At 52.2% G+C, this 56,607-nt stretch carries 57 protein-coding genes and 1 tRNA gene (1 of these 58 only partly in view); 27 read left to right on the plus strand and 31 right to left on the minus strand.

What is annotated here, in order from left to right; translation table 11 throughout:
- Window positions 1-389: 389 nt before the first annotated feature.
- Complete coding sequence (locus tag J4E70_RS15895; protein ID WP_213890640.1) at window positions 390-1,184, minus strand: helix-turn-helix transcriptional regulator; 795 nt, start codon at window positions 1,182-1,184, stop codon at window positions 390-392.
- Between the two features lie 121 nt (window positions 1,185-1,305).
- On the opposite strand from J4E70_RS15895, the gene J4E70_RS15900 reads away from it, so the two are divergent.
- From J4E70_RS15900 to J4E70_RS15925, 6 genes are read left to right on the plus strand one after another with little or no spacing between them, the layout of a single operon-like run.
- On the plus strand, window positions 1,306-2,430 hold the full coding sequence (locus J4E70_RS15900; RefSeq protein ID WP_213890641.1) for an ABC transporter ATP-binding protein: 1,125 nt from the start codon (window positions 1,306-1,308) through the stop codon (window positions 2,428-2,430).
- Between the two features lie 26 nt (window positions 2,431-2,456).
- Window positions 2,457-3,617 carry an ABC transporter substrate-binding protein gene (locus tag J4E70_RS15905; protein WP_213890642.1) on the plus strand — a complete coding sequence of 387 codons (1,161 nt, stop codon included), beginning with the start codon at window positions 2,457-2,459 and terminating at the stop codon, window positions 3,615-3,617.
- Between the two features lie 22 nt (window positions 3,618-3,639).
- Complete coding sequence (locus J4E70_RS15910) at window positions 3,640-4,491, plus strand: ABC transporter permease (protein WP_213890643.1); 852 nt, start codon at window positions 3,640-3,642, stop codon at window positions 4,489-4,491.
- Window positions 4,492-4,501: 10 nt separating this feature from the next.
- A complete protein-coding gene (locus tag J4E70_RS15915; protein WP_213890644.1) occupies window positions 4,502-5,320 on the plus strand; it encodes an ABC transporter permease in 819 nt (272 codons plus the stop codon).
- 38 nt (window positions 5,321-5,358) lie between these two features.
- Window positions 5,359-6,114, plus strand: coding sequence for an SDR family NAD(P)-dependent oxidoreductase (locus J4E70_RS15920; RefSeq protein WP_213890645.1), 756 nt, complete (start codon window positions 5,359-5,361; stop codon window positions 6,112-6,114).
- Between the two features lie 22 nt (window positions 6,115-6,136).
- Window positions 6,137-6,928, plus strand: coding sequence for an SDR family NAD(P)-dependent oxidoreductase (locus J4E70_RS15925; protein WP_246531802.1), 792 nt, complete (start codon window positions 6,137-6,139; stop codon window positions 6,926-6,928).
- A 399-nt stretch (window positions 6,929-7,327) separates the two neighbouring features.
- Here J4E70_RS15925 and J4E70_RS19405 read toward each other — a convergent pair whose 3' ends face one another.
- The 5 genes from J4E70_RS19405 to J4E70_RS15945 all read right to left on the minus strand — a co-directional run bounded on the left by J4E70_RS19405 (window position 7,328) and on the right by J4E70_RS15945 (window position 10,384).
- Window positions 7,328-7,825: an IS110 family RNA-guided transposase gene (locus tag J4E70_RS19405; RefSeq protein WP_246531803.1), complete on the minus strand. Its 498-nt coding sequence runs from the start codon at window positions 7,823-7,825 to the stop codon at window positions 7,328-7,330.
- Window positions 7,826-8,371 carry an IS110 family transposase gene (locus tag J4E70_RS19410; protein ID WP_246531804.1) on the minus strand — a complete coding sequence of 182 codons (546 nt, stop codon included), beginning with the start codon at window positions 8,369-8,371 and terminating at the stop codon, window positions 7,826-7,828.
- Window positions 8,372-8,482: 111 nt separating this feature from the next.
- Window positions 8,483-9,250, minus strand: a complete 768-nt coding sequence (locus J4E70_RS15935; protein ID WP_246531805.1) for an ABC transporter substrate binding protein — start codon at window positions 9,248-9,250, stop codon at window positions 8,483-8,485.
- Between the two features lie 493 nt (window positions 9,251-9,743).
- Window positions 9,744-9,938, minus strand: a complete 195-nt coding sequence (locus J4E70_RS15940; protein ID WP_213890646.1) for a DUF1059 domain-containing protein — start codon at window positions 9,936-9,938, stop codon at window positions 9,744-9,746.
- Between the two features lie 35 nt (window positions 9,939-9,973).
- Window positions 9,974-10,384 (minus strand): GFA family protein, encoded by a 411-nt coding sequence (locus J4E70_RS15945; RefSeq protein ID WP_213890647.1) that lies wholly within the window; start codon window positions 10,382-10,384, stop codon window positions 9,974-9,976.
- A gap of 168 nt (window positions 10,385-10,552) precedes the next feature.
- On the opposite strand from J4E70_RS15945, the gene J4E70_RS15950 reads away from it, so the two are divergent.
- Window positions 10,553-11,425, plus strand: a complete 873-nt coding sequence (locus J4E70_RS15950; RefSeq protein WP_213890648.1) for a LysR family transcriptional regulator — start codon at window positions 10,553-10,555, stop codon at window positions 11,423-11,425.
- 161 nt (window positions 11,426-11,586) lie between these two features.
- Here the strand turns inward: J4E70_RS15950 and J4E70_RS15955 are convergent, their stop codons facing one another.
- Window positions 11,587-11,736, minus strand: coding sequence for a hypothetical protein (locus tag J4E70_RS15955; RefSeq protein WP_213890649.1), 150 nt, complete (start codon window positions 11,734-11,736; stop codon window positions 11,587-11,589).
- Between the two features lie 101 nt (window positions 11,737-11,837).
- Between J4E70_RS15955 and J4E70_RS15960 the strand changes: the two genes are divergently transcribed.
- The 4 genes from J4E70_RS15960 to J4E70_RS15975 all read left to right on the plus strand — a co-directional run bounded on the left by J4E70_RS15960 (window position 11,838) and on the right by J4E70_RS15975 (window position 15,225).
- Complete coding sequence (locus tag J4E70_RS15960; protein ID WP_246531806.1) at window positions 11,838-13,319, plus strand: sensor histidine kinase; 1,482 nt, start codon at window positions 11,838-11,840, stop codon at window positions 13,317-13,319.
- Complete coding sequence (locus J4E70_RS15965) at window positions 13,316-13,924, plus strand: response regulator transcription factor (protein WP_213890651.1); 609 nt, start codon at window positions 13,316-13,318, stop codon at window positions 13,922-13,924. Before J4E70_RS15960 ends, J4E70_RS15965 begins: the two co-directional genes overlap by 4 nt.
- An 89-nt stretch (window positions 13,925-14,013) precedes the next feature.
- Entirely contained in the window at window positions 14,014-14,496 is a 483-nt protein-coding gene (locus J4E70_RS15970) for a GlcG/HbpS family heme-binding protein (RefSeq protein ID WP_213890652.1), read from the plus strand.
- Window positions 14,497-14,550: 54 nt separating this feature from the next.
- Window positions 14,551-15,225 carry an ankyrin repeat domain-containing protein gene (locus tag J4E70_RS15975; RefSeq protein WP_213890653.1) on the plus strand — a complete coding sequence of 225 codons (675 nt, stop codon included), beginning with the start codon at window positions 14,551-14,553 and terminating at the stop codon, window positions 15,223-15,225.
- Between the two features lie 389 nt (window positions 15,226-15,614).
- Here J4E70_RS15975 and J4E70_RS15980 read toward each other — a convergent pair.
- Both J4E70_RS15980 and J4E70_RS15985 read right to left on the minus strand, forming a co-directional pair.
- Window positions 15,615-15,691: transfer RNA gene (locus J4E70_RS15980), tRNA-Arg, on the minus strand.
- A 106-nt stretch (window positions 15,692-15,797) separates the two neighbouring features.
- On the minus strand, window positions 15,798-16,109 hold the full coding sequence (locus J4E70_RS15985; RefSeq protein WP_213890654.1) for an ETC complex I subunit: 312 nt from the start codon (window positions 16,107-16,109) through the stop codon (window positions 15,798-15,800).
- A 362-nt stretch (window positions 16,110-16,471) separates the two neighbouring features.
- Between J4E70_RS15985 and uvrB the strand changes: the two genes are divergently transcribed.
- From uvrB to J4E70_RS16000, 3 genes are all read left to right on the plus strand, one after another.
- Window positions 16,472-18,646 carry an excinuclease ABC subunit UvrB gene (gene uvrB / locus J4E70_RS15990; RefSeq protein WP_213890655.1) on the plus strand — a complete coding sequence of 725 codons (2,175 nt, stop codon included), beginning with the start codon at window positions 16,472-16,474 and terminating at the stop codon, window positions 18,644-18,646.
- A gap of 86 nt (window positions 18,647-18,732) precedes the next feature.
- Entirely contained in the window at window positions 18,733-19,206 is a 474-nt protein-coding gene (locus J4E70_RS15995) for a hypothetical protein (RefSeq protein WP_213890656.1), read from the plus strand.
- Between the two features lie 308 nt (window positions 19,207-19,514).
- Window positions 19,515-20,174, plus strand: coding sequence for a hypothetical protein (locus J4E70_RS16000; RefSeq protein WP_213890657.1), 660 nt, complete (start codon window positions 19,515-19,517; stop codon window positions 20,172-20,174).
- A 63-nt stretch (window positions 20,175-20,237) separates the two neighbouring features.
- Here J4E70_RS16000 and J4E70_RS16005 read toward each other — a convergent pair whose 3' ends face one another.
- From J4E70_RS16005 to J4E70_RS16020, 4 genes are all read right to left on the minus strand, one after another.
- Window positions 20,238-20,555, minus strand: coding sequence for an antibiotic biosynthesis monooxygenase family protein (locus tag J4E70_RS16005; protein WP_213890658.1), 318 nt, complete (start codon window positions 20,553-20,555; stop codon window positions 20,238-20,240).
- A gap of 126 nt (window positions 20,556-20,681) precedes the next feature.
- Window positions 20,682-22,973, minus strand: coding sequence for a glycosyl hydrolase family 28-related protein (locus tag J4E70_RS16010; RefSeq protein WP_213890659.1), 2,292 nt, complete (start codon window positions 22,971-22,973; stop codon window positions 20,682-20,684).
- A gap of 178 nt (window positions 22,974-23,151) precedes the next feature.
- On the minus strand, window positions 23,152-23,562 hold the full coding sequence (locus J4E70_RS16015) for a DUF4864 domain-containing protein (protein WP_247079001.1): 411 nt from the start codon (window positions 23,560-23,562) through the stop codon (window positions 23,152-23,154).
- Between the two features lie 55 nt (window positions 23,563-23,617).
- Entirely contained in the window at window positions 23,618-25,198 is a 1,581-nt protein-coding gene (locus J4E70_RS16020; protein WP_213890660.1) for a lysine--tRNA ligase, read from the minus strand.
- A gap of 130 nt (window positions 25,199-25,328) precedes the next feature.
- Between J4E70_RS16020 and J4E70_RS16025 the strand changes: the two genes are divergently transcribed.
- Entirely contained in the window at window positions 25,329-25,751 is a 423-nt protein-coding gene (locus tag J4E70_RS16025; RefSeq protein WP_213890661.1) for a tellurite resistance TerB family protein, read from the plus strand.
- A 200-nt stretch (window positions 25,752-25,951) separates the two neighbouring features.
- Here J4E70_RS16025 and dacB read toward each other — a convergent pair whose 3' ends face one another.
- Window positions 25,952-27,445: a D-alanyl-D-alanine carboxypeptidase/D-alanyl-D-alanine endopeptidase gene (gene dacB / locus J4E70_RS16030; RefSeq protein ID WP_213890662.1), complete on the minus strand. Its 1,494-nt coding sequence runs from the start codon at window positions 27,443-27,445 to the stop codon at window positions 25,952-25,954.
- A gap of 37 nt (window positions 27,446-27,482) precedes the next feature.
- A complete protein-coding gene (locus tag J4E70_RS16035; RefSeq protein WP_213890663.1) occupies window positions 27,483-28,085 on the minus strand; it encodes a nicotinate-nucleotide adenylyltransferase in 603 nt (200 codons plus the stop codon).
- 226 nt (window positions 28,086-28,311) lie between these two features.
- On the opposite strand from J4E70_RS16035, the gene ettA reads away from it, so the two are divergent.
- Complete coding sequence (gene ettA, locus J4E70_RS16040) at window positions 28,312-29,967, plus strand: energy-dependent translational throttle protein EttA (RefSeq protein ID WP_213890664.1); 1,656 nt, start codon at window positions 28,312-28,314, stop codon at window positions 29,965-29,967.
- Window positions 29,968-30,089: 122 nt separating this feature from the next.
- Window positions 30,090-30,455 carry a hypothetical protein gene (locus tag J4E70_RS16045; RefSeq protein ID WP_213890665.1) on the plus strand — a complete coding sequence of 122 codons (366 nt, stop codon included), beginning with the start codon at window positions 30,090-30,092 and terminating at the stop codon, window positions 30,453-30,455.
- On the opposite strand, the gene J4E70_RS16050 is transcribed toward J4E70_RS16045, so the two are convergent.
- Window positions 30,452-30,730 (minus strand): hypothetical protein, encoded by a 279-nt coding sequence (locus J4E70_RS16050; RefSeq protein ID WP_213890666.1) that lies wholly within the window; start codon window positions 30,728-30,730, stop codon window positions 30,452-30,454. The two genes, J4E70_RS16045 and J4E70_RS16050, sit on opposite strands and share 4 nt — an antisense overlap.
- Window positions 30,731-30,981: 251 nt before the next feature.
- Between J4E70_RS16050 and J4E70_RS16055 the strand changes: the two genes are divergently transcribed.
- Complete coding sequence (locus J4E70_RS16055; RefSeq protein WP_213890667.1) at window positions 30,982-31,548, plus strand: gamma-glutamylcyclotransferase family protein; 567 nt, start codon at window positions 30,982-30,984, stop codon at window positions 31,546-31,548.
- Here J4E70_RS16055 and J4E70_RS16060 read toward each other — a convergent pair.
- From J4E70_RS16060 to J4E70_RS16070, 3 genes are all read right to left on the minus strand, one after another.
- Complete coding sequence (locus tag J4E70_RS16060; protein ID WP_213890668.1) at window positions 31,522-32,919, minus strand: MATE family efflux transporter; 1,398 nt, start codon at window positions 32,917-32,919, stop codon at window positions 31,522-31,524. The genes J4E70_RS16055 and J4E70_RS16060 overlap by 27 nt on opposite strands.
- Window positions 32,920-33,012: 93 nt before the next feature.
- Window positions 33,013-34,335, minus strand: a complete 1,323-nt coding sequence (gene gltX, locus J4E70_RS16065) for a glutamate--tRNA ligase (RefSeq protein WP_213890669.1) — start codon at window positions 34,333-34,335, stop codon at window positions 33,013-33,015.
- Window positions 34,336-34,518: 183 nt separating this feature from the next.
- A complete protein-coding gene (locus J4E70_RS16070; protein ID WP_213890670.1) occupies window positions 34,519-34,911 on the minus strand; it encodes a VOC family protein in 393 nt (130 codons plus the stop codon).
- A gap of 100 nt (window positions 34,912-35,011) precedes the next feature.
- Between J4E70_RS16070 and soxR the strand changes: the two genes are divergently transcribed.
- A complete protein-coding gene (gene soxR, locus J4E70_RS16075) occupies window positions 35,012-35,476 on the plus strand; it encodes a redox-sensitive transcriptional activator SoxR (RefSeq protein ID WP_213890671.1) in 465 nt (154 codons plus the stop codon).
- Between the two features lie 11 nt (window positions 35,477-35,487).
- Here the strand turns inward: soxR and J4E70_RS16080 are convergent, their stop codons facing one another.
- Window positions 35,488-37,146: an NAD+ synthase gene (locus J4E70_RS16080; RefSeq protein WP_213890672.1), complete on the minus strand. Its 1,659-nt coding sequence runs from the start codon at window positions 37,144-37,146 to the stop codon at window positions 35,488-35,490.
- A 198-nt stretch (window positions 37,147-37,344) separates the two neighbouring features.
- On the opposite strand from J4E70_RS16080, the gene J4E70_RS16085 reads away from it, so the two are divergent.
- A complete protein-coding gene (locus J4E70_RS16085; RefSeq protein WP_343229471.1) occupies window positions 37,345-38,814 on the plus strand; it encodes an MORN repeat-containing protein in 1,470 nt (489 codons plus the stop codon).
- 68 nt (window positions 38,815-38,882) lie between these two features.
- Here J4E70_RS16085 and J4E70_RS16090 read toward each other — a convergent pair whose 3' ends face one another.
- Window positions 38,883-39,548: an SDR family NAD(P)-dependent oxidoreductase gene (locus tag J4E70_RS16090; protein ID WP_213890673.1), complete on the minus strand. Its 666-nt coding sequence runs from the start codon at window positions 39,546-39,548 to the stop codon at window positions 38,883-38,885.
- A gap of 293 nt (window positions 39,549-39,841) precedes the next feature.
- On the opposite strand from J4E70_RS16090, the gene J4E70_RS16095 reads away from it, so the two are divergent.
- The 7 genes from J4E70_RS16095 (at window position 39,842) to J4E70_RS16125 (ending at window position 48,244) form a co-directional block, all read left to right on the plus strand.
- A complete protein-coding gene (locus tag J4E70_RS16095; protein WP_213890674.1) occupies window positions 39,842-41,416 on the plus strand; it encodes a 2-isopropylmalate synthase in 1,575 nt (524 codons plus the stop codon).
- A 241-nt stretch (window positions 41,417-41,657) separates the two neighbouring features.
- Window positions 41,658-42,698 (plus strand): rod shape-determining protein, encoded by a 1,041-nt coding sequence (locus J4E70_RS16100; RefSeq protein WP_213890675.1) that lies wholly within the window; start codon window positions 41,658-41,660, stop codon window positions 42,696-42,698.
- 23 nt (window positions 42,699-42,721) lie between these two features.
- Window positions 42,722-43,630, plus strand: coding sequence for a rod shape-determining protein MreC (gene mreC, locus J4E70_RS16105; protein ID WP_213890676.1), 909 nt, complete (start codon window positions 42,722-42,724; stop codon window positions 43,628-43,630).
- A 4-nt stretch (window positions 43,631-43,634) separates the two neighbouring features.
- A complete protein-coding gene (locus tag J4E70_RS16110) occupies window positions 43,635-44,147 on the plus strand; it encodes a rod shape-determining protein MreD (protein WP_247078994.1) in 513 nt (170 codons plus the stop codon).
- Window positions 44,148-44,159: 12 nt separating this feature from the next.
- Window positions 44,160-46,079, plus strand: coding sequence for a penicillin-binding protein 2 (mrdA, locus tag J4E70_RS16115; protein ID WP_213890678.1), 1,920 nt, complete (start codon window positions 44,160-44,162; stop codon window positions 46,077-46,079).
- Window positions 46,076-47,215: a rod shape-determining protein RodA gene (rodA, locus tag J4E70_RS16120; protein ID WP_213890679.1), complete on the plus strand. Its 1,140-nt coding sequence runs from the start codon at window positions 46,076-46,078 to the stop codon at window positions 47,213-47,215. The genes mrdA and rodA overlap by 4 nt, the downstream gene beginning before the upstream one ends.
- A 96-nt stretch (window positions 47,216-47,311) precedes the next feature.
- Window positions 47,312-48,244 carry a 2-hydroxyacid dehydrogenase gene (locus J4E70_RS16125; RefSeq protein ID WP_213890680.1) on the plus strand — a complete coding sequence of 311 codons (933 nt, stop codon included), beginning with the start codon at window positions 47,312-47,314 and terminating at the stop codon, window positions 48,242-48,244.
- An 18-nt stretch (window positions 48,245-48,262) separates the two neighbouring features.
- Here the strand turns inward: J4E70_RS16125 and J4E70_RS16130 are convergent, their stop codons facing one another.
- The 10 genes from J4E70_RS16130 to mnhG form a co-directional block, all read right to left on the minus strand.
- Window positions 48,263-49,048 (minus strand): SseB family protein, encoded by a 786-nt coding sequence (locus J4E70_RS16130; RefSeq protein WP_213890681.1) that lies wholly within the window; start codon window positions 49,046-49,048, stop codon window positions 48,263-48,265.
- Window positions 49,041-49,649, minus strand: coding sequence for a uracil-DNA glycosylase family protein (locus tag J4E70_RS16135; protein ID WP_213890682.1), 609 nt, complete (start codon window positions 49,647-49,649; stop codon window positions 49,041-49,043). Before J4E70_RS16135 ends, J4E70_RS16130 begins: the two co-directional genes overlap by 8 nt.
- Before the next feature lie 111 nt (window positions 49,650-49,760).
- Window positions 49,761-51,458 (minus strand): Na(+)/H(+) antiporter subunit D, encoded by a 1,698-nt coding sequence (locus J4E70_RS16140; RefSeq protein ID WP_213890683.1) that lies wholly within the window; start codon window positions 51,456-51,458, stop codon window positions 49,761-49,763.
- Window positions 51,451-51,798 carry a hypothetical protein gene (locus J4E70_RS16145; RefSeq protein ID WP_213890684.1) on the minus strand — a complete coding sequence of 116 codons (348 nt, stop codon included), beginning with the start codon at window positions 51,796-51,798 and terminating at the stop codon, window positions 51,451-51,453. The genes J4E70_RS16140 and J4E70_RS16145 overlap by 8 nt, the downstream gene beginning before the upstream one ends.
- Window positions 51,799-51,808: 10 nt before the next feature.
- A complete protein-coding gene (locus J4E70_RS16150) occupies window positions 51,809-53,275 on the minus strand; it encodes a monovalent cation/H+ antiporter subunit D family protein (protein WP_247078988.1) in 1,467 nt (488 codons plus the stop codon).
- 12 nt (window positions 53,276-53,287) lie between these two features.
- Entirely contained in the window at window positions 53,288-54,814 is a 1,527-nt protein-coding gene (locus J4E70_RS16155; protein ID WP_213890685.1) for a monovalent cation/H+ antiporter subunit D family protein, read from the minus strand.
- Window positions 54,814-55,251, minus strand: a complete 438-nt coding sequence (locus tag J4E70_RS16160; RefSeq protein WP_213890686.1) for a cation:proton antiporter subunit C — start codon at window positions 55,249-55,251, stop codon at window positions 54,814-54,816. The genes J4E70_RS16155 and J4E70_RS16160 overlap by 1 nt, the downstream gene beginning before the upstream one ends.
- The gene (locus J4E70_RS16165; RefSeq protein WP_246531807.1) at window positions 55,251-55,691 is read right to left on the minus strand and encodes a Na(+)/H(+) antiporter subunit B; all 441 of its coding nucleotides are present in this window, start codon (window positions 55,689-55,691) and stop codon (window positions 55,251-55,253) included. The genes J4E70_RS16160 and J4E70_RS16165 overlap by 1 nt, the downstream gene beginning before the upstream one ends.
- A complete protein-coding gene (locus J4E70_RS16170; protein ID WP_343229473.1) occupies window positions 55,691-56,257 on the minus strand; it encodes a DUF4040 domain-containing protein in 567 nt (188 codons plus the stop codon). Before J4E70_RS16170 ends, J4E70_RS16165 begins: the two co-directional genes overlap by 1 nt.
- Before the next feature lie 18 nt (window positions 56,258-56,275).
- Window positions 56,276-56,607, minus strand: the 3' portion of a protein-coding gene (gene mnhG / locus J4E70_RS16175; protein WP_213890688.1) for a monovalent cation/H(+) antiporter subunit G. It continues 34 nt past the right edge of the window; only the last 332 of its 366 coding nucleotides appear in the window; the start codon falls outside the window, past its right edge; the stop codon is at window positions 56,276-56,278.

A 56,607-nucleotide genomic window follows, 5' to 3' on the forward strand; every position in this document is an offset into this window, starting at 1 on the left:
ACCGATCCCACATCTCAGATTTCTGTTTGTCCGTGTAAAACGTCCGCGTCCGATATTTCATCTCTAACACTCCATCTTTCCAAAAAGACTAAAGTGTTGCGACCACCCGTTGAAACCGCCGGACAAACCAGCCGTTCAGGACTTGTGGCCCAATGACTTCTTGTTGCGCATTGTGACAGGACAAATACCAAGTAAATTTTGAGGACGGCCAAAACCGTTCAATCGACCGAATCGTCATTGCCGCAAAACAACATAGGACAATAGTTGTTCGAGAGTTTTCTAGAACCGCCTAGAACCGTAATCCACGTCGAGCAAAGATTCAGGTAAATGCATGTTTTCCATTAACCAAACATCCCTGAACTATTCACGATGATCGCAGATCCAAGCGCTCAACCCACGGGTTCTGCGATTAAGGTTTTGATAAATTTAGAAAACAATTCACCCTGCGAGCGAATGCGTAACTTGGAATAGACATTACGTCTGTGGATACGGACAGTACCAGGTGAGATTTCCAGTATTCGACCCACCGCATCGGCAGAGTGACCCTTAAGTGTGTATTCCACGACCTGTCGTTCTCTCGGGGTCAATACACCTTCACCAAGATTGAGGAAGGCGAGTTCTACACTTTGGTGAATTCTTGAATTGGCAACCGCATGTTCACCTTCTACAGAACGAGCGGATAAGTCACTCCAATGGCATCTGCATAGGGCACGAACGATCGGCCAGAACTGGCGGAGTTGTCGCACCTCTTTTTGGGTAAAGGGCTTTTCCGCTCGCATAAGAGAAACAACTGCAATAGATTTGTCAGGCAGTTCGATAAAGAAGCCGATTTCTTCGGCCAATCCCGTTCGCATGTAGTAGCTGCGGAAGTACTCGCCCTGAAAAAAGCGGTCCGGGGCTAGATCACGGATTCGATAGAGGCCCGGCTCCACCTTATTCTCGCAGGCCAAATAGAACGGGTCGAGAAGGTATGGACCTTCCTGGTAGTCTTCGACAAAGATTTTTCTCTTTTTCCGAGGGAAATCATCAAACAAGTCAATCGGGCGTGCGGCACCGAGATACCCAAAGATCACTGTAAAATCGAAAGGGACAATCCCTTTCAGCGCAGCGGAAAGGGATTTTGCGAAATCTTCGGTGCCAACAGCTTCGATGACAACGCCTGTCGCTTTGGTCCAGTTTTCCATCACAATTTTTCAACTACTCAAAATGTTCTACCAAATTCGTGGTATATACACCGAAACAGGTTTTTCATACAGTTTTCACCATAAGGATAGTATTTACCCTATGGAAAAAAGATAGCAATAAATGATTAGTACGGGATATGAGGCGCGACCCGCACCACGCAATAAAAAGGCAATTGCGGAACTTAGGGGCGTTTCAAAACGGTTCGGTGATGTGCTTGCCGCGAGTGAATTGGATCTTGCGATCGCCGAAGGTGAATTCCTGTCCTTTCTTGGCCCTTCAGGATGCGGGAAAACGACGGCCTTGCGGATGCTGGCTGGCTTCGAGACCCCGACCGAGGGGGATGTTCTTCTGGATGGCGAAGTCGTTAACAATCTTGATGCGCATCACCGACCGGTCAACATGGTATTCCAGCACTATGCATTGTTTCCGCATATGACGGTCGAGCAGAACATTGGTTATGGGCTCCGGCAGCGTCGTCCACGTCTCCCTAAAGCAACGATTGCCGAAAAAGTCGGCAAGACGCTAGAAGTCGTACGCCTTATTGGTTTTGAAAACCGCCGCATCTGGGAGATGTCGGGTGGACAGCAACAACGCGTGGCATTGGCCCGCGCGATTGTGAACGAACCTAAGCTGCTTTTACTCGATGAACCGATGGCAGCTCTTGACCGTAAGTTGCGTAAAGAGATGCAGATCGAGTTGCAGAACTTGCAGCGCCAGCTTGGCATCACGTTTGTTCTTGTCACTCATGATCAAGAAGAAGCCCTTTCGATGAGTGATCGTGTTTGCATCATGCGGGACGGGAAAATCGTTCAGGTCGGCAGTCCTCAGGAACTTTATGACCATCCCAGGAGCCGTTATGTCGCTGGCTTTGTTGGCACTTCCAACTTCTTTGACGGAGTCGCAACTAAGTCTGAGGGACAGTCGGTGTCCGTGCGTCTTGCAAATGGTGCCGAGGTCGAAGGTCGGCCAATGGTAGATGCACCCATTGATCGGAACGTTTGCATCAGCGTCCGCCCTGAACAGATCAAACTGCGTCGTGAAGGCGAAGGCGAATCTGTTACTGTTCTAAATTGCATTTTTTTGGGCGAGCACACTGAGTACCTTGTTAAACACCAGACACTTGGAGAGTTTCTTGTTCTTTCGCCAAGACAATCAGAATTGAACGACGGTCCGTTCAATACGGGCGACACATTGCTGGCCTCGTGGGAAACCAGTGCAGCGCTTGTTCTCGACAGCAACCCGTAATCACATCAACAACAGGGAGCAATACAATGACAAATCACAATGATCACATTTCCAAACAGGCGTTCATGGACGAGCTATATCGCTACAAGAAGGGTTCCGTTACCCGACGCCATTTTTTGAATGTCACCGGACTTGGCGCTGCAACCGCAGTTATGGGCGCTGCTGTGCCCGGATTGCTCCCAAAGCCTGCTTTCGCTGCCGGCGATATTGGCGACCGGGTCATTTTAGCAACTTGGCCTAACTACCATGACCCTGCAAATTTCGAAGCTTTCACCGAAGCGACTGGCGCCCATGTACAGGTTAATGTGTTTGGTTCGAATGAGGAAATGCTGGCCAAGCTTCAGGCTGGCGGCAGCGGCTGGGACGTCTATGTACCGACCAATTACACCATCACAACCTATGTCAGTGAAGACCTAATTGAGCCATTGGATGTTTCGCGCCTACCAAATTATGACCCGTCCGCCTTTGATCCGCGGTATGCCGAGGCCGGCTCGGTTGATGGCAAGCTTTATGCTGTACCAAAAAATTGGGGCACCACGGGTTATGCGGTAAACACAAGCCACACCGGCGGTCACAAAATGACCTCGTGGAAAGACTTTTGGGACATGACCATGGACAGCCTCTCGGGGCGCACCATGGTTCATGACTATCAGCTAACTACGATCGGCAACGCACTGAAATATTTTGGTTATTCTTTCAATTCGGTGGATGAAAAAGAACTGGCTGATGCAGAAAAACTGCTGATCGACTCAAAACCACACCTGTTTGCGATTTCTTCGGATTATCAGCCGTCGATGCGCAGTGGCGATGCCTGGATGACCATGTGCTGGACTGGTGATGGCAAGCAGCTGAACACCGACATCCCTGAGATCGAATATGTGCTTGGGGTTGAGGGAGGCGAGCTTTGGAGCGACTACTATGCTATCCCCAAGGGAGCGCCGCATATGGACGCAGCCTATGCGTTGATCAACTTTATGCTGGATCCAAATGTAAACGCTAAAGAAGTGTTGGCTCATGGCTACCCGTCAGCCGACGCGCATACCAACGCGTTGTTGCCCGAGGAACTGCTAAACGATCCGATCCTCTATCCAGCGCAAGACCTGCTGAACGCGCTGGAGTTCGGCGCAGCCGTGACCCTGACAGACCCGAACCGTGCCGAGCTGATGGCGCGTTTCAAGTCTGCCTAAGTCTAGAACGGACGAGAACAACATGACCCAACGCGCACGCAACTGGTTACTTCTTGCACCTGCCGGAACGTGGTTTCTGGTGATGCTGTTGCTACCGCTGACTGTTGTTCTCGTTTTCAGCTTTGGAGAGCGGGCACCCGCCGGAGGGGTCGTGCCCGCTTTTACTCTTGAACAATATGCCAATCTTCCTGCACGATGGACAGCGTTCAAGAACACTATGACTCTTGCACCGATTGGAACGCTGGCTTCGTTATTGATTGCTTACCCGCTTGCCTATTTTCTGGCGGTCAAGGCTGATCCGAAGTGGAAAACCATCTTGCTGGTTCTGGTTATCGTGCCCTTCTGGACATCCATCTTGATCCGAAGCTACGCATGGATTTTTATTTTGGGCGGAAGAGGTCTTCCTGCACTGCTTGACTGGGTGGGCATCGAAGGCGTGCGGCTGATCAACACGCCCTTCGCCGTTCTTGTCGGTATTATTTACGGCTACCTGCCGCTTATGGTATTCCCTATTTTTGTTAGTCTCGACCGTTTGGACAAGCGCCTGCTTGAGGCATCTTCCGACCTTGGCGCCAAACCATGGGCTACATTCCTGCAAATCACGCTTCCCCTTTCCATTCCGGGAATTGCGACAGGTTGTATGCTGGTCTTCATCCTGCTGATGGGAGAATTCCTGATCCCAGCGCTTCTAGGCGGTGGCAAAGTGTTCTTTGTTGGCAACGCATTGGTCGACCTATTCCTGCAGTCCCGAAATTGGGCATATGGCTCAGCTGTAGCTGTCACACTAGTCCTCGTTATGCTGATCACCGTCACGATCTACATGCGGCTTATCAATCGTCTTGGCGCAAGCCGTGAAGACGTCTCGATCATGTGAAGGTGCCTTGATGAGACTCTATGCCAGTTGTGTCTACATATTTCTCTATTTTCCCATCGGCATAATCGTGCTTTTCAGTTTCAATGCCGGGCGTCATGCCAGCCAGCTTCAGGGATTTTCGACCCAATGGTATGGTAAGGCACTTTCGAACCCATTTGTTATGGACGCACTTCAGACAAGCCTTTTGGTTGCGTTCACTTCGGCTTTGCTGGCAAGTTTATTTGGAACGATGGCCGCAGTCGCGTTGCAAGGGATCAAAGGACCGGTGCGGACAGTATTTGACATGCTGATATACGTCGCGGTCATGATCCCTGGTATCGTCATCGGTATCGCCACTCTGATTGGTTTGGTGACAGTGTTCGACCAATTGAACCCGGTGCTAGCTTCGATCTGGCCTGGGGATGGCACGCCTCCAAAACTGAACATGGGACTGGGTTCACTGGTTGCAGCACACACGATGTTCCTGATGGCGCTTGTAATCATCATCGTTCGGGCACGCCTTTCTGGAATGGACCGAGCGTTGACCGAGGCGTCTTCGGACCTATACGCCACGCCGTTCGGGACGTTCCGGCAAGTGACTTTGCCGTTAATTTTCCCAGCTGTTCTCGCAGGTTTTCTTCTTAGTTTTACTTTCAGCTTTGATGACTTCATCATCGCGTTTTTTGTAGCCGGATCAGAAACTACTCTGCCAATCTATGTGTTTTCGTCGATTCGGCGCGGCGTCACTCCAGAAATCAACGCTATTGGCACTATGGTTCTTGCGGTTTCTCTTGTCATGCTGGTCGCCGCCCAAATTCTTTTGCGACGTGGAGAAAAGAAATCAAAATAACTCCAAACAAAACACCCACCGGCAAAACCAACGAAACCTTGCTGCAAGGTAGAGTCGCCTTCGTCACCGGGGCAGGATCTGGCATCGGCCGCGCAAGTGCTACTGCGATGGCGCGCAGCGGGGCGCATGTTGCCGTCACGGATCTGGATGGTGCAAAAGCGGCGCGCGTTGCTGATGATTTGCTGGAGGAAGGTTGCCAGGTGACATCTCTGGCACTCGATGTTCTGGATGACGAGGCACTCGCCGCGGCCATTGAAAAGACTGCAAGCGATTTAGGACGGCTGGATGTTCTCCACTCCCATGCTGGCTATCAGATTGAGGGAAATCTTGAACAGGTTTCCCTCGAAGACATGGATATGTCCTGGCGGTTGAATGTGCGCGCGCATTTCGTCGCCGCGAGGGCGGCGGTCGGCCCAATGAAAACTCAGGGCGGCGGCAGCATCATCATCACCTCGTCCAACTCGGGTGTGCAGTATGACCGCGAAATGATCGCATATGCCACGACCAAGCACGCCATCGTTGCGATGACACGGCAGATGGCCGCGGATTATGCCAAATACAAAGTACGCTTCAATTCTTTGTGTCCAGGCTTCATCGACACACCGTTCAATGCTGGCTTTGAAAAGCAGATGGGCGGGCGGTCAAATCTTGAGGGCTATGTTGCCGAGAACGTCCCAATGGGACGCTGGGGGACCTCAGATGAGATCGCTGACTCGGTTCTATTTCTGGCCTCGGATATGTCGTCGTTTATGACCGGGCACGCCCTGGTAATTGATGGCGGTGAATGCATTTAGATCTAACAACTCGGAGTTTACCATGTCGATGCAATCTAAATCCGCCGCTGGCCGCCTGGCTGGAAAAGTAGCAGTCATCACTGGTGGTGCAACAGGGATCGGGCGCGCCACCGCTCTGGCGTTTGCCCGTGAGGGCGCCAAGGTCAGTATCTTCGATATTCAGATCGAGGAAGGTTTTGAAACGGTGGACTTGATCCGCAAGGCCGGCGGAGAGGCGGAGTTTTTTCAGGCGGACTTAACCAAGGCGGACGAAATCGACCGCGCCTTCGACGGCTCCATCGCCGCCTTTGGCCCTTACAACGTGCTGTTTAATCATGCCGGAACAATCATCGTAAAGCCGCTGCATGAGACCACGGAAGAAGACTACGACTGGCTGATGGACGTAAACGTAAAGTCAGCTTTTTTAGTTTGTCGCCGTGCCGTTCGAGAAATGAGCGAGAATGGCGGTGGTTCGATTGTAATAACGTCATCCATTGCGGCGGAACTCGGCTACGCGCTAGAATCCGTCTACTGCATGTCGAAGGGGGCAGTGCTGCAATTGGCCCGCACGATTTCCACCGAGTATCGCGATGCAGGCATTCGCTGTAACGCGGTATGCCCCGGTTTTGTCGAAACAGCGCACGGACTGAAGGAAATCGCCGAGTTGGATGCCGCAGGACAAGAATGGGAAGTATCCGGCATGGCAGCCACGCAAGGTCGCATTTGTTACCCAGAAGAGGTTGCAGCGGCAGTGGTTTTCCTGGCCTCGGACGAAGCCAGTTTCGTGAATGGTAACGCGACATATGTCGACAATGGCTGGTACGCCAAAGGGTAAGCCCAAGACCGCATGCGTGGCTGCTAGCCTCTGAAGTCACGCAAGATAACTTCGAGGGTGAAATACAGATCACGCATACGGGTTCTATCATGACCGCCGGTTTGCTTTCGCACGTCCCGCGAATGACAGAAACCCGCCTTCCTTCAGATCATTGTAGTTACCAAAGTTCTCTATCTGCGGCCGTTAATTCAAGGGCGTATTTCGGTCTCGTCGGGCTCATGGTTCTCTCCAAGGTCGGCGTTGCCGCCTCATAATGGCGTCGGGGACTGGTGCCTCAAAAAGGTCCGCTGCGAGGTCGCCAAATTTCAGGCGCATCGACATTGGTCGGCGAGGTCATCCGGCCTCCGTCCCGATGGGACGTTTTTACACCCGGACAGGCGTATTCGGTTTTAAGTTAACTCATGCTGGCAATCCCTCTTTGGTCCAGGCGAAGGTTGCGCCATCGCGCCAGATCCGGGTCATGATGACAGCCAGTTTTCGCGCCGTGGCAACGATGGCCTTCTTCATACCTCTTCGCGCCACGAGCCGCATGGCCCATGCTTTGAGCGGTGAGAAGCGCGACACACGTTGGATCAGGATGTTGGCCGCCTCATAAAGCAGCTTGCGCATGGACCCGTCACCGCATTTCGAGATGCGCCCCGACCAGTCCGTTTCACCAGATTGATATCGCCTTGGGGTCAGTCCCAAATACGCGCCCACATCTGTCGCTTTGCGGAACCGCGCCACATCGTCGATTGTCGCGATGAAGCTAAGGCTGACGATGGGACCAACGCCCGGGATACTCGTCAGACGCCGTGCCAGAGTATTGTCTTTGGCAAGCTGCTGTACCTTTGCATCGATCGCAGTGACTTCGAGACAGACGGTTTCATGCACTTCGATCAACGAGGCGAAGATCATCTACAAGCTTTGATCCCCCTTAATCGCCGCCCCCAGTTGATCGCGGAAGCTCCTTCGGCTGTAGCCCGCATTTATCGGCCCTAGCCGGATCCCATAGGCCTTCAAAAGACCCCGTACTTGCCCTTCAATGTCCATCCGAATGCGGATCAATCGTTCTCGTGCTGAAAGTATGAGACGTAACTGGTCGCTCGCCTCACTCTTCACGTGAACCGCGCCATACCACTCCGTGCGGGCCAATTGCGCGAGCCCGACAGCGTCCGATTTATCAGACTTGTTCATCCGCGCCAACAGCACTATGTGAACGGCCCGCGCATCAATGCAAACAACGGGTGCGCCTCGCTTAACCAGCTCTCGTGTTAACCAGATCGACATCGGGCCGGACTCGTGAACGATCTTCTCCACGTCATCGACTTCAGCAACGATGGTGCAAACAATTTCATCTGGGTTCGTCGCGCAAGTCCCCTCGAACAGGATCGTGCCCGCATCATCCACAATGCAAAGGGCGCATTGCTCTTGGGCGACATCAATTCCAACGTAGCGTTTCATAGTATCTCTCCTCTGGCTGCAGGGTTTCTCCGCAAACAATAGCGATGTTTGAAACCTCACAACCTGGATCCGCCGCAGATACGCCATGTCCGCTAAAAACAATGATAGGTATTACTTGATGGTCTCAGCCACTTGCAAAATTTCCACGGATGGGAAAATGCCTAGCTTGCGCGCTACTTCCATGTTTACGACGTAAGCAAAATCAGTGACGCGGGCAATTGGCAGGTCGCCGGGCGTATCACCATCTCTAAGGATCTTGAGTACTTGTTCTGCTGCCACACGTCCAACATCATAAGCACGCGCAGCAATTGACACCAATGCCTGGTTTTCTCGGATCATTTCCTCATACGGGCTCAGAACTGGAAGTCCATTCTCAACTGCGGCATTGGTAAATGCATCGGCATGTATGCGCAGATAAGAGCTTGATCCCAAGTAGATAAAATCCACATCAGCTTCAGAAAGTTCCTTCATGCGCACCGGAATTAATGCGGGGTTTGGCGCTCCCGTATTTCCTGGATCAAGCTCAATCGCGGTGAGCTCATATCCCATTTCTTGTGAAAGAGCGCGATGTTCCTCGACCTTGATCAACGAGTTGCGTTCATTTCCGTTGTAAAGGATACCAAGATGCTGAAAACTTGGCTTAATGCTCCGGATGGTGCGGATGTTTACCTCCTCCGGAACGCGATTAAACGTTCCCGCAATGTGCGGGCGGCCGCTACCTTCGAAGCTTTCAGCAATGCCCGTTCCAAACGGGTCTGCGACATACCAAAAAACTCCCGGGATACCGTTGATAAATTGCGTATTTCCATCGTCGGTCTTTCGGCCAAGTATTCCCAACGTCACGCTGGTTCCATAAATCGCAACCAAATCAGCGCCCAACTGCCTCGATTCCTCGATGAATCCGGCAAAATTGGACTTGTCCTGATGGGCAAGGCGCAGGGTGACTTCAGCATCGAACCCACTATTTTCGCCCCCTGTTCGCTTTTTGAAGGACGGACATAAGGTCCGTCATCGACAGGTTCGGGCTGAAAGACGTCTGCCACAATGAATGCTGGATTTTTTACTGACCAGTCAAGAAGCGTTTACTGGTACGTAACAATGCTGAGATTTAAGCTGCTATATTAGCAATTAGACATCGTTTAGTCTAGTTTTGGGATCGTTTGATGCACAAATCCCTATAGGTTTACTACTACTATACTGTCTAATTTCCGGACATGTTTTAGCCCACCCTTCAGTACTCTCCTTGAGAACTGGCTGGTTTCTTTGCGTAAGATGGACTGTGTAGTGGGCCAACTGGCCCGAAGCTATAAAAACGGCGAGAATTCAAAACATTTGTACGCAGTTTCTAATAATCGTACCTACGATTCGGCCGTCATTCGCGTGTGATCAAAGTCTTTAGGTATTCCCGTGTTTCGCCATCCCAAGAGCTGGGATCTTCGCCATGAGCAACGACGGCATGGAGCTCCATCAGTTTCCAAACTTCATCCTCTGTCGCGGCAACAACCTTGCCCGGGCAGTCTTCCATGCCCTCACAGTCCTTGCAGGCGTATGAATATGCAGTACTCATCTAGATCTCCTTTTCGGTTTTGAACTCGTCATGTCCTAAAATTCGGGAAATGTCGGAAGTTCGTCGGCAAATTTGATCCAGGGTTGCTGGTGGGAAACAAAGACATGGGTCTTGGGCTTGGCAATGGAGGGATCGTCAAGAGTGGCCGCTGAGAACCACGCGTCAGCGCTCCAGTTCTGGCCCTCGACTTTGTTCTCGGCAGCGTAGGTCAGCGTTGTCCCGCAATCCCCACAGAAGCCCCGCTTTATTCCCGGTGTTTTCAGGAAAAACCTGATTTCGCCTTTCGTTACAATGAAATCGTCAACTGCAACCTTGGCCCAAGTGACAAAGGCACCGCCGAGCGCCAATTGGCATGAACGACAGTGGCAATGGCCGGACCAAGCAGGCGGGCCAACAATCTGATAGCGGACTGCGCCGCAATAACATCCACCTCCAAATTTTTGCATAGCTTCGCGCATCCTCTTTCTACTCGACAGCCAATTAAATCTCCCGCCTATATGGGAGGAAATCGGCTTCGTTCTCAGATTCATCACATTGTCAATATTGCTTTTTTCAGGTCTACATGCGACTCAATAATTATATCGAAATATTAGAAATTCTATTGTATGGACTGGATGAACCTCCCCCCTTTAAACAGCCTTCGTGCGTTTTCAGCGGTCGCCGAAACCGGAAGTTACACCTTTGCGGCGGATCGGCTCAACGTGACGCAAGCCGCCGTTAGCCAGCAAGTGAAGGCACTGGAAAAACGCCTTGGCACCGCCTTGGTCACACGAATAGGGCGAGGTATCGAGCTGACAGGTCCGGGAGCTCTTCTTGCCCGGGAATTGGGCCTTGGGTTTGAAATTATTGGCCGAGGCGTGGAGCGCCTATCTGAAGACGCAGCAAACCGTCCCGTACAGGTAACAATGTCTCCGGCATTTGCTGTGGAATGGCTGATGCCGAGGATATCGGAGTTTCAACAAGACAACCCAGAGATCTCGCTCATGCTCAACCCGACGTCAGATATCGTGGAGTTGAAGCCCGGTGGAATTGACGTCGCGATCCGCTATCGCGACAGGCGTCGGCCTGGTCCGGAAATCGAGCCCGTGTTGATCTCGGATATGATTGTGATTGGGGCACCATCGCTCATCGGCAATCGAAACCTGAGTGACCCGGCATCTTTGGTTGCCCTACCATGGCTTCAGGAACTAGGCACAAACGAAGCTGCGGAATGGTTCACCTTTCACGGTGTGGTCCCAGACCGGCCGTTGACCGTAAACCACATGCCGGGGAACCTAATCATGTCTGCGGTTCGTCGCGGCGACGGTATCACTTACACAGCGCGTGCATTTTTCAAGGACGATCTCGAAGCTGGAAAGGTCGTCGAGTTATTTTCCGAGACTCTATTCGGCGTTTACTACATCCAAACGCCACAAGAATATGAACGCCCGGCTACCAGGACATTCTTGGATTGGCTCAAATCCAAAGCGGAGACTGTATCAGCTTGAGCAAGTAATGTCTGGCCAGTACGGAGTTAACAAGAATCCCGCGCCTCGTTGTCGGGCAAGCTACTAACTTTTCTCAAAACCAACTTTTGAATCCGAACTCTCATAACTTAGGCGTCAGATGGGTTTCGCGAAATCAGAAAACGGACGTTCGCTGAGGCATGCTAAAGTGGCAGTTTGGGCTCGATCCGGACCTTCGCCGCAATTTTAGCCACCGTCTGCTCAACGGACATTTCCGTCACTAAGTAGAACATGCTTAATGTCAGGTTCCGGCACATCTCTACATTGGCGCCATAAGCGCTGACGTCAGTCATTTCACTGTTCCGGCGCGGCACGTAAGTACATATAGTACCACTTTATGAAAACCCGGACTCAATCAATTCCGCGACAGCTGACAATCCGCAGGCAGCATTTTTTGTGGCTAGGTCTCGTTATTTTGGGCGTCGCTGCACTCGCGTTTGTTCAGGACAGGCTTCATCTTTCTGAGCTGGAACGCGAAAGCGCAGCACTTCATCGCGCCGCTTCGCAACGGGCAGGTCAACATGATGCGCACCTCACCGCGTTGTCAGCAATTGCGGTCGCAGGGGAAGGGCAGCGGTCAGACTTATTCTTGGGTGTGGCAGCGACAATCAGCCGATTTTACCCGCGCATCGACGAAGTGCATCTTGTCCCGGTCGACCCGTCGCGGAATTCTGTCAGTACGGTTCCGCTCGGTCCGGAAGGCTCTGAACTGATCCGTGCAGCCGCTCTGGGTTCGACGGGTGCGCCAGTGCTATTGCCTCATCCGACCCGAGACGGATTTTATCTGTTGGTGAAGCGAAGTCCAAACAACGACACCGCAACCAATGCGCTTGCTCTCGGAATAGACGCCGGACAGTTGTTGGCAGGCGACGGGGAGTTCTGGTCGGGTGAGAACGCAGGTCTGCGACTGGTATTGCCGGACGGGCACATCCTCATAGGAACCGGCGAAACCGGTCGCGCCCAGTATTCGAGACCTCTTGGCAGTGCATCACAACCTCTGTTGTTGGAAACGACAGCTCGCTTCGGGATTTTGGACCTGTTGCCGCCATTACGGGTCATTGGTGTAACCGTGGCGATCAGTCTGTTGTATCTGATTGCGCTCACGGGTTTGCGGCAACGCAGGCGGACCCGGGCGGCGGAGCGGGAAGCCGAACTGCGAACGATGGAAGCGCAACTTTCCCACGCGACACGGGTGAACGCGATGGGCGAGATGGCAAGCGGCATGGCGCATGAACTGACACAGCCGCTAACTGCAATACTTGCTCAGTCCCAAGCTGGTTTGCGCCTTTTGGCAAGGGGAGAAACCGACGCGCTCGGACCCGTGTTTCAAGATACGGTGGCGCAGGGTAAACGTGCGTCAGCAATTCTTGAACGGCTTCGTAATTGGTCGCGACCACAACGGGCGTCTATTAAACGATTTGATCTGCGGGACGTTTTGAAAAATGTGCAGGCTTTGTTGGCGCCAGAAGTCCTGCGGCGGGACGTGGAGCTTGGCTTTGACATCCAGCCCCAGGCGGTCATGGTGCAGGCCGATCAGGTCGAAATGGAGCAGGTGATCTATAACGTGGTGCGCAACTCGTTTGACGCGCTTGATGGAGTGCAGGGCGGGCAAGTCGATGTAGCGGTGATATTGTCTGCAGAAAATGTTGTGCTTGAAATGACTGACAATGGCCCCGGGGTCGACGTAAATATACGCCCACAACTATTCACGCCGTTCCTGACCACCAGAGAAGACGGGACCGGTCTCGGGCTCGCGCTCAGCCAAAGGCTGGTCGAGAGAGCAGGTGGCGAGATTTCGTATGTCCCGACCCCATCCGGCGCGACGTTCCGTGTCGTTCTTCCTCTGGCGGAAACGCAGCGGGAGGCAACACAATGACTCATCCCGTCTATCTGGTTGACGATGATGAAGCCGTGCGCCGGGCGCTGGAACTTCTGCTTTCGACGGTCGGAGTAAACGTTACGACATTTGCAGATCCGCAGTCCTTTCTTTTGCAGCTTGAAAACCTGCAACCCGGCTGTCTGATCTTCGATATCAGAATGCCGGTATTTTCAGGATTGAAGTTGCAGGAACGTCTGAACGAAAAGGGTGTCGACTGGCCAACCGTGGTTATTTCCGGTCACGGCGACATTGAGGCCTGCCGCCGGGCGTTTCGCAATGGTGCGGTGGATTTTCTGTCCAAACCCGTTGACGAGCAGGATTTGATCGATGCCATCCAGAAAGGCAGCGACGCTCTTGAACGACAACTGCAGGTAGCGGCTGAAAAGGCCGAGGCCCGCGCTCTTGTCGGATCCCTGACTGCACGGGAAGGCGAAGTGCTAAACTTGATCGCAGAGGGTTTCACTTCGCGTCAGATCGCCGAAGGACTTGGCCTGTCGCCGCGCACTGTGGAAAGCCACCGTGCTGCTATCGGAGCAAAGCTTGGCACAACCTCTCAGGCCGAGCTGACGCGGATCTGGCTGGACGGGTGCGGAACTCCGTAGAACTACGGATATCCCCGCAATGCATACGAATACCGCCGCAGGGCGGGGACGAATATTTTGCCTTCATCACAATACGAAGGAAACAAGATATGATCCGCAAAGTTACCCTCGCTGCCGCTTTCTTGGCTCCAGTTGCCGTTGCTGCGCAGGAACTGCCAACCGCCCCTTACCTGCCGCTCGACCTTGCAACAGAGGCCGCTCAGACCGCGCTTCAGGCCTGCGCCGCTGATGGTTACAATGTCAGCGTCGCCATTGTTGCCCGCGACGGCGCCGTCAAAGTGCACCTGAAAGCTGACAACTCCGGGCCGCACACCGTTGGCAGCGCCCAGGGTAAAGCGTTTACGTCAGCTTCGATGGGGCGCGACACCGCGGGCCTCGCGCAGTTCATCGGAGAGAACCCGATGCACGACGGGCTGCGTTACATGGATGACCGTATGGTAATCCAGGGCGGTGGCCTGCCAATCAAGATCGGTGGTGCACTGGTTGGCGGCATTGGTGTCGGCGGCGCTCCCGGCGGCCATCTTGATGCTGCCTGCGCGCGTGCCGGTCTGGATGCGATCGGCGCAGAATAACAGACACGTGGTCCGTCATCTTGGCGGGCCACAACTTTACCAGGAGGATTTTTGATGTTCAGGTTTGTATTGATGCCGGTGTTTCTGGGATTTGCATCAATGGCTCATGCGCAAATGGCACCATCCTCATCTGAAGTCGCAGCCTATCAGGGTCTGCACCAGGCCGCCCATCATGGTGACGTTGAAGCGATACAGCGTCTTACTGCGTCAGGTGCAGACGTCAATTCCCGTGACAGGCGTGGCCGGACACCTGCCCATGTGGCCGCTTTTGCCTCACAGGATGAAGCTCTGCAGGCGCTGGCCGAAGCCGGCGTCGATATGAACGCGCTTGAGAACCAGGCTTACGACGTTGTGACAATCGCCGCAGTTGCCAACGACCCGGAACTGATGGCCCTGGCCCTGGAACTGGGCAACGATCCGGGCCTGACCACCAGCCCCTACGACGGTACCGCGCTGATCGCCGCCGCGCACCTTGGTCATGTTGGAATCGTGCGCAGGCTGATCGATGCGGGCGCTCCGCTGGACCATATCAACAACCTGCACTGGACCGCATTGATGGAAGCGGTTGTCCTGGGCGACGGTGGGCCTGACCATCAGAATGTTGTCCGCCTGCTGGTGGATGCCGGTGCAGATAAAACAATTACCGATGGTGACCACGTAACCCCTCTGGAGCACGCCAAAGCCAATAACTATACTGAGATTGTTGAGATGCTGGAGCAGCGTAAATGATTGCCATTCAAAAACAACGAGATAGCGGTTTCTTATTTATGGCAGAGTTGTTCTTCTACCGGCCCTCTCCTCGGACAATAAGTTTAACAAAAAAATGCCCTTACAGACAGTAATGACGGCATTGCGCAAATCACTTCCGTTCGAACACCGCGCGGCATTGGGCATTAAGGACTCAAAGCGGTAGTTCGCTGCGGTTGGGGCGAAAGGCCGCTTTGTTTAACGGAGCTTCATGGTGTGTTTGTCTTTGATGGTTTTCTGTAGGCGGTCTTTAAAATAAAGAATTCGACGCCAATCTAGTCAGCTGTTCAGCCAAAAAAATGGGGAATATGTGGGAATGAAACCGACCAGTTAAGCTACCTATTTGTTTTATATTACTATTTAAAGATTTATGGTGATCCCATCAGGACTCGAACCTGAAACCCCCTGCTTAGAAGGCAGGTGCTCTATCCAGTTGAGCTATGGGACCACTGGGCCGTCTTTTGCTTTGACTCTGGCTAAAACGCAAGTGGCAAGCACCCATTGTTTAAAGCGAAACTGCTTTTCGCATCAAACACTATTTGAGGCGAAAAAAATTAGTGGGTCCAAGCACCCCGGCGATTGGTGGCGAAATTTTCGCCATACCCGCCTTTGCGGATGACTGGTTTGCGGACTTTAGGTTCCATCACGACAACGTCGAGCCCTTTTTCCGCCGCGTATTCAAGGGCAGCGTCCTTGGTTGCAAATTTCAGACGGACCTGTGACTGCGTATCAGACGAACTTGTCCACCCCATGAGCGGATCAACCTCGCGGGCCGAAGCCGGAGCGAATTCAAGCGTCCATTCCTTGGTCTTTGCAGTGCCGGACTGCATGGCATTTTTAGCTGGCTTGTAAATGCGCGCTTGCATGGACCTCTCCTATCGTCGGTGCCCCGTTATCGGGAATTCACACCGTAATTTCAAGCCTACAAATACAGGAATGCGCGTGGTTTACCTAAGCAACAATTGCCGCAGGGGCGGTTGCCGGTTCATGACGAGGAGTGAGGGGTGAGTAGGTGGTGCGCCAGAACCGACAACCAAGTGCTGCTTGTCAGTGCACGTTACGCGAGCATGGTTAACATCGCAACAGAAAAAACATCTATAGGTTGTTTTTTATTTTAATTAATACGTCCTTACCGTGCAATGCGCCATTTACCTATGAATGGTATCGCCGCGCCCCTTGAACAAGAACAAAAACAGATCAAATCTACAGGGCGGAAGGAATCAGCCCAATGTCTTTGTTGTCTGCCCCGAAACTTGATGCACAGGTGCGCCCGAAACTGGAGGGTGGCAAACGCTTTGTCATGCATACAGAGTTTCAACCTTCTGGCGATCAGCCAACAGCAATAGCGGAGCTGGTAGAGGGCGTAAATGACGATGAACGCAATCAGGTGTTGCTGGGAGCAACCGGTACCGGAAAAACCTTTACCATGGCCAAGGTGATCGAAGAGACCCAGCGGCCCGCAATAATCCTTGCCCCCAATAAAACGCTTGCCGCACAGTTGTACGGAGAATTCAAAAACTTTTTTCCGGAAAACTCGGTCGAGTATTTTGTCAGTTTCTATGACTATTATCAGCCCGAAGCATATGTTGCCCGCTCTGATACCTACATAGAAAAAGAAAGCCAGATCAACGAACAGATTGACCGGATGCGTCATTCGGCGACCCGCGCCTTGTTGGAACGGGATGACGTGATCATCGTCGCCTCTGTCAGCTGCATCTATGGTATCGGCTCGCCCGAAACCTATACTGCAATGACGCTCGACCTTGTGACGGGTGAAAACTACAACCAACGCGAAATCATGCAGGCGCTGGTCGCACAGCAATACAAGCGCAATGACAACGCGTTTGTGCGCGGCTCTTTCCGGGTCCGGGGCGACAGCCTTGAAATCTGGCCGTCACACCTTGAAGACCGCGGCTGGCGGTTATCCTTCTTTGGTGACGAACTGGAGGCAATCACCGAGTTTGACACGCTGACGGGTAAAAAAACGGACAAGTTGGAAAAGGTGCGCGTTTACGCGAACTCGCACTATGTGACGCCAAAACCGACGCTGGTACAGGCGATCAAAGGGATCAAGGAAGAACTGGCAGTTCGTCTGAAGCAGCTTGAAAACGAGGGCAAACTGCTTGAAGCGCAGCGGCTGGAACAGCGCACCAAGTTCGATCTGGAAATGCTTGAGGCGAGCGGGTTTTGCAACGGTATCGAAAACTATTCGCGGTACCTGACAGGCCGCGCACCGGGTGAGCCCCCCCCGACTTTGTTCGAATATATTCCCGACAACGCAATTGTTTTCGCGGACGAATCGCATGTTTCGATCCCGCAAATCGGTGGCATGTATAAAGGCGACCATCGCCGAAAGTTTACACTGGCGGAACACGGCTTCCGCCTGCCGTCCTGTATGGACAACCGTCCCCTGAAGTTCGAGGAATGGGACGCGATGCGTCCACAATCTGTTTATGTGTCCGCCACGCCTTCTAAATGGGAGCTCGAACAATCCGGCGGTGTGTTTGTTGAACAGGTTATTCGTCCGACAGGTCTGATAGATCCGCAGATCGAGATTCGGCCTGTCGAAATGCAGGTTGATGACTTGCTCGATGAAATCCGGCACGTCGCGGCCAAAGACATGCGTATTCTGGTCACCACGCTGACCAAGCGTATGGCTGAGGATTTAACCGAATACCTGCACGAACAAGGCATTCGCGTTCGATACATGCATTCAGACATCGATACGCTGGAACGTATCGAAATTCTGCGTGATCTGCGCCTAGGTGCTTTTGACGTATTGATTGGCATCAACCTGTTGCGCGAAGGGCTCGACATACCTGAGTGTGGATTGGTGGCCATTCTGGACGCGGACAAAGAAGGTTTTCTGCGCTCTGAAACGTCGCTCATCCAGACCATCGGGCGGGCCGCCCGGAACGCCGAAGGCCGTGTTATTATGTATGCTGACCGGATCACCGGCAGCATGGAGCGGGCCCTCGCCGAAACAGACCGCCGCCGCGCACGTCAGGTTGATTACAACGTAAAACACGGCATCACACCCGAAACGATCAAGAAGAACGTCGGTGATGTGCTGTCCGGGCTTTACGAGGGCGACGTTGATATGTTGCGCGTTACTGCCAAGCTCGAAAAACCGATGGTTGGAGCCAATCTTCAGGCGCATCTTGATGGTCTGCGCACAGAGATGCGTAAAGCTGCCGAGAATCTTGAGTTTGAGGAAGCCGCGCGCATCCGGGACGAGGTGAAACGGCTTGAAGCGGTTGAGCTCGCCATAGCAGACGACCCGCTTGCCCGGCAGTCTGCTATAGACGCAGCTTCAGAAGCCGCAGTGAAAACACGCGGGCGTTCGACGGCAGGTAAGGCCGGAACAAGAATGTATCGCGGAAAATCACAGAAAAAAGCGTAGTGAAACTGGTTATTTACACTTAGAGAATTTTCTGAGATACCATCCTCTCTTTAAGACAACCTTAAGTTGTTTAAGGGGATAAAGGGATGTTAGTGAATTTTGTTTCGCACATCGTGCTTAAATTGTTCGTGGTCGTGATCGCCAACTTGCTTGGCACATTCGCAATAGTCCCGCTGTTTGACGCAGGCGAACTCTCTGATGCGAATTTTATCCATCTCGCTTTTCGCATTTCCTGGGTTGTCATAATTTTGGTGAGTTGGGCAGAGACAAAGCGTGAAATCTGGGGTTACGGATTGTCCTGGATTGGCTTGTCGTTCTTCTCAACTGTGATTGCCCCAGTATTGAATCTTGCACAACGGACCATGCCTGGTGAACTCGCTACCGCTGGTCCAACACCCGTTCCTGATACGGCTTACTCTTTCTCAAGCATCGTTATCGACGCCAGTTTGATGGTTGGAGATTCGACTATTCTTGGATCGGCGCTAAGCGTGATATTTTTAACCTTGGGTATCTATCTATTGGCGAGTAAATCAAAAAATAAGCGTGCCTATCTGTTTTAAATGAAGGGTTTTCTGAGCAACAAAGGGGTCTGTTCTAAATCAGAGCAATACTGTTGTCCGGCCGCATCGCAACCCATCGGAGACCTGTATTTAATCCCGATATCTCAGTATCGTAAAAGGATTTTGGTAGTCTATTTACGAGCTGCAAATGGTTTTCTTAGGGCATCGTTCTAGCAATGGCCCAAGTTAAAACTCGCAAATACTGGGCCGAAACTGAAAGTAGGGCCACTTGTCTGCATTGATTTTGAGTGTCTTTAACGCTCTCTTAACCAACCCTTGGTGATCTTCTCCGGTAATCCGGGGGACAAATGACACGCTTCATTGTTTTCGTTCTATCCATCATTATCCCGTTCCCAGCGTTTTCAGGAGCTTGGCCACGCGAACACGGAACAGTCTACGTTGCGTTCTCTGAAACTTTTACTGTGAACTCAGTCGGTGTCCCCCGTAGTTTTCTATCCCTATACGCGGAATACGGCTTGTCCCCACAATTGACGCTTGGGTTTGATGGGTTTCGCAGTGGATCGGGGGAAAGTTCGGAAACATTTTTGTTCCTGAGTTTTCCGCTTCACACCAACAATCCAAGAAACCACTACGCGCTCACCTTTGCGCTCGGTGAACACGCCGACCTTACTGGAGCCCCAGCCCCGGCGCTGCGCATCGGTCTTAACTGGGGGAGGAATATTGGCAGTAGCTGGCTCGCGATCAATAATTTTGCAACTTTCAGGAAAGCGTCTGATACCCCGTTACTCAAACTCGACGCCACCTGGGGTTATCACTTCAGTAACCATATAGACCTGATGCTCAACCTGCGAGCCGAAACTTACGACGGCGCCACAAACAAAATCGAAATTGCGCCCGGGTTGACCTGGCAAACTGGTGTCGGCAATCGGATCGAAGTCGGGTTAAGCATCGGGGCAGCTGAACACCGAGAGTACGGTTTGAAAATTGGAATCGTCAGAGAGTTTTAAGCCGGAACAGGTGTTCACCCGGTCGGGAATAGGCGCCTATCGCTGGCTACCTCTTGGCCGGATTTAAAAAACCTCAGAAACCTCATACATGACAGGTTCAAAACTTTTGCAGAGGGCTGAAATTTCACGGTTTCGCTTCCGCATCTCATCCGTCCGAAGCATAGCTTGGAAATCTTCGCGTCGCTGCCACTGCGAGTAATTCGCGATGCGGGTTTGTGCATCATTGACGTGAAGTCCCGCAGCAATAAACCCTTGCTGGTGCCTAATAAACTTCTCGTAGGCATCGGTTAGCGCGTCCAAAAGGTCCTGACAGGTACCTGGCGTCATCTCAAATGTCGTGATTACTGTCTGAAGCTCGGTGGTCTTTGAAATTCTTGGCATCCGCTCCTCCTTTTGCTTCAGTCTAACGCAATTCTGTTTTTTGCACAGGCTGTAAGAACGTGAGCCGACTTAAAAAACGGGACACGAAAATCGCATCCCGTTTCAAAATAAAGTTCAATTAGACCGTTAGATCGGATTATCCACGCGCGCTGTCAATTGCACCGTGCCTTTACAGGCTTCTGCCCAAGTCAGGTGAATGTGGTTTTTGTTGGCTCCCTGCTCGACCGAAACAAAAGGCATGTCGATTACCTGCGTGTTCAGCCCTTTGCTGATTTGCCCCTCAGCCACTAAACCTGTCACCCGGCGTGCGCGGCCCTCAAATGGCAAATGCGCAGAAAAATCCACATCCCAGGTCTTCGCGTCTGTTACCTGCGTATGTGGTAATGTGACGGGGTTGTGTGTTTGATTGGTTGCGGCAATGTAAATATTTCCCAACCAAACAATGTTGCGCATTCGTCCAAAATCAAGCCCGGCAATTGAATCGTCAACATAGTCGGCCCGGTCAATATTTCCGTTTAACGATTTGAAGGTATTACCGGAAACGTTCATGCCACTCACGAAATGACCAGACCCATAGGGCTTGATAACAATCCAGTTGAACCAGGGGGCCACATCATTCGCGGTAAAGATGTTGCTGTTGACTGTCAGACCGCCAAAGGAAGATTCATTGGAAAACCCCGGCTCTGAGTCATGCTCATTCGTCCATTCTATAAAACTGTTGTCAATGTAGTTGCCTGTCACGGTTGATTTTACGTTGGTTTGCGTAAAGGCAATGCCCGCCTGTACTAGTCCATTGGGTTCATTGTCCCCCTGAAACCAATGGTTGCCGGTGAAAATATGCCCTGCCCCGTGAACGACAGCGAAATGGCCGAATTTCACAACACGATTATCTCTGATCTTCGTGTCATTCGCATTTACATTCAAAGCTATGGATCTACGGTCTTGCGCACGCAATGGTTGCTCGTTTGACAAAAACTGACAACGATCTACCAGCATACCCTGACAGCCAGTTCCGATCGACGTAATTCCGCGATCCTTAGGTTTGGTCAGGAAACAATCGCGCACGTGGAAAATCAAACCATTTTTCGCCAACATGATACCGCTGGCATTCCCGTTGCATTTCAGGTCCACTTCATCGAGCACAAACCGCGAGAGAGAGCTGAACCCGTGAAAATCCAGAATATATTTAAAGCGGGTGAATGTGAAAACCTGAGTCCCGACTGCATCGTAAAGCGGGTGGCTTAGATTAACGGTTTGCGCACCGATATTGACGCTTTCAACATAGACTTCACGACCAACCCCAGATCCTTGGACAAGCGATCCAACTTGAATCTGGGCAACATTAATAACGCCGGTCAATTGCTTGTTGTTACTGGTTGAATATGTCGCTTGCGATGTGAAAACATCGCTGTTCCAGTTCGCACTATCAACCGCGTCGAACTGCCCATTCTGAATGACTCTCCGGTTAGCATAGGAATCCTTGTTTCCAACGGTGGCATGAATATCGATCGGCTCGTCAATCGTAATCTGTCGGCCTTTCATATCAAGCGACTCGTGGTCAGAAAAATTGAACAACGATTGCACAGCCTTTTTGAACGCAAGCAGTTCGTCGCCAAAGGCATCAATGTAAGCGGGTAAATCAAAATTTTTCGTCAGCGAGAGCCTTTTGTCCTGAGGCATGATTACGGTGCCAACAAACCGCACGCTATTTTCAAAGGTTACGTGATCATTCAGGAAATATACGCCTTCCGAAACTAGGACTTCGCGTCCGTTGGCCGCAGCGTCTGCCGCTTCAAATGCTGCCCGGTTGTCGGTCACACCATCACCAATCGCGCCATAGTCGCGGACATCAACCCAATCCATCATGGTGCGTAGAAACAGGCTTGTCATATCTTCAATTTGCAGGTCGTCAATGCGTACGACACCACCATTCAGGCCAGTCAGATCAAGACCGAAATGTCCATATAGCGGCGTGCTGCCCCAAATCATATCAACGCCATTGCGCGCACCCGTTCCAACAATCGCACTTACCGTCACAACGTCACCATAAGATTGCAGAGTTACGTGTGGTCCGGTTTCGGGCAAGCCCGTCACATGGGTATCGCCAGCGCCGCCCGCCCATCCGGCAATTTGCACATCCGGCAGATTGCCACTCATCGCCTTAACGCGTGCAGAAATTCTAAGGTAGCAGCCAGGCAACAATGGCGATTGTCCCATCCAGCGCAGTTTTTGTGTGTCCTGGGTTTTCAAAAGCTCCAGACATCCACCGAAATCCTGATCCGCCGGAACAAAGGCGGCGTTTGGATCTCCTTCATAGGTGTCAGAACCCAGTGTCCCATCTTGGCTGGACCAAACGTCCAACCCGTTTTCAAACTTAGGCGGCATCAGAACCAACCCTTCGGTAATCGCTTTGTTCATTAGAACCCCATTCACAATTGCTACTGTGCGCACCCCAGTTCCACGGCCCAATTTTCATTGGTCTGCGGTTCTCAATTCTTTGATATCAAGTAGAAAGAATTCCGGCGCTCAACCCAGATGTGAAAGTAGTTAACAAACAGCCCTTAATCGCGGCCAAAGCGACCGTTCTTAACTTTTGTTAAACGCCTGTTTCTGATTGCTGAAGCAATTGTACGGCGTTTATCATCCAGCCATCGTCGCCCTTAACCATCTGGTAATCCAGAATATGCACAAAACCCGCCTGATCACGGATCAGCATTTTTTGCCAAAATGCGCCGGCAATCTCCCGCAATTCCAGAAATCGGACCTCCGCTGGCCTGTGGACCATCGGATAGCCATTTCGAACCATTGCTTCAAATCGTTCAGGGGATTGAAAATAATTCTGAATATTTGGCGAGGCATAGCCGAATGCGAGGCCAAAATCATCTAACCGGAACGCCTCTATCTGGCTCGTGATGACACCTCGCATAGCCGGATTCGCTGGCTCATCAGCAAAAGCAAAGCTCGCTGATAAACAAGCAAACACCCATCCTAAAATAAGTTGTCTCACGACTCAAACCTCCCCTCGCCACCTCTATGGTATACTGCCTGCGAAGGGGTTTGGATCAATTTACGAGTTTACCCGCCAATCCGTTTTCAATCAGCTCGATCGTTTCAGTGACACCAAAAAGCGCGATGAACCCGCCAAAACGCGGCCCCTGTGACGCCCCAAGCAAAACTTCGTAAAGTGTTTTAAACCAATCGCGAAGCGGCTCAAACTCATGTTCTTTCCCAACAGCAAATACCATCGTCTGTAAGGCATCTGCATCAGAACCGCCGTCCCAGTCTTTAAGACGCGCTAAGAGGTCTTCAAGTGCTGCACGTTCTTTATCATTCGCAAGCCGGTAAGTCTTTGCTGGCTTCACAAAGTCATTGTAGTAGCGCACGGCAAAGCCCGCAGCATGATCAAGGTCTGGATGCGTCTCTGCGGATGCCTCTGGCGCGTAACGCTTGATGAACCCCCAAAGCGTTTCTTTCTCTTCCGCTGCCGCCACAGATGCGAGGTTGAGCAACATTGAGAAAGGCACAACCAGTTTGGACTCCGGCGGCTTTCCGTTGTGAATATGCCAGACGGGATTAGCGACCTGCGCAGCAACATCCTGCGTTGGAAAGGCTCGCAACTGTTGATGATATTCATCCACCGCCCGCGGAATAACGTCGAAATACATCCGCTTTGCCGTCTTAGGCTTCAGATACATGAAGTAGTCGAGGCTTTCAGGCGTTGCATAGGTAAGCCACTCGTCAATCGACAAGCCATTCCCTTTGGATTTCGAGATTTTCTCGCCGTTATTATCCAAAAACAACTCGTAGGTGAAATGTTCAGGCGCGCGGCCCCCCAGGATTTCGCAAATCTTGTCATAAATCGGTGTGTTGGTTGAATGGTCTTTGCCGTACATCTCGAAATCGACGTCCAGCGCAGCCCAGCGCGCGCCAAAGTCGGGCTTCCACTGCAACTTCACCTGCCCGCCCGTCACTGCTAACGTACAGTCCCTGCCATCTTCGTCTTCGAAGGTAATTGTACCGTCTTTGGCATTCACGTCTTTCATCGGAACATAAAGAACGCGACCTGAAATCGGTGAAATGGGCAGAAAGCAGCTATAGGTTTCACGGCGTTCCTCGCGCAAGCTCGCAAGCATCACCTTCATGATCGCGTCATATTTCTCGGTGGCCCGCAGCAGAATTTCATCAAACTGGCCGGTTTTGTAAAAATCCGTCGCGCTGATAAAATCGTATTGAAATCCAAAAGTGTCCAGAAACCGGCGTAACATTGCATTGTTGTGATGCCCAAAACTTTCGTATTCACCAAACGGATCCGGAACTGCAGTGAGCGGCCTTTGCAGATGCTCATGCAGCATATCGGGGTTTGGGACATTGTCGGGAATCTTGCGCATCCCGTCCATGTCGTCTGAAAAACAGATAAGCCGGGTCGGAATATCACTGATCGCCTCAAATGCGCGTCGCACCATCGTTGTGCGCGCCACTTCGCCGAATGTCCCGAGGTGCGGCAAACCGCTTGGCCCATACCCCGTTTCAAACAATACATAGCCCTTTTTAGGCGGCTGCTTGGCATAACGTTTCACCAGCCGGCGCGCTTCTTCAAAGGGCCAGGCTTTAGAGTTCATTGCAGCATCGCGTAGTTCAGACATATCGGCTCACTTCTTAACGTCTTCCGGCCCTGCGCCGTAACACCTGATGTCTCCTATTGCTCCCCCTCGCTGACGTCAATAAATTGATCTGTAGTTACATGCCCTCTTTGGGCCCAATAAGGATAATAACGTGACCCAAGCCCCACATGCTCTGACCCCTCAGGACAGTCTTGTTGCTCTGATGATCGCCGTTTCTGCCTCAGATGAAAACATACGCACATCGGAACTTATCACGATCCAACGTATTATGAATCATTTACCCGTTTTTGGCGACTATGATCAGGATCGTATAACGACGATAAGCCAAACTGTGTTTGACCTCTTCGAAGAAGAAGATGGACTGGACGCGCTCTTTGGTCTCGTTAAAGATAACCTGCCGGAAAAACTTTATGAAACCGCATACGCCCTCGCCTGTGATGTCGCGGCTGCAGATGGCCGCCTTCAGGAAACTGAACTCCGCCTCCTCGAAGAAATTCGCTATGAGCTGAACATTGATCGTCTTCATGGTGCAGCCATCGAACGTGGTGCGCGCGCCAGACATCAAACTCTTTAGTATTCTCCAACTCTCAAACTAAGTCATTTCACAAAGACAACCGGACACAAAACAACACCCAAACCGTTCTTTCTTTATCCTTAAAATATCCCCGCGCAGCGCGCGAAACCGCACGAAGTGCCAGAAAGAATGACGCGGAACGCGTCTCAATTTAAAACCTCGGGCCTAAGACCAATGGGCTGGCTGACATGTTACCAAGCTTATCGCTCGTATCGATCCGCCCAGCGACGGATAAGCTGCTGCTGGAGCCGCCTCGACCGGCCTTTCCAACTGCGCGCGCCGGGTGGCACTTCGCGCTCTGGCGGGCTCACCTGCGCGCGCCTGTCCGTGTCGGCCGTAAATATCGCGAACGCAAGATCACGCCCGCGCGGTGTCCGGGCATACCCCGCCAGTGAGGACACAAAGTTAAGCGTACCGGTCTTTGCTTTTACCGAAATTGCATGGTTGCGAACGACTCGTCCCTGATTGTCGCGAATGGCTATATCTTTCATCATTGGCCGCAACGCGCTCTCTGGGCCTGTTTTTAACAACATGCGGACCATGTCACGCGCCGAAAGTTGTGACTCATCGCCAAGTCCGGAATGATCTACAAACCGGGCGCGATTTGCACCTAGGTTTTCAGTCAGCCAAGCCGCCATCTCACGTGCAGAGCCGCGCAGGCTATGAACGCGGCCTCCGGAAACAGAACTCGCGGTCATCCCCACGGCTTCTGCCGTTAAATTTGTAGAGTATTTTAGCATATTACGCAGGATCAGGCGCAGTTCGGTGCTACTGTGCTCGACAACAATCGTTCCAGTTGTTGTCGAGGCAATCGTTCGCGCTCTTGGCAAAACGATCCCGTGCGAACGGGCCAGCGTCTGAAAAACCTCGGCGGCGTAAAGCTCGGGCTTGCGCACCGGAAGCCAGCGACTTCCGCCATTTCCCAAGGCGCCGCGCGCGACGGTCCAGCTATCGCTGCCCTGCGTGTCAGTATATGTATAAACTGGATAAGAACGGTTCACCACCTGCATGCTGGACACATGAACTCGCGGACGAAACCGTTCGGCGCGGGCGTCCATGATGACTTCATATTCGTCTGACTGTCGCTTCCACTCAAAATGAACGCGGTTAAAATTCAAATTTAAACCAGAAACCGATGGGTTGTATCCCAGATGTTCGGGCTGGCTGGCATCAATTGCTCTGACATAAGGCAAAGCGGCCGAATGAACCCGAAACTGACCGGTAATTTCGTTAACGCCCGCGGCTTTCAAATCGCGCGCCATATTGCCAAGCATGTCTGTGTTGAGCACCGGATCACCACCGCCAACCAGTATCAAGTCACCCTCAAGCTTGCCGTTCCGTATCGGGCCTGTTGCGTAAAGCCTGGTGCGAAACCGATACCCAGCGCCAAGCCGGTCCAAGGCGTAAAGCGTTGTTATGGCTTTTGCCACGCTCGCCGGTGGCAGCGGCAGCAACGGATTCATCGTTTCAAGCATTTGCCCGGTGTGCGCATCAGCCACAACATAACCAACCCGACCTGTTCCAAGCTCCGCCGCCCTTACAAGACGGTCAGCTGATGGTCCTGCTGCCCTCTGAATGACACCTGGGCGCACAGCGGGGCGCAACGAACGCAAAGGCGCGTCTGCAAAGGCGGGTCCCGATGCAGCAGCAATTAGTCCCGATAAAACGAACCGGCGAGAAAAATCCTTGGTCATAAAGAGATTTAACCCCGAGAATTTGTTCCGAGCAAGGCTATCCTGCCCATCGTCCCTTTGCGCGAATATCTGTCGAAGATATGTCCACCATTGGTGCATTTATAAAACACCATGCCGGTGGTTCTGCCCGTGACAGGTACACTGACTCTCGCCCACGCAGTCTGAAACGGGCATATCGCTTTGCTGCCGGGGAAAGCCGGGCTGTTATACGGTCGCCAGGTCGCGCGATTACGCCAACCGGAATATTTTCCATAATCCACTGCCATCGATCCCACTTGTGAAACGACGCCAGATTATCCGCCCCCATCAGCCAAACGAACCGCTGCTGTGGATAATGTTGGAACAGAGCTTCCAGAGTTTCAGCCGTGTACCGCGTTCCGATCTTCGCCTCAAAATCACTGATTTCGATACGCGGGTGCTTTACAAGTTTCCGACACGCATCGAGGCGTTTCTCAAGAGGCGCAGGCCCCCGCGTCTTCAAAGGGTTGCCGGGGCTGACCAGCCACCAGACCCGGTCAAGCCTGAATCGCTTCATTGCCTCCTGCGAAATATGGACATGCCCCATATGAGGCGGATCAAATGATCCGCCCAGCAATCCGATCACCTGATTGGTTGGTGCATATGGCATTCCGTGGCGCATAAAGACCTCTCTAACCAATTGTTCTGAAAGATAGGAGAGCAGAAATAGTATTGACGTCATTTGCTCTGAAGCGATTGCGGGCTGCGTCAGCGTGAAACCGTAGACACGCCGGATTTGATCCGGTCAGCGTTTCCTGCTTTGCACCTTCTCTAAGCTGATTGCAAAACCCTTGGCCAAACTCTAGAACCTCTCGAGTCTCGGATATCTGTTATTCAAGGAAATGCACATGGCCTCCTATCAGTATGTTTACCACATGGACGGAGTTTCAAAAACCTACCCCGGTGGTAAAAAATGTTTTGAAAACATCCGCCTGTCTTTTTTGCCCGGTGTAAAGATTGGCGTTGTTGGTGTGAACGGCGCGGGTAAATCGACACTTCTGAAGATCATGGCGGGGCTTGATAGCGATTTTTCCGGCGAAGCTTGGGCCGCAGAAGGTGCGCGTGTTGGGTATCTGCCGCAGGAACCAGAGCTTGACCCGTCACTCGACGTGCGCGGCAATGTTATGCTTGGTGTCGCTGACAAAAAGGCGATACTTGATCGTTACAACGAACTCGCGATCAACTACTCTGAAGAAACCGCAGATGAAATGGCCCGCCTTCAGGATGAGATCGACGCGCAGAACCTTTGGGATCTCGACGCGCAGATCGACGTCAGCATGGAAGCGCTGCGTTGCCCACCGGATGATGCGGATGTTACTTCGCTTTCGGGCGGGGAAAAACGCCGTGTTGCGCTTTGCAAACTCTTGCTTGACGCACCCGACATGCTGCTGCTTGACGAACCAACCAACCACCTTGACGCAGAAACCATAGCCTGGCTGCAACAGCATCTGATGGATTACAAAGGCACGATCCTGATCGTCACACACGACCGGTACTTCCTTGATGACATTACAAGCTGGATTCTGGAACTTGACCGTGGCGCAGGCGTGCCTTGGGAAGGCAACTACTCAAGCTGGCTTGAACAAAAAGCCAAGCGCCTTTCGCAAGAAGCTCGTGAAGACAAATCCAAACAAAAAACGCTTGAGCGCGAACTTGAATGGATGCGTGCGTCGCCTAAGGCGCGTCAGGCAAAATCCAAAGCCCGGATCAATTCCTATAACGACCTTGCAAATCAGTCCGAGCGGGAAAAACTCGGCCGGGCCCAGATCATCATCCCGAACGGACCGCGCCTTGGAAACAAGGTGATCGAAGTCAACGGTTTGAAAAAACACATGGGCGACAAGCTATTAATTGAAGATCTGTCCTTCAGCCTACCGCCTGGTGGGATTGTTGGTGTGATTGGGCCAAACGGTGCTGGTAAAACAACACTGTTCCGTATGTTGACCGGAGAAATTCAACCCGATGAAGGCACGATTGAATACGGCGATACCGTTCAGCTATCCTATGTCGACCAGAACCGTGATGATCTGGAGCCCAATGCAACCGTTTGGGAAGCGATCGCAGACGGTCTTGACGTGATTCAGCTTGGCGACGCCGAAGTGAACGCACGCGCCTACTGTTCTTCTTTTAATTTCAAAGGCTCAACACAGCAAAAGAAAGTTTCCTTACTGTCAGGGGGTGAGCGGAATCGGGTTCATATGGCACGCCTTCTGCGCGCGGGCGGCAACGTGCTGTTGCTCGACGAACCGACGAACGATCTTGATGTCGAAACCCTAAGGGCGCTTGAAGACGCATTGGTGAATTTTGCAGGCTGCGCAGTCGTCATCAGCCACGACCGCTTTTTTCTCGACCGGATTTGCACCCATATCCTGGCCTTTGAGGGCGAAGCACATGTTGAATGGTTCGAAGGAAACTTTGAAGAATACGAAGAGGACAAGAAACGTCGCCTGGGCGCTGATGCGCTGGAACCAAAGCGGATCAAATACAAAAAATTCACCCGCTAGCAGGTAACAAAAACCATCGGGGTGTCTGACCATAACCCCTTGGGCAACGAAATTCTGTTTGGATTTCGAGCATATCCGTATGATATTATTATGTGTTATGATGATCTTACGGAGGGTTAACAGTGATTGTTAAGAAGTTCGGTTTACCGGCAGTTCTTACTTCGGCTTACCTGTTTGGCATGCAATTTCTGAATGTCCCGGTTGTTTTGGGCGCACACCCACTTTGGGCAATGAAAGTTGTTTTAATCGGGCTGATACTGGGTCTTTCCGTATCGGTTGTCTTCCACCTGATCCGCACCAGAAGACTAAAAAGGTACTTACTTCTCTGCGCAGCCCTTATTGCTGCGTTTTCTCTGGCGCATTATGGCAAGACACAATTCGCTGCTTCATATGCAGAGGATGTTATCGCTGGAAAGTTCTGGTTTTTCGGTTGGATTGCTTCAGTCGCAGCACTTGCCGCTTTGATCAGCACGGCGCTATCCCGTTAAACACTCTGTACGTTGGCGATCAGGTCAATAAGGCTCGACTGTAAAACTTGCAATTGTTCTCTGTCGGAAATTTCAACTGCTTTTTCAGCTGTTTGAACCAGATCACGCGCTAACATGATCGAAACTTGTGCCCGTTCAGCAGGTGACAGTTCGTCCAACATTTGAAGCGATTTCAGCACGGCGTAGCGAACCGTGAGCGCTTCTAAAGTTAAATCTTTATACTTGGTCCTGAGGTTTTCCCGAATAGATGTTGTATGCACCTTTTTTTCATCCATTAATTTTCCAATCGGCGCATGAATAGCAAAAATAAGTTTACGTAACGTCAACACAATATGCCAAGATCTCCTTTCTGGAAATACATGGTGTTGAAATGAATAGGATTACACGCAAACTTAGGTAGCAAAACGTTGTTATTAAATTGTTTTTTTCTTAACAAAATATTTATTTCTTACACAAAACGGTTAACAAACCCCATTATGCCTCAAATTCGATTGCCTCTGATCAGCAAAATCTACAGTATTCGCAAATGCGTTATCCCTACTTTTTCGGTTACGGGTCTCTCGTGAACCGACGAACACATGAATATGAAAACCCTATGCCAGCGCGTGTAAACGGTTGGCGCAGGGCGTGGCGTCATTCGCCTGTGCGACGTGTCAGTTTCCTGACTGCGGTTAAAGCCCCGGGCGATTACATTGAAGGCCTTGTCGCGGGTGTACCCATCAGCGAATGGAACGCGCTTGATGAACGCGAAAGAGCATATGACAGAATTGATGCCACGGAAGCCGTCGAGCATGAGATCCCTCACCCTGCAGATGTTGTGATCTATGCCATACCCCCAGAACGTCACTATGCACCGACATCAGACAACCCGATCTTGCTAAGTTACATTGATGTCGTTGTTCAGGGATATTTGACCGAGTTCGGAGAAAGCGGCGTTCAGCATTTTTTTGAAACAACCGATGGTTGGGAGGCCCCAATTCTGGATGATCGTGATGCACCAATTTATTCCCGCCACCAGAAATTGACATCTTCTGAAACGATGTTGGTAAACGATTATCTCAGTTCTCTATCTCCGGTAATTAAAAAGCTGTAACAGCCGCGCCTGACGCTGGAACAACGGCGTTTTAATATCTGTTTTATCGATACTTTTCTGCATGACGCGCCTTACTATCAGGGTTGCCATAAGGCCAAAAATTACCCCACCCAAGGCCTGCCCAATGAGAACCCCCTTCGCTCCGAACAACGCGCTGCCAAGCATAACCAAAGGAATTGTTCCCAGCGTATGACGTCCCCAATTGATCCATGTCGAATAGAACGGATGCCCCAGGTTGTTGAACGACGCGTTGCTGACGAAAATCACCCCATTAAAAAAGAAGGCCAGCGCCAGAGGACCACAAAACATGTAAACCAAGTCCAGCGTTAGACCGTCAGCATTGAACAAACCCGCGATAAACGGGCGCAGCAAATACAGTAAACCGGCCATGCTGGTCACGAAAATTGCAGTAAAAAGGATGCCATCCCGAAACGCCGTTCGCACCCTATCGTGCTGTCCCGCTCCGAAGTTTTGTCCGATGATCGGTCCAATCGCACCCGATAGCGCAAAAAGCACACCAAAGGCGACGGGTGTGAGCCTTGCAGTGATCGCCATTCCAGCAACTGCCGCTTCACCAAATTGTGCCATAGACCGGGTGACATAGGCCTGACCGACCGGTGTCGCGAGCTGAGTCAGAATTGCTGGAAAGGCAATCGCAAGAATCGTGGGAAAATCCTGCCGGAACTCCGCTGCGGTGGGTTTTTCCAATCCACCATAATAGCGCAAGATTGGCACAAGTGACGTCGCGGCGATTGTCGCGCGCGCAAAAACGCTTGCAATCGCAGCCCCAGTCAAATCAAGATTCAACCCGAAAATCAGGATCGGATCCAATATCGCATTCACAAGCCCGCCAAAGATTGTTGCCATCATTGCGCGTCGGGCGTCACCATGTGCGCGCAGGATCGCGCCGCCAACCATACCAACCAGCAGAACCGGTAAACTGGGAACAATAATACTCAGATAGCTGGTTGCCAAATCCAATGTCTCACCACTTGCACCTAACAGCTTTGCAAGAGGCCGAATATTGAACCAGACCAGTGCTGAAAAAGCCGCCCCAAAAGCAACACCATAGATCATTGATGTTGCTGCCCGACGCCGCGCAACATGTGCGTCGCCTTCACCCAAAGCGCGGGCAACCAAGGCACCCGCAGCAATCGCCATTCCAATGCCAAAGGACGAAGTAAAAAACAGAATAGCACCAGCATAACCGACTGCCGCGGCTAGCTCTGCTTTTCCGAGCATCGAAATGAAAACCATATCGACGAAATCGACCAGGAAAATCGCCATCAGACCGACAGATGCCGTCAAAGACATCACAGACACGTGGCGAAACAGATTTCCTTTTAAAAACTTAGCTTGCTGTTCAGCCACTTGCGCCCCTCAATTCATACGCATCATGCGAAAAAAACCGCGGAAACACTAGGGGTCGGAACGCACACACGCCCGGTATCTACGCACAGGCGTTTAGATTTTTGCGCGGATCACCTGCATCAATGGCAGCATGGCTGACATGTCGGGCCCATGGCTTTGTCCCGTCAGCGCCTTTCGCAGCGGCATAAACAAGCCCCTGCCTTTGCGGCCTGTCTCGGCTTTCACAGCAGCGGTCCATTCTGACCATGTTGTTGTGTCATAGGGCGCAGTCGGCAACAATGTCATTGCAGTCGCAACAAATTCGACGTCTTCATCATCAATGACCGGTTCTGCCCCTTCGGAAAACAGGGTCCACCATTCCTCCAGGTCCGCTAGAACCGTGATATTCTCGCGCGTCACGTCCCAAAATTGCCGCGCTAGTTGATCCGGCACGCCAAGTGCTCTGACCTGTTCAGAAACCGCTGCGAAATCAAGCCCATGGTTAAAACGAGCGGTGAGCGGGAACAGGTCCTCAACATCAAATTTGGTCGGTGCTGCACCGAATTTCGAAAGATCGAAACCTTCTACAAGCTCATCAACTGAACTGCACAATTCAACAGGGTCAGAAGACCCCAAGCGCGCCATAAGTGACAAAAGCGCCATTGGCTGCACACCTCGCTCGCGCAGATCACGCAGGGCAAGTGTGCCAAGCCGTTTCGAAAGCGCTTCGCCTTGCGGACCTGTCAGAAGGGAATGATGCGCGAAACTTGGAACTTTTCCACCAAGTGCTTCGATAATCTGAATTTGCGTCGCCGTGTTTGTGACGTGATCCGAGCCGCGCACAACATGCGTAATGCCAAAGTCAATGTCATCGCAGACAGAGGCCAACGTATAAAGAAACTGACCATCTGCCTTGATCAACACAGGGTCAGAGACGCTCGCGGCATCAATGGATATCTCTCCCAGAATGCCATCGGTCCACTCAATCCGTTTCTGATCGAGCAGAAAACGCCAATACCCGTCCCGTTCTTTGCGAAACTCCGCTCTTTGTTCTTCGGTAAGTTTTAAGGACGAGCGGTCGTAGACCGGCGGTTTGCTCATATTAAGCTGTTTTTTGCGCTTTAAATCCAGCTCAGTCGGCGATTCAAAGCACTCATAAAACCGCCCCATCGTCCGCAATTCGTCAGCAGCCGCTTCGTATCGGTCGAGCCGTTCTGACTGCTTTTCTAAGCGATCCCACGTCAGGCCCAGCCATTCCAGATCTTCCATGATGCCATCAGCATATTCCTGCTTGGATCTTTCAGGATCGGTATCATCCAGGCGCAGAATAAACTGCCCACCGGATTTGCGCGCAATCAGATAGTTAAACAGCGCTGTACGCAGGTTTCCAACATGGATATAGCCGGTGGGAGATGGGGCAAAACGGGTGACGGTCATGGGTAACTCCTTGATCAGGTCCGTTTTCCACAGCCGCGCGGGTTTGTCCAGATTGGCCTTGCATCAAAGGTGACTATGTCAGCAATTACCCGTCTGTCCGCGCGGGCGGAACTGACTGGCCATTGCGTGTTGAAGTCGCAAAACCACATCCAAGCGATGGCAACGAATCAAAACGGCTCGTCCTCAGGTGTTGTAAGACACCACTTCAATCTCGATTCCGTCAAGATCGTCAAAATAAAACCGCCGCCCCGGTTCATAGTCAGCGTGACTGTTCGGAACAAACCCCATCTCTCGTACGCGACCTTCAATCAGGTCAAGATCATCTACAACGACCCCGATATGGTTCAATCCTCCAATCGTCGTGTAGGTGTCGCCGGGATTGCCTTTGCCCCCTTTCGTGTAAAGCGCAAGGTAGCTTTCGTCTGATCCCACATGGAAAGACGTCCCTCCATCCATTGATTCACCGGGTTCACTCGCCCAACGAATTTTCCAGTCGAACAGTTTACACAGCATATCTGCGGTTTTCTGCACATTGGTTACGGTTATGTTCGCGTGTTCCAAGACGGCCTGTGCCATAGAATCTTTCCTTTGAGTTTGTTTTGCGATTCGTCTTTGATTTGTCTAGCGTAATTGCTCAAGTTAACTTGAGGTCAAGATTTTTATTCAGGAGACCAGAATGCACCCTTCTGACGTACTTTCGATCGGCCAGCTTGCGTCGCGTACCGGGCTCGCCGTGTCCGCTATCCGATACTATGAAACACAAGGCTTGGTGCGGCCAACCCGAAATGACGGCGGTCAGCGCAGGTTTCGACGCTCTGACATAAGGCGTCTTAGTTTCGTTAGGATTGCACAGCAGTTTGGCTTTACCATTGAACAGATCGCCGAACAGCTACAGCTTCTGCCAGAATCCCGCACACCCACCAAAGGGGATTGGAGCAAGATCAGCCTTGTGTTTCGCGCAGAGTTGGATGCGCGCATCGAGACACTGACAAAACTGCGCGACAATCTGGATGGCTGTATCGGTTGCGGGTGTCTGTCACTTAAAAAATGCCGCTTGTACAACCCTGATGATACGGCGCGACGCAAAGGCAGTGGCCCACGCTACTTGATGGGGGATACGCCAGAAAGCAATTCGTCTTAGCAAACGCGATATCAGCTATCGTCGCGCCACCGGTTCACAATCGGATAGCGGCGGTCGAGCCAGAAAGCATGTTTGGTCAACCTCGTTCCCGGTGCTGACTGAAACCTCTTGTATTCACTGATGTAGAGAAGATGCTCTACTTTCTTGACTGTTTCGCGCTCAAATCCGGCCTCAACCAGCTCGGCAACCGATTTTTCCTCATCCACCAGCCCGGTCAAAATAGCGTCGAGAATATCGTAGGGCGGTAGCGAATCTTCGTCCTTCTGGTCTTCGCGCAGTTCGGCCGTGGGGGGTTTGTCGATAATCGACACCGGAATGACCTCACCGGCTGGACCCGCCATCCAAGATCGGTGATTTGCATTGCGCCAGCGGCATTGCTCAAACACGCGCGTTTTATAGAGGTCCTTGATCGGGTTATAGCCGCCCGCCATATCGCCGTAGATCGTCGCATATCCTACCGCGATCTCAGATTTATTTCCTGTGGTCAGAAGCATTTCGCCAAACTTGTTCGACATCGCCATCAGCAGCAAACCACGTAGCCGGGACTGGATGTTTTCCTCTGTCAGCCCGGGTGCCATACCTTCGAAAAATGGTGCGAGCGTGTTTGTGATCGCCGCGCGTCCTTCGGCTATCGGAACGAAATCATAGCGGCAGCCAAGGTTCTCAGCGACGTCTTTCGCGTCATCCAGCGACGATTGCGCCGTGTACTCGGACGGCAGCATTACACACCGTACGTTTTCAGCACCCAGCGCATCCACCGCGATCGTGGCGACAATTGCACTGTCGATTCCGCCGGACAGACCCAGTAGAATCTTTTCAAAGCCCGTCTTGCGCAGATAATCGCGCAGGCTTTCGACCATTGCGCGATAGTCCTGTTCCCACTCATCGGGCAAGGTTGCGATTTCACCGGGAACCACACGCCACCCGTCATCGGTTCGTTTAAAATCAACATGCGAAACCGACTCGTCAAAGACCGGCATCTGCACCGCAAGCTCACCGCCGGGATTAAGCACAAATGTTCCCCCGTCAAAGACTTGATCATCCTGCCCCCCGATCATGTTCAGATAAACAAGCGGTAACCCAGTTTCGACGACACGGGCCACCATATGCCCGTAGCGCACGTCCATCTTATTGCGGAAATAGGGCGACCCATTGGGAATCAGTAAGAACTCGGCGCCGGTTTCTTCCAGCGTTTCAGCAACGTCTTCGTGCCATGCATCTTCGCAGATCGGGCTGCCGATGCGGGTTTCCCCGACGCTGTAAGGTCCGCCTAGCGACCCGGAATCAAAGAGCCTTACCTCGTCAAAAACTGTTTCATTGGGCAGATGATGTTTCAGAACCCGACTTTTAACCTTGCCGTCTTTCAGGATGAAGTAGGCGTTGTAAAGTTTGCCATCTTCCAGAAACGGACCACCGATGCCCAGCGCCGGGCCGTCTGCACAGTCTTTTGCCAACGCCATTATGTGGCGCGTTGCATCTTCGATAAACGCAGGTTTCATTATCAGATCCTGCGTGTTGTAGCCGGTGATGAACATCTCGGTCAGCGCAACCATATTGGCACCTGCAGCCTTACCTTCCTCCCAGGCTGCACGTGCTTTCGCGGCGTTATCGCTTAGCGCGCCTACCGTTGGATTGAGCTGCGCCAGTGTAAGGCGAAAAGTGTCGGCCATATCTGCCCCCAAAGGAATTCGTATGCCGTTCTTAGCAGAGTTACGCCGGAGGAAAAGCCAATGGCTGCCAAAACCCGCCGGTGTTGCTCGGCCAGTTATGTCCGCTGGTTGCAAAACTCGTTGAAAGCCTCGGCTGGCCCGAGTAGGCTCTGTCCCCGATACAGAGCGTTTTTCTTATGAAGTAATAGGGAGCATACCGTGCAGTTCTTACTAAGAGCACAGACACACACACGTGCAATTCTGGTTGCGGCTATAATTACAGCTCTCGGTTCCGGTGCCGCCCTTGCCCAGACAGACGAAGATGTTCAACGCGTTGAAGACAACAAAGGCGGCGTTTATGAGGGAACGTTTCAGGATGGTCTGCAGCATGGCCGCGGCACATATCGGTTGCCTTCCGGTTATGAGTACAGCGGCGAATGGTTTGAAGGCGAAATTCTCGGCCAGGGAATAGCACGCTTTACCAATGGTTCTGTCTATGAGGGCGGCTTTGTTGCCGGTAAACCGGATGGTTTTGGGAAAATTATCTTCGCTGACGGTGGGACATATGAAGGTGACTGGGTTGCTGGCGAAATAAACGGTAACGGAATCGCGATTTATGTAAATGGTGTTCAGTACGAAGGCGGCTTCAGAAACGCGATGCACCACGGTGTTGGCACGATGCGCAGCCCAAACGGATACGTCTACCAAGGTGAATGGATCAACGGCGTCAAAGAAGGTGTCGGTACAATCACCTACCCTGACGGCTCGGTTTACACCGGAACGCTGGTACGTGGTGTCAGCGAGGGCACGGGGACACTAACCTCTCCTGATGGTCTGAAATATGAAGGCACTTGGCGCGAAGGCCAGATGAATGGCGAAGGCAAACTGATACAGCCCAATGGCGATGTCTATGTTGGTGATCTGACCAATGGTGCCCGCGATGGCAAGGGCGTCATGACATACGCCAACAGGGATATTTACGAAGGCAGTTTCCAAAACGACCAGCGCCACGGTCAGGGAAGGCTGACCAGCACTGATGGCTACAGCTACGTTGGAAGCTGGGTTGAAGGGCGCATCGAAGGCGAAGGTGAAGTCACTTACCCTGACGGGTCTGTTTACGCCGGTACGTTCATGGACGATCTGGTCGATGGAACCGGTTCAATCACCTATCCGGATGGCAGCACCTACGAGGGTGAATGGCGCGCGGGCATAATTGAGGGGCGTGGTGTCGCACGTTACGCTAATGGCCTTGTCTACGACGGCGAATTCCACGACGCGCGAAACCACGGTCAGGGCACAATGACCTACCCGGACGGATTCACCTACACGGGCGAATGGGTTGAAGGCCAACGCAGTGGCATGGGTACAACCACTTATGCAGATGGCACGGTTTACACCGGAAACCATCTGAACGGAAAGCCAAATGGACAGGGCGAAATCGCAATGCCGGATGGTTTTCTCTATGTCGGAAACTGGGTCAACGGCGAAATAGATGGCCAAGGTCGTGTGACCTACAGCAACGGTGATATCTATGAAGGCAGTTTCCGGACAGGCAAACGCCAGGGCGTGGGGACCATGAGCTATGCGAGCGGCGAAGTCAGAGAGGGCAATTGGGAAAACGGTGCGCTTGTGTCGGATGTTGAGTCAGATGCGACCAACGATGGAACGTCTACGGAAACAAACGACTAACATCTTTAGAGTATTTAAAAGAAGTTTTTATCTTGAAGATTGAACAAAAATAGCCGTAATCTTCGCGGCTACCATTCTATTTTATGCCCGGCCCAATCAAAGAATGCACCGCTATCTTTCTCCCTCAACCCGCCTATCACGCGCAGTAAATTATCTGCAGCTTCTTCTGCTGGAACAGACGGGTTGCCACCAGCGTATTTCTTCGTCAGAGCCGTTTGGACAGTGCCAGGGTGCAGAACTGCACAAATCAGTTTCGGGTGTGTTCTGGCGGTTTCAATCGATGCCGTGTGAATAAGCTGGTTAAGCGCAGCCTTGGCTGCGCGGTAAGAATACCACCCGCCCAAACGGTTATCGCTAATAGAACCAACCCTGGCTGAGAGCACCGCGAATACCGCGCGTTGGTCACGCGGTAAAAGCCGAAGTGCATGTTTCAGCAAAATAACGGGTCCAATAGCATTTACGTTGAACTGCCGCCTTAAAGAACTCGGGGTAACAGACATAAGTGTTTTCTCAGGCCCCTGCCCCTCGATTTCCAATGCGCCTGTTGCAACGAAAATCATATCGAAATGACCGTCTAATTCGGAAAATTGCTGCGCGACGTTGATTTCGTCGCAAATTTCCAAACCGTCGGTGCTGCGCGAGAGTTCGACAACTACAATACCTTGGACCCGCAAGGCTGTAACAACAGCCCTGCCAATCCCTCCGGAGGCACCAATAATCAAAACCCGCCTCATGACCGCTCCCTCGCGCATCAAAGGTATTACGTCGCGCGTGCAGACCCGGATCACAAATGGCCAGATTTATTCCATTTTTGGGCTTTTCATCTGCAAAAGAGCTTCTATTATCCGCTCTCATGACGACCAACGCACATATCATGTCTTCCACGCTTCGCCGTTCAAGCGGCGCTTTGCGTCTGTGCGCTATCCTACCCCTAAGCCGCCTCTGAGCGTGCCCTTGGGCGCGACCGCTCAGAGGATGTGCAGCGCGCCAAATATTAGGTTTAGGACAAAGACGAAAGATCATCAAAATGACAGACCAAGGCAAACAGACCGCTGACGTGGCATCCGAACAGGACCGCGTCATGATTTTCGACACAACGTTGCGAGACGGCGAACAAAGCCCCGGCGCAACAATGACGCATGATGAAAAAGTTGAAATCGCCGAAATGCTGGACGAAATGGGCGTCGATATTATCGAAGCCGGTTTTCCAATTGCATCCGAAGGCGATTTCAAAGCCGTCAGTGCCATTTCTGCGCAGGCCAAGAACGCGGTTATATGCGGGCTTGCGCGTGCAAGCTTTGGAGACATCGACCGGTGCTGGGAGGCGGTCAAACACGCGGCACGGCCCCGGATTCACACGTTTATCGGCACGTCCCCACTGCACCGTGGCATCCCGAATCTCACGAAGGATGAGATGGCCCAGCGTATCCACGAAACGGTAACCCACGCCCGCAACTTGTGTGACAATGTGCAGTGGTCCCCAATGGACGCAACACGGACAGAAGATGATTACCTTTGCCGCGTCGTTGAAATTGCGATCAAGGCTGGCGCCACAACCATCAACATACCGGATACCGTTGGCTACACTGCACCACGTGAAAGCGCCGCACTGATCCGGATGTTGATCGAAAATGTGCCAGGTGCCGACGATATCATTTTTGCCACGCATTGCCACAATGACCTTGGCATGGCGACAGCTAATTCGCTTGCGGCTGTTGACGCAGGCGCTCGGCAAATCGAATGCACGATCAACGGGCTTGGCGAACGTGCGGGTAATACTGCGTTGGAAGAAGTCGTGATGGCAATGAAAGTGCGCAACGACATCATGCCTTATCAAACCCGCATAGATACCACCCGTATCATGAACATCAGTCACCGTGTCGCAACCGTGTCTGGCTTTCCGGTGCAGTACAACAAGGCCATCGTCGGGAAAAACGCCTTTGCGCATGAAAGCGGCATTCATCAGGATGGAATGCTCAAGAACGCCGAGACTTTTGAAATCATGCGCCCCGAAGACATCGGTTTATCTGAAACCAATATCGTTATGGGCAAACATTCCGGCCGCGCTGCATTGCGCTCTAAACTTAGCGATCTTGGCTATGACCTGGCAGACAACCAGTTGAAAGATGTCTTTGTGCGTTTCAAGGCGCTTGCTGATCGTAAGAAAGAAGTTTTCGACGACGACCTTTTGGCGCTGATGCGTGACAGTACGTCGGACGCGGAAAACGACTATATTCAGGTAAAACACCTTCGCGTGGTTTGTGGAACGGAAGGCCCTCAAACAGCAGATCTTACCCTGTCAATCGACGGCAGCGAAACCAGCACAACTGCCCACGGAGACGGTCCGGTTGATGCAACATTCAACGCCGTAAAGGCGCTGTTTCCGCATAACGTGAACTTGCAGCTTTATCAGGTGCACGCTGTCACCGAAGGTACGGACGCTCAGGCAACCGTTAGCGTGCGGATGGAAGAAGACGGAAAAATCGCTACGGGCCAGGCCGCTGACACTGATACAGTTGTCGCTTCGGCCAAAGCATATGTGAACGCGTTGAACCGCTTGCTTGTGCGCCGTCAAAAAACAGCACCAGCAGCTTTGAATTAATCCTCTGGCAAGAGCGGCTAACCCCCGCTCTTGCAACACCATCCAATTTAGTGCGATTCTGGCAAAATGTTCGATTTGTGCTATCAAATACCCTAAAAAAGTCAGAAATCAGCAGGATTTTGCGCAGTATTCTGTGTATAGTCCCCTTTACTGTAGACGACGCAAAGCCCATAAGTCTTAGCAATCAAGAGGCTATGAGTCTTGTACCGTATTTTTGTATTTAGAAGGTTTGCGAAACAAAATGGTAGATTTTCTCAGAGGCCTTTTTTCCTCCGATATGGCAATTGACCTCGGCACGGCCAATACGTTGGTTTACGTGAAAGGCAAGGGTGTCGTCCTTTCAGAACCTTCTGTGGTCGCCTACCACATCAAGGATGGTGTTAAGAAAGTTTTAGCGGTCGGCGAAGACGCTAAACTTATGTTGGGCCGTACTCCGGGCAGCATTCAGGCAATCCGGCCGATGCGCGAAGGCGTGATTGCCGATTTTGACACAGCCGAGGAAATGATCAAACATTTCATTCGGAAAGTTCACAAGCGAACAACGTTTTCAAAACCAAAAATTATCGTCTGCGTCCCACATGGCGCGACCCCCGTTGAAAAGCGCGCCATCCGACAGTCAGTTATGTCTGCGGGCGCACGCCGCGCGGGGTTGATTGCTGAGCCGATTGCGGCTGCGATTGGCGCTGGTATGCCCATCACTGACCCGACCGGGAATATGGTTGTTGATATCGGTGGCGGCACAACCGAAGTTGCGGTGCTTTCGCTTGGCGATATCGTTTATGCCCGCTCCGTGCGTGTCGGTGGCGACAGGATGGATGAGGCAATTGTGAATTACCTACGCCGTCAGCAAAACCTTCTGATTGGTGAATCCACTGCCGAACGCATCAAGACCTCTATCGGGACCGCACGGATGCCGGATGACGGGCGGGGTGCCTCCATGCAAATTCGCGGACGCGATTTGCTGAATGGTGTGCCAAAAGAAATCGAGATCAATCAGGCGCAGGTCGCCGAAGCACTGGCCGAACCCGTCCAGCAGATTTGTGAGGCTGTGATGATCGCGCTCGAGGCCACGCCTCCTGATCTGGCGGCGGATATCGTTGACAGAGGCGTTATGCTCACCGGTGGTGGCGCATTACTTGGTGAACTTGATTTGGCTTTGCGCGAACAGACCGGGCTTGCAATCTCGGTCGCAGATGAATCTCTGAATTGTGTGGCGCTTGGAACAGGCAAGGCACTCGAGTATGAAAAACAGCTGCGCCATGTGATCGATTACGATAGCTGAATGAGGCGACACGGAGAATTGCCGTGGCAAAGGACAGAAATTCAGGCGACGAATACGTCCGCCCGGTCAGACGTATCCTGGTCGGTCTGCTGATTTTCGTTCTTATCGGTCTGTTTTTACTCTGGAGGGTTGATAGCCCGCGGGTCGAACGATTTCGTGCCAATCTGGTCGACAGGGTTATGCCAAGTTTTGATTGGGCGTTGCGCCCTGTAACAGCCGCGACATCGATGTTTTCAGACTTTCAGAGTTACCAACGGATTTATGAACAAAATCAGGAACTGCGCCGCGAACTCCAGCAGATGAAAGCATGGAAAGAGGCCGCGCTCCAGTTAGAACAAAAGAATGCGAGATTGCTTGACCTGAACAATGTCCGGCTGGACCCACTTTTGACTTATGTTACCGGAGTTGTGATTGCAGACAGCGGGTCACCCTTTCGCCAATCCGTGTTGGTGAATGTTGGGAAACGCGACGGCATCAAAGACGGCTGGGCAACAATGGACGGAATTGGAATTGTCGGGCGTATCTCGGGTGTCGGACGTAACACCGCCCGGGTGATCTTGCTTACAGATTCAAACAGCCGAATCCCGGTTGCGATCCAACCAACGGGCCAGCGCGCGCTTTTAACAGGAGACAACACCGCAGCACCGCCCCTTGAACTATTGGAAAACCCGGAACTCATACGCCCCGGCGACAGGGTTGTGTCTTCCGGCGACGGAGGTGTCTTTCCCGCCGGATTGCTTGTGGGGCAAGTCGCGCTTGGAACAGATGGCCGATTGCGGGTGCGACTGGCAGCTGATTATGAGCGCCTTGAGTTTTTACGTGTTCTGCGCAGCCGTGATCATGAACAGATACATGACCCGGGTGGTTTGCTGGCACCACCTGCCACCACCGAAAACACAACAGAAACAACCGGGGTCGAAGCCAGTGATTAACCCGGTGACATCTCGTATTTGGGTCCATCGGGTCGCTTTCCTGGGTCTTTGTGCCATCATTATTTTTTTCCACCTTCTGCCGATGCAGACTATTCCGACCCAATGGTCTGCGCCTGATCTGCTGATCTGTTTATCATTCTGCTGGGTGGTGCGGCGGCCTGACTACCTTCCGGCGCTTTCGGTTGGGATCGTCTTTCTGATTTCGGATATGTTTTTCTTGCGACCACCAGGGTTAATGGCCGCGCTCGCTGTATTGGGAACCGAATTTTTGCGCGCGCGCAGTCATTTCATTCGTGAATTTCCATTTCTTTTGGAATGGGCAGTTGTAACCGTCGTCATCGCGGGTGTTTTGCTTGGCAACCGACTGATCCTGTTGATCCTGATGGTTGATCCACCCGTTCTCGGTCTTTCAATCCTGCAATTTCTTGCAACCAGTTTGGCCTATCCCTTGACTGTGCTATTCTCAAAATACGCTCTTGGCGTTTCGAAAATCACCCCGGCAGAACTGAACAGATAGAGACATAATTCGATGAAACGCACCGCTAAAGATTCAGAGTTCAGTTCGCGAAAGATTTCGCGGCGTGGTCTGATTATGGGTGGGGCGCAATTGGCCTTTGTCGGTGCACTCGGCCTCAGAATGCGGTATTTGCAGGTTGATCAGGCCGACCAGTTTCGCATGTTGGCCGAAGAAAACCGGATTAACGTGCGCCTGTTGCCTCCGGCCAGAGGCCTGATGTTCGACCGCAACGGCGCGTTGCTGGCCGCTAACGAACAAAATTACAAAATTGTTCTGGTGCGTGAAGATGCAGGCGATGTGGAAGAAGTTCTTGCACGCCTTGCGCAACTTGTGCCTCTTACCGCAGAGGATCTTGAGCGTGCCACGCGCGAGATTTATCGCCGAAGCCCTTTTGTACCGGTAACTGTTGCAGATCGTCTGCGATGGGAAGATATCTCTGCCGTTGCAGTAAATGCACCCGCCCTGCCCGGCGTAACGCCCGAGGTTGGTTTGTCGCGGGGCTACCCGCGTGGTCAGGATTTTGCCCATGTTGTGGGCTATGTCGGACCTGTCAGCGACTATGATCTTGAACGGTTGAACGACCCCGATCCGCTGTTACAGATTCCCAAATTTCAAATTGGCAAATCGGGTGTTGAGGCGAAACTCGAACACGAACTGCGCGGCAAAGCCGGTCATCGCCGTATTGAGGTCAATGCAACTGGCCGCGTCATGCGTGAACTTGACCGGATAGATGGTGAACCCGGTGCGAATATCCAGCTTTCGGTGGACGCTGATTTGCAGAATTTCATACAGGCGCGCCTTGCGGGCGAAAGTGCTGCCGCATCTGTCATTGACACGGAAACGGGCGACCTGCTTGCAATCGCATCTTCACCGTCGTTCGATCCGAATAAATTCGTTCGTGGGATTTCCGTCGCCGACTATTCGGAGTTGACTGAAAACAAATACCGCCCACTGGCAGGCAAGGCAGTTCAGGGTACCTACCCGCCGGGTTCAACGTTTAAAATGGTCACTGCGCTCGCCGCACTTCACGACGGCGTAGTGTCGCCGGAAGATACAGTTTACTGCCCTGGGTACACCTACCTCGGTGGCCGCCGTTTTCATTGCTGGAAGCGGGGTGGACATGGCAATGTAAACCTTCACGACAGCTTGATGCGATCTTGCGACGTCTACTATTACGAGCTTGCCCAGCGTGTTGGAATTGAAAAAATTTCGGCAATGGCAAGGCTTCTTGGTCTCGGCGAACGGCACGACCTGCCTATGTCAGCTGTTGCCCAGGGGCTTGCCCCGACAAAGGACTGGAAAAGAGAGCGACACGGCGAAGGATGGCAGGTTGGCGATACACTGAACGCAGCAATTGGACAGGGGTTTGTGTTGGCCTCGCCCCTACAGCTTTCAATCATGGCAGCGCGTTTGGCGACTGGCAGGACAGTGACGCCCAGGCTTGTAAAATCAATCAATGGTGTTGAGCAACCCAGCCACGCCGGAACGCCTTTGGGTCTGAATGAAAACCTGCTGCGTCAGGTACGGCGCGCGATGTTTGATGTTTCTAACAGTCGGCGTGGAACCGCGTTCAGGTCACGTATCGTTGAAGATGCATTTCGGATGGCCGGCAAAACCGGCACCAGCCAGGTCCGCAGTGCTGTTGTTCGAAATCAGGATGTTCCCTGGGAGCAGCGCGACCACGCTTTGTTCGTATGTTTCGCGCCATTTGATGCGCCAAAAATCGCGGTATCTGTTGTGGTGGAACATGGCGGCGGCGGTTCCAAAGCAGCAGCCCCTGTCGCGCGTGATATTGTTCTGCAGGCGCTCTACGGAGGATTACCACCTCTGGCAGCTTATCCCGCCGCAGACCACGAGCGAATACGCGAGATGCAACGTGAACTTCCGCTTCGCAACCCCAGTTCTGCCGAGGACGGAAAAGATCAGGCATGAGTTATCTGGAGTACAACCTAAAGACAGCGCCAACCGGGCTAAGCAAGATTTTTCACTTGAACTGGCCTGTGATCCTGCTGCTGACGGCCGTGAGCTGTGTTGGTTTCCTGATGCTGTTCTCTGTTGCAGGTGGCTCTTTGACACCTTGGGTCGAACCGCAGATGAAACGGTTTGCTCTTGGAATGGTCTTGATGTTCCTCGTTGCAATGGTCCCGATCTGGTTTTGGCGCAACATGGCTGGCGTCGCATATCTTGGCTCGCTCGCGCTCTTGCTGCTGGTAGAGCTGTTTGGTGCCGTTGGCATGGGGGCTCAGCGCTGGATCGACCTCGGTTTCATGCGCCTGCAACCTTCGGAATTAACGAAATTTACACTAGTGATGATCCTCGCTGCCTACTACGACTGGCTTGACGTCAAGAAAACATCCCGACCCTTTTGGGTAATCATCCCAATATTGCTGATCCTTGTCCCAACCTACCTTGTGTTACGCCAACCTGATCTCGGAACAGCCATCCTTTTGGTAGCAGGTGGGGGGATCATTATGTTTCTTGCCGGTGTCAGCTGGTACTATTTTGCAGGCGTCGTTGCGAGCGGCGTTGGCGCGATAACAGCTGTTTTCAAACTGCGTGGGACGGAATGGCAATTCCTGAAAGACTATCAGTATCGCCGGATTGATACCTTTCTTGATCCTTCAAGCGACCCGCTAGGGGCGGGTTACCATATTACGCAATCCAAGATCGCGCTTGGGTCTGGCGGGTGGACCGGGCGCGGCTTCATGCAGGGTACGCAAAGTCGGCTGAACTTTTTGCCCGAAAAACATACAGACTTTATTTTCACGACACTCGCCGAAGAGTTCGGCTTTGTGGGCGGGGTTTCACTGCTCACGCTCTATACACTGATAATCTTCTTTTGTGTTGTTTCTGCGCTTCGCAATAAGGATCGGTTTTCCTCTCTGCTTACGCTGGGAATAGCGGCGACTTTCTTTTTGTTCTTCGCGGTGAACATGTCCATGGTTATGGGGCTCGCACCTGTTGTTGGTGTGCCTTTGCCTCTCGTGTCTTATGGCGGTTCTGCCATGCTTGTTATTCTTGTGGCTTTTGGTCTCGTCCAAAGCGCACATGTCCACAGGCCTCGCTAATGTTTGACGCGACTTCACGCTGGTCCCTGCTTCTTTCTCACGTTAGATCGTTGGTGCGACAAGTAACGGATAACTTAAGACGCGGGGTTTCATACGATGATCCATATCTATTTTGCGGCAAAAGACGTGCGATGGGATGAATATGAGGCTCCCCTCCGCAAGGCGCTGGATGAAAAAGGGCTAAGCTACTCTCTGTCAGACAAATGCGACGACCCCTCGATCATTGATTATATTGTCTACGCTCCAAACGGACCGCTTAAAGATTTTTCGCCATTCAGCCGGGCAAAGGCCGTCTTGAGCCTCTGGGCTGGGGTTGAGGATGTTGTCGGCAATCCAACATTGAAAATTCCGCTGGCCCGGATGGTTGACAGCGGGCTAAGCGAAGGCATGGTCGAATGGGTAACAGGCCATGTTCTACGGCACCATTTAGGGATGGACCTGCATATTCATGGCCAGGACGGAGTTTGGCGCGACTATGTTCCACCGCTCGCGCGAACCAGAACTGTTGGCATTCTTGGGCTTGGTGCATTGGGGCAAGCCTGTGGAGAGGCCCTTTCAGCACTCAACTTCAATGTCCTTGGCTGGAGCAAAAGTAAAAAACAGCTTGATAATATCACGTGCCACAGTGGCGAAGAGGGTCTGAAAACTGTTCTGCGGTCCTCTGAAATTCTTGTTCTCTTGCTTCCCAAAACCCCGGAAACCGAGAATATCTTAAATATAGAAACGCTGGCACTCATGCCAAAAGGCGCTAAGATTATCAACCCTGGCCGCGGCCCGCTGATTAATGATGACGCGTTGCTTGCCGCACTTGATAGCGGGCAAACCGGCCATGCAACGTTAGATGTATTCCGTATCGAACCCTTGCCTGCTGACCATCCATACTGGGCACATCCGAACGTTACCGTTACCCCGCACATCGCCTCAGAAACGCGCAGCGATACCGCCAGTCAGGTCATCGCAGAAAACATACGCCGTGGCGAAGCAGGTTTGCCGTATCTGCATCTGGTTAACAGGACCGCTGGATACTAGCCTGTGCAAAAAGCACGTTCACCAAAGGATCGGTGGCTTTTTGGGGTCCGTTCCCGGGGCTTTGGGCGTCTCGGTCTTGACCGGTTCTAGCAGGTCGAACCGCAACCCGACACGCGCCAACTGAGCGCATAGCGGGTCTGACGCTCGAAAGAAGGCTACGTCAATAACTCCAGCCTCTACCCCACTAAACGTCAGAGCCTCACCTGTCGCCTGAGCAAGCGCAGTTTCCGCCCCCGGCACCGGATCAATATAGCCAAGCATATGCCCGCGTCGACCGTCCTCATAGACAACGGCAACCAGATAGGCAGAAGTAGCAAGCCCAACTGCTGTCGCAAGTTTCGTATCAAGCGCAACTATCAGGTTTTCCGGAAGCCCCTTGGGTGGTTCAAGCGACTCCGGTCTTTCAGAGACTTCCTCTGGCTTTTGGCTCAGCGTTTCGCTCAGCCAGCTAACGGCACCAGGTGGGATCAGAATTGACGACGGGGCGACACCAAGGTTTACCCCCAAACCTACCCCCTGCCCCTCAAGCATCTCCACAACCGCACGTCCGGACAAAACCGCATAGGGTGCAATACCCTCTGCAAATTCCGAAAGCCGCGCTTCGCGGTCAAAGACCAGCACAAAATGGGCATCTTCGACTTCGAAGATTTCTGGAAGAATCTGATCATCGCTTGGCTCTTTTTTCAACAACAGGAAAAGTTCACTGTCTGCCAGACGTTCAAAGAACTTCAGGCGCGCCACATCGTTGGTCTTGTCTGCTTCCATTGCGATATGGGCAGCGTCCAAAGGGGTCTTCTCAGTCATCATCTAACACTTTTCGTACTCGGGTTCTGAGAGCCGGTATCAGCTCTGCCTCAAACCATGGGTTTTTCTTGAGCCAACCAGTATTGCGCCAGGACGGATGGGGCAAGGGAAAGACGGCAGGTGCATAGTCCTGCCACGTCGAAACTGTCGCAGTTACGCCGTTGTTCGCAGCCGTACCCAAATGCCATTTTTGTGCATACCCCCCGATCGCAAGGATTAGAGGAACTTCTCCAAAAAGGTTCATCACCCTGCTGCGCCAGGTTTCTGCGCAAAGCTTTGGCGGCGGCAAATCTGAGCCTTTCGCGTTGTACCCCGGAAAACAGAAAGCCATTGGCAAAATCGATACGCGCGAACGATCATAAAATTCTTCATCCGTTACACCCAGCCAGTTGCGCAAGCGGTCCCCGGACGGGTCTGAAAATGGAATATTTGAAAGATGGACGCGCGCGCCCGGCGCCTGACCTACGATCAGAATGCGGGGTGCCGCGTCAAACCAGACAACAGGGTTAGGTCGATGCTGCGTTTCTGTTGCAGAGAAACGCTGAGCACAAAGCTGGCAAGTCGATATTTCAAATTGCAAACGGGCAAGATCATCAGTCATCCAGAGAATGTAACGAGCGCAAAGCATTGCCGCAATCGCATAGCAATGCCGGAAAATCAATTTCCAGCGAACGACGCTGTGATAAGGGTTTAGCAGTTGTATCGCGTTGCGTTAGCTCAAAAAGTTCACAATCAGCGTGAACCCAAGTAATACCGCAATCCATATAACCATGGACCCTGTCGGCCACGACTGCGCCATTCGTCCTTCTGGCCCGTGAGAATGATAGAGACGCGCAATCACAGCCCTGATCCTGGTTTGAGTAAAGTTTGATTGCGCCGCCCATACCTTTGAAAGAACACCTGAAACACTGCCAATTAAAACTGGCATCAAGCGCCTGTAGGTCCAGTCCGTATCAAGATTGACCGATTTTAATTCTGGCGGATAGATACCAGTCCGCATCAGTACCGTGAAAGCCAGTGCAGAAAAGAACAGAAGCTGCAGTTGGGTGACGACATGGGTCGTTGTGTAGGGCACGTAGTCCACATCAAAAGGCAACAGCGCATAAAGTGGCCCCGGAAACACGCCAATGGCAACGCATAAAAACGCAGTGAGGCCCATAGCAAGCAGCATGTGCAGTGGAGCCTCTTTCGGACGTAGTCCGCTATCATGAGCGAAAAAAGCAAAATACGGAATCTTGATGCCGGAATGGTGGAACACACCAGCCGAAGCAAAGAGCAAGATCGCCCATACGATGTAATATCCGTCGTGCGACGCAGCTGACAGGATAAGTGATTTAGAAATAAAACCTGAAAAAAGCGGGAACGCCGAGATCGATGCAGCCCCGATCACACAAAAGATCATGGTAAGCGGCATTGTCTTATATAGCCCCCCAAGTTCAGATCCTTTGGCAGTGCCGGTACGGAACAGCACAGCCCCAACGCTCATGAAAAGAAGGGCTTTGTAGAGAATATGCGCGAAGGCATGCGCTGCAGTACCATTGAGCGAGAGTTCAGTGCCGATTCCAATACCCACCACCATAAAACCGAGCTGGTTATTCAGACTATACGCCAACACCCGACGAAGATCGTTTTCGATTACAGCAAAGAAAATTGGAAACAGCGTCATGACCGCGCCGATATAAATGAGCATCTCGGTCCCCGGAAAGCCGCGAGCCAAAGCATAAACTGCAAGCTTGGTGGTAAAGGCTGAAAGGACCACGGTTCCGGTAACAGTAGCTGCCGGATAAGCGTCCTGAAGCCAGTTGTGCAGCAACGGGAAAGCGCATTTAATTCCGAAAGCCAGAAAAATAAGCCATGTCCCAATTGAACCAAGGGTCATTTTATCGAATGCGATAGATCCGCTCTCTCGATAAAAAAGCGCCGCCCCCGCCAGCAGAAGAACACCTGAACCGACCTGCACGATCAGGTATCTTACACCGGTGTGATAGGCACCTTCTGTGCGACGCGCCCAGATCAGGAAGACGGACGTGATTGCAGTGCCCTCCCAATAAAAGAAGAGCGTGATCAGGTCGCCCGCAAAAACCGCGCCGATAGCCGAGCCCGCATACAAAAGCGCCGCGAGTTGCTGAACCGTATCGCGAACATGCCAAGCATAAAGATTGCCGAGGAATGCTGCGATTGTGAAAATCAACGCAAAGATACGCGATAGGCGATCAACGCGCATAAATTCCAGATCAAGATTGAAAAAGCGTACGGTCCACAAGTTGCCTTCCGGCAATGACCACACGAAGAGACACGCAACAACAGGAACGGCCAACAGCAATGCTGCACGGGCATGACCTTTGGGCAAAGCCAGAAGTCCAGCTGCGCCCGCGAAGAAAAGAAAAGCAATTGGGAAGGTTTCAGCCATCGTGAGTTTTCCTCTCCAGCTGATCTTCCGGATACTTTTCGGATTCCACATCATAGGGCGCGTAGTAATCCTCGGGCCTCTTCAGAAATAAACGCATGATTTTGGCGCTGATTACAAGTGCTGCGCACATGAAGAATCCGTAAAGCGCGTAAAAACCCGGAAACTCCTCCACACCGAGGTATACGTGTTTATGGTACAGAAAGTCTGCGGTGAAGAGAATTGCGCAGACTATGTACAGCCCATAGACGATCCGATCGACATTCTTCTTCGTGTCGAGCCACAGCAGCGCGCGACCGAGTGTCGGCAGGTCTTCGGGCTTATCGTTCTGATCGATGCTCATTCGCAGTTCCCTAGTTCGGTACAACAATGGGCGACAAGAAATCCTGCAAATCGCCAGCGAAGAAAAACAGCACAATACAACCAATGGCAGTTATTGCCGGAGGCAGCCAGACCAGAAGGGGTGACTCTGCCATTCCTTCTATTGGTTCGGCATCCGGATCACTTAGGAAAAACCCGCGCCCAACCAACGGTAACAGATAGGCAACGTTTAACAACGAACTCGCCATCAGAACCCCTATCATCACCCACTGCCCCGTGTCTGCAGCCCCGACGATCAGCAACCACTTGCTCCATGATCCACCCAGCGGTGGGAGGCCGATAATAGAAAGCGCCCCGATCAGAAATGCGCCGAAGGTGATCGGCATGATGCGCCCAAGCCCCGTCATCTGGCTGATATTTGTTTTGTGTGTCGCAACGTAGATCGAGCCTGCGCACATAAAGAGCGTGATCTTGCCCATCGCGTGCATCGCGATATGCATCCCGCCACCAAGCGCACCCATCGAGGTTGCCAGCGCCATGCCAAGCGTAATGTAGGACAGTTGGCTGACCGTGGAGTAAGCGAGCCTTGCCTTGAGATTATCTTTCGTCATTGCAACAACAGAAGCTGCAATGATCGAGAAGGCCGCCAGCCACATCAACCACTCAGACGCACCTGTTTCCGCCAGGAAATCGATGCCAAAGATATAGATACCAACCTTAAGCATGGTGAACACACCTGCTTTCACAACAGCAACGGCGTGAAGCAAAGCGCTGACAGGAGTTGGCGCGACCATCGCTGCGGGCAGCCAGCGATGGAATGGCATCAAGGCAGCTTTGCCAATACCGAAGGCGTAAAGCGCAAGCAGAATGGCAACCATCGGCCCGGATATATGGCCTTCAAGAATACCACCTTTGGTGAAATCAAGCGTTCCGGTGATTGCATAAGTCCAGATCACGGCAACCAGTTGCAGCCCGATTGAGGTGCCGATCAGAATGCCAAGATACGTACGTGCGCCGCGGATCGCCTCTTCGGTGCCTTTGTGGGCGACCAGCGGATAGGTCGACAGCGTCAGCAGCTCGTAAAACAGGAACAGCGTGAACATGTTCGACGCAAAAGCGATGCCCATAACGGATGAAATTGCGAAAGAAAAACAGGCAAAGAACCTTGCATGGTGGCTTTCGTTGTTTCCACGCATATAGCCGATGCCATAGATGTGGGTCAGTATCCACAAACCGGATGCAACAATGGCAAACAGCAGGCCAAGCGGCTCAACATTGAACGCAATATCGATCCCCGGCAAAATTTCGAATAACACGAGCGGTTCAGTCGTTCCGTTTCCGACATTGCTGAGTATCGTCAGCACCGTAAGGAATGTTGCGACTGCAGCCGCTAGCGTAATGCCGTCACGCAGGTTCGGTTGTTTGCGAAACACAATATTTGTAACCGTCGCAAGCGCGGGGATCAGCATTGTCAGCAATATGGCTGTATTTGTTTCCACCTGTCGCCCTACCTAATGCAAACCGACTGGCCCAGCCAGCAGACCTTGGGCCGCCGTATGAGACGCAGTTAAAGTGATATCAGTTGCAAATCCGAAATAGATACAGGCAATCGCCATAATCCAGATCGGGACAAGCATCGAAAGAGGTGCTTCTTTGGCTTCAATGTCAGAGGCCGGTGATCTCAGGTACATCGCCTCAACAATACGCCAGACATAAATAACCGCCAGAAGCGACGACAATACGACCAGAATTGCAATTGGCCACCAGCCCTTTTCAAGAGCACCCTGCACCAACAGCCACTTGCTAAGGAATCCAGCGGTTCCCGGCACCCCGATAAGGCTGAGCCCGCCAATAACAATTGCGGCACTTGTCCAGGGCATCAGCTTGCCCATACCTTCGATCCTGTCGAAGAACGATCCACCGGATCGCAAAACCAGCGCCCCTACCCCCATGAACAGCACCGCCTTGGTGATCCCGTGGTTAAACAGATGCGCAACCGCTGCTGCGACACCGGATTCGTTCAGCAGGCCAATGCCAAGTAGCATGTAGCCAATCTGGGCGATACTGGAATAGGCAAGCAACCGTTTCAGATCCGTCTGGAATATTGCAATGAAAGACGCAGCAAACATCGCGAGGATCGCAAAGGGGATAATCATGAATTCAAGCGTGTTCACTTCGAACAAAAAGCTTGGCTGAAAGACCGAGAACAGGAACCGCATTAAAACATAAACAGCGACCTTGGTTGCCGTGGCTGCAAGAAAAGCGGTAACAGCGGAGGGTGCGTATGTGTAAGCGTTCGGCAACCACAGATGCAGCGGGTAAATGGCAACCTTGAGTCCGATGCCGACAACAATAAAGGCGAATGCTGCACGCACTGTCCGGTTGGCACCCTGATCCGCGATACGATCAGCCAGATCAGCCATGTTGAGCGTCCCGGTCGCCATGTAAAGCATACCAAGGCCAATCACAAAGAACGTCGCACCAATTGTGCCCATGATCAGGTAATCATATGCAGCGGTCAGCGCGCGCCGATCCCGGTAAGATCCCTGTGCAATAAGAACATAGGTTGAGAGCGATGAAATCTCGAGAAACACAAAGACGTTGAATGCATCGCCTGTAACGGCAACACCAAGCAAACCTGTTAAACACAACAGAAAGCAGGCGTAAAACAACGTGTGATGGCGCTCAGGTATTTCGGATTTCACGCTTTCCCGCGCGTATGGCAGCACAATCGTGCTGATCCCCGTCACAAGAAACAAAACGAAAGCATTCGCGGCATCAACCCGGTACTCAATCCCAAGCGGTGGCGCCCAGCCACCAATATGATACGAAATAAAGCCACCGTCGATGACGCTGAGCAGTAGCAGAAATGAAGTTACGAAAGACGCTGCACTTGCCAGAAAGGTGATTGGCCACGTCAGGCTACGACTGCCGAGTAATACACACAAAGGTGCTGCAACAAACGGCACGAGGATTGCAAGCACAGGCAGATGATCTGACAGCGTCATCGCAACGTGATGGGTCGTTTCAGTTGCCATTATGCGCGCCCGCCCATCGCTTCGCCGTGGAGTTTGTTTTCGGCAGCGGCGATCGCTTTCTCAATCTCCAGAATTTCGTGCTCTTCGATCGTGCCAAACTCTTCCCGGATACGGACGATAAGCGCCAAACCCAAAGACGTTGTCGCAATGCCAACAACAATTGCCGTCAGGATCAGAACATGCGGCAGCGGGTTCGAATACACTACATCCGGGTCAATAATCATGTCTGCCGGGAAAATTGGGGCGGTTCCACCTGTCACTTTCCCCATCGAAATGTAAAGCATGAAGACGGAGGTCTGGAAAATGTTCAGCCCAACGATCTTTTTCACCAGATTACCTTTGGCAACAACAATATAAAGCCCGGTCATCATCAACACGATAAACAGCCAATAGTTCATGTGTCCGACGATAAAATCCCAGGTGAATTCTCCGTTCATTACCATTCCTCGTCGCTGATACGGGGGGGGCGCGCTGCAAATGCGTAATAAACTGCGACCATCACACCGGTCACGGTAATACCGACACCCAATTCAACGATCAGAATTCCATAATGCTGGCCATGCTCGGGGTGATGTGGGCTAAATGCGCCGTAGTCGAGATATTCGTACCCAAGGAACAGGCTAACAATTCCGGTACCAGCGTAAATCAGAACACCAAGCGCGACCAACTTGTGCACCAACCAGGGCGGAAATACCTTCTGTGCCTTACGCAAGCTGAAGACAACACCGTAGAGGATGAAGGCAACCGCCATGATCACACCAGCCTGAAACCCGCCACCAGGTGAAAAGTCTCCGTGAAACTGAACATAGAAGGCAAAAAGAATTATGGTTCCGACCAAAAGTTTGGTGACGACACGTAAGATAAGGTGATGGCGCATCAGCTTTCCCCACTTTCTTCTTCTTCGTCTTCATCCTCGCGCCGTCGATGCAACCCGCTGATTAAAAGCAAAACACCGATTCCGGCGGTAAAGACCACGGCTGTCTCGCCAAGCGTGTCATACCCCCGATAGCTCGCCAAAATTGCTGTAACGACGTTGGGAACGCCAATCTCATGTGGGCTACGCTCCAGATAATCTGGCGAGACATGGGTTTGCGCTGGTGCGTCCGGCGACCCGAAATTCGGCATATCAAGCGTGCCGTACATCAGTGTCGCACCCGTAACCAAAACCACAAGTAACGGTATTGCAGGTGAATGGGTTGAGTGTTTGGCAACGCGCGACGTAAGCGCCAGCGTTCCAAGGACCAGAACTGTAGAAATACCGGCACCAACAGCGGCCTCGGTAAAGGCAACGTCAACCGCGTCAAGCACAACAAACAACAGGGCCGACAACAGGCTGAATACACCCGATAGCATGGCAATTGCGAACAGGCGTTGCATGCGTACGATCGCAATTGCCGTTGCAACCAGCATCGTGAAAAGCGTAATGTTAATAAAGGTTTCGATAACTCACCTGCCGCGCGTTTAAATTTTTGAATCGGGTTCAGAGCTCACCATTGGCTCTGTACCTCGAAGCCCTTCGGCCTCTTTGGGACGAAGACCTGAGACAAGCGCCGCATTTGCAACTGCATGTGTGGAAGTCGGACCAGTGATAAAAAGAAATATACCGATGATAATCAGCTTTACGGTCACAAGTGTAAAACCTGCCTGCAGGCACATCCCAACAAGAAGCAAAATCATGCCCGCTGAATCGGTAATCGATGCCGCGTGCAGGCGCGACCAGAAATCAGGAAACCGCCATGTTCCAAACGCGCCGACGATCACAAAGAATGAGCCTGAAAGTATAAAGAACCAGC

The organism is Pseudohalocynthiibacter aestuariivivens (genome assembly GCF_018457175.1).
Classification (GTDB): domain Bacteria; phylum Pseudomonadota; class Alphaproteobacteria; order Rhodobacterales; family Rhodobacteraceae; genus Pseudohalocynthiibacter; species Pseudohalocynthiibacter aestuariivivens.

Excerpts from the sequence above, each read along its gene's own strand:
- rodA (WP_213890679.1), top strand. The coding sequence starts at position 46,076 with ATGAGTTATCTGGAGTACAACCTAAAGACAGCGCCAACCGGGCTAAGC.
- gltX (WP_213890669.1), bottom strand. The coding sequence starts at position 34,335 with ATGACCGTCACCCGTTTTGCCCCATCTCCCACCGGCTATATCCATGTT.
- dacB (WP_213890662.1), bottom strand. The coding sequence starts at position 27,445 with ATGACCAAGGATTTTTCTCGCCGGTTCGTTTTATCGGGACTAATTGCT.
- J4E70_RS16035 (WP_213890663.1), bottom strand. The coding sequence starts at position 28,085 with ATGCGCCACGGAATGCCATATGCACCAACCAATCAGGTGATCGGATTG.
- J4E70_RS15905 (WP_213890642.1), top strand. The coding sequence starts at position 2,457 with ATGACAAATCACAATGATCACATTTCCAAACAGGCGTTCATGGACGAG.
- mrdA (WP_213890678.1), top strand. The coding sequence starts at position 44,160 with ATGAAACGCACCGCTAAAGATTCAGAGTTCAGTTCGCGAAAGATTTCG.
- J4E70_RS15945 (WP_213890647.1), bottom strand. The coding sequence starts at position 10,384 with ATGCAAAAATTTGGAGGTGGATGTTATTGCGGCGCAGTCCGCTATCAG.
- soxR (WP_213890671.1), top strand. The coding sequence starts at position 35,012 with ATGCACCCTTCTGACGTACTTTCGATCGGCCAGCTTGCGTCGCGTACC.
- J4E70_RS15900 (WP_213890641.1), top strand. The coding sequence starts at position 1,306 with ATGATTAGTACGGGATATGAGGCGCGACCCGCACCACGCAATAAAAAG.
- J4E70_RS16140 (WP_213890683.1), bottom strand. The coding sequence starts at position 51,458 with ATGGCTGAAACCTTCCCAATTGCTTTTCTTTTCTTCGCGGGCGCAGCT.
- J4E70_RS16130 (WP_213890681.1), bottom strand. The coding sequence starts at position 49,048 with ATGACTGAGAAGACCCCTTTGGACGCTGCCCATATCGCAATGGAAGCA.
- J4E70_RS16100 (WP_213890675.1), top strand. The coding sequence starts at position 41,658 with ATGGTAGATTTTCTCAGAGGCCTTTTTTCCTCCGATATGGCAATTGAC.
- J4E70_RS15940 (WP_213890646.1), bottom strand. The coding sequence starts at position 9,938 with ATGAGTACTGCATATTCATACGCCTGCAAGGACTGTGAGGGCATGGAA.
- J4E70_RS19410 (WP_246531804.1), bottom strand. The coding sequence starts at position 8,371 with ATGAAACGCTACGTTGGAATTGATGTCGCCCAAGAGCAATGCGCCCTT.
- J4E70_RS15995 (WP_213890656.1), top strand. The coding sequence starts at position 18,733 with ATGTTAGTGAATTTTGTTTCGCACATCGTGCTTAAATTGTTCGTGGTC.
- J4E70_RS15895 (WP_213890640.1), bottom strand. The coding sequence starts at position 1,184 with ATGGAAAACTGGACCAAAGCGACAGGCGTTGTCATCGAAGCTGTTGGC.
- J4E70_RS15985 (WP_213890654.1), bottom strand. The coding sequence starts at position 16,109 with ATGCAAGCGCGCATTTACAAGCCAGCTAAAAATGCCATGCAGTCCGGC.
- J4E70_RS15965 (WP_213890651.1), top strand. The coding sequence starts at position 13,316 with ATGACTCATCCCGTCTATCTGGTTGACGATGATGAAGCCGTGCGCCGG.
- J4E70_RS16145 (WP_213890684.1), bottom strand. The coding sequence starts at position 51,798 with ATGAGCATCGATCAGAACGATAAGCCCGAAGACCTGCCGACACTCGGT.
- J4E70_RS15950 (WP_213890648.1), top strand. The coding sequence starts at position 10,553 with ATGAACCTCCCCCCTTTAAACAGCCTTCGTGCGTTTTCAGCGGTCGCC.
- J4E70_RS16165 (WP_246531807.1), bottom strand. The coding sequence starts at position 55,691 with ATGCGCCATCACCTTATCTTACGTGTCGTCACCAAACTTTTGGTCGGA.
- J4E70_RS16090 (WP_213890673.1), bottom strand. The coding sequence starts at position 39,548 with ATGAGGCGGGTTTTGATTATTGGTGCCTCCGGAGGGATTGGCAGGGCT.
- J4E70_RS19405 (WP_246531803.1), bottom strand. The coding sequence starts at position 7,825 with ATGATCTTCGCCTCGTTGATCGAAGTGCATGAAACCGTCTGTCTCGAA.
- J4E70_RS16155 (WP_213890685.1), bottom strand. The coding sequence starts at position 54,814 with ATGGCAACTGAAACGACCCATCACGTTGCGATGACGCTGTCAGATCAT.
- J4E70_RS15970 (WP_213890652.1), top strand. The coding sequence starts at position 14,014 with ATGATCCGCAAAGTTACCCTCGCTGCCGCTTTCTTGGCTCCAGTTGCC.
- J4E70_RS16055 (WP_213890667.1), top strand. The coding sequence starts at position 30,982 with ATGCGTTATCCCTACTTTTTCGGTTACGGGTCTCTCGTGAACCGACGA.
- J4E70_RS15955 (WP_213890649.1), bottom strand. The coding sequence starts at position 11,736 with ATGACTGACGTCAGCGCTTATGGCGCCAATGTAGAGATGTGCCGGAAC.
- J4E70_RS16095 (WP_213890674.1), top strand. The coding sequence starts at position 39,842 with ATGACAGACCAAGGCAAACAGACCGCTGACGTGGCATCCGAACAGGAC.
- J4E70_RS15915 (WP_213890644.1), top strand. The coding sequence starts at position 4,502 with ATGAGACTCTATGCCAGTTGTGTCTACATATTTCTCTATTTTCCCATC.
- J4E70_RS16125 (WP_213890680.1), top strand. The coding sequence starts at position 47,312 with ATGATCCATATCTATTTTGCGGCAAAAGACGTGCGATGGGATGAATAT.
- J4E70_RS16005 (WP_213890658.1), bottom strand. The coding sequence starts at position 20,555 with ATGCCAAGAATTTCAAAGACCACCGAGCTTCAGACAGTAATCACGACA.
- J4E70_RS16010 (WP_213890659.1), bottom strand. The coding sequence starts at position 22,973 with ATGAACAAAGCGATTACCGAAGGGTTGGTTCTGATGCCGCCTAAGTTT.
- uvrB (WP_213890655.1), top strand. The coding sequence starts at position 16,472 with ATGTCTTTGTTGTCTGCCCCGAAACTTGATGCACAGGTGCGCCCGAAA.
- J4E70_RS15975 (WP_213890653.1), top strand. The coding sequence starts at position 14,551 with ATGTTCAGGTTTGTATTGATGCCGGTGTTTCTGGGATTTGCATCAATG.
- J4E70_RS16135 (WP_213890682.1), bottom strand. The coding sequence starts at position 49,649 with ATGACTGATGATCTTGCCCGTTTGCAATTTGAAATATCGACTTGCCAG.
- J4E70_RS16000 (WP_213890657.1), top strand. The coding sequence starts at position 19,515 with ATGACACGCTTCATTGTTTTCGTTCTATCCATCATTATCCCGTTCCCA.
- J4E70_RS16050 (WP_213890666.1), bottom strand. The coding sequence starts at position 30,730 with ATGGATGAAAAAAAGGTGCATACAACATCTATTCGGGAAAACCTCAGG.
- J4E70_RS16020 (WP_213890660.1), bottom strand. The coding sequence starts at position 25,198 with ATGTCTGAACTACGCGATGCTGCAATGAACTCTAAAGCCTGGCCCTTT.
- J4E70_RS15910 (WP_213890643.1), top strand. The coding sequence starts at position 3,640 with ATGACCCAACGCGCACGCAACTGGTTACTTCTTGCACCTGCCGGAACG.
- J4E70_RS16080 (WP_213890672.1), bottom strand. The coding sequence starts at position 37,146 with ATGGCCGACACTTTTCGCCTTACACTGGCGCAGCTCAATCCAACGGTA.
- J4E70_RS16160 (WP_213890686.1), bottom strand. The coding sequence starts at position 55,251 with ATGAACGGAGAATTCACCTGGGATTTTATCGTCGGACACATGAACTAT.
- ettA (WP_213890664.1), top strand. The coding sequence starts at position 28,312 with ATGGCCTCCTATCAGTATGTTTACCACATGGACGGAGTTTCAAAAACC.
- J4E70_RS15925 (WP_246531802.1), top strand. The coding sequence starts at position 6,137 with ATGTCGATGCAATCTAAATCCGCCGCTGGCCGCCTGGCTGGAAAAGTA.
- J4E70_RS16070 (WP_213890670.1), bottom strand. The coding sequence starts at position 34,911 with ATGGCACAGGCCGTCTTGGAACACGCGAACATAACCGTAACCAATGTG.